The organism is Rhodoferax sp. P1_F3 (assembly GCF_056405715.1).
On record NZ_JBFUBO010000006.1, the window covers coordinates 54,917 to 110,709 of the forward strand.

General features: G+C 62.0%; 49 protein-coding genes, 2 tRNA genes, 2 pseudogenes and 3 riboswitches (2 of these 56 running past the window's edge). Of the genes and pseudogenes, 28 read left to right on the forward strand and 25 right to left on the reverse strand.

Annotated elements, in window-relative coordinates:
* The 6 genes in view from AC1DZ5_RS11085 to AC1DZ5_RS11110 are tightly spaced (at most 26 nt apart) and all read right to left on the reverse strand, a layout consistent with a single transcriptional unit that may run on beyond the window.
* A protein-coding gene (locus AC1DZ5_RS11085) for a DUF4337 domain-containing protein (RefSeq protein WP_477888964.1) crosses the window boundary here: on the reverse strand, positions 1 to 252 show its 5' end (the start). 354 nt of this gene lie to the left of the window's left edge; 252 of the gene's 606 nt are visible here — the first part of the coding sequence; its start codon is at positions 250 to 252; the stop codon falls past the left edge of the window.
* Between the two features lie 11 nt (positions 253 to 263).
* The gene (locus AC1DZ5_RS11090; protein ID WP_477888966.1) at positions 264 to 773 is read right to left on the reverse strand and encodes a dihydrofolate reductase; all 510 of its coding nucleotides are present in this window, start codon (positions 771 to 773) and stop codon (positions 264 to 266) included.
* Between the two features lie 3 nt (positions 774 to 776).
* Complete coding sequence (locus AC1DZ5_RS11095; protein WP_477888968.1) at positions 777 to 1,622, reverse strand: thymidylate synthase; 846 nt, start codon at positions 1,620 to 1,622, stop codon at positions 777 to 779.
* A gap of 26 nt (positions 1,623 to 1,648) precedes the next feature.
* Positions 1,649 to 2,809, reverse strand: a complete 1,161-nt coding sequence (locus AC1DZ5_RS11100; protein ID WP_477888970.1) for an MFS transporter — start codon at positions 2,807 to 2,809, stop codon at positions 1,649 to 1,651.
* Positions 2,810 to 2,830: 21 nt separating this feature from the next.
* On the reverse strand, positions 2,831 to 4,261 hold the full coding sequence (locus tag AC1DZ5_RS11105; protein ID WP_477888972.1) for an FAD-binding oxidoreductase: 1,431 nt from the start codon (positions 4,259 to 4,261) through the stop codon (positions 2,831 to 2,833).
* Positions 4,258 to 4,662, reverse strand: a complete 405-nt coding sequence (locus tag AC1DZ5_RS11110) for a DUF2069 domain-containing protein (RefSeq protein WP_477888974.1) — start codon at positions 4,660 to 4,662, stop codon at positions 4,258 to 4,260. Before AC1DZ5_RS11110 ends, AC1DZ5_RS11105 begins: the two co-directional genes overlap by 4 nt.
* 105 nt (positions 4,663 to 4,767) lie before the next feature.
* On the opposite strand from AC1DZ5_RS11110, the gene AC1DZ5_RS11115 reads away from it, so the two are divergent.
* From AC1DZ5_RS11115 to AC1DZ5_RS11135, 5 genes are all read left to right on the forward strand, one after another.
* Entirely contained in the window at positions 4,768 to 5,562 is a 795-nt protein-coding gene (locus tag AC1DZ5_RS11115) for a substrate-binding periplasmic protein (RefSeq protein ID WP_477888976.1), read from the forward strand.
* 16 nt (positions 5,563 to 5,578) lie between these two features.
* Positions 5,579 to 6,802 carry a YhjD/YihY/BrkB family envelope integrity protein gene (locus AC1DZ5_RS11120; protein ID WP_310341797.1) on the forward strand — a complete coding sequence of 408 codons (1,224 nt, stop codon included), beginning with the start codon at positions 5,579 to 5,581 and terminating at the stop codon, positions 6,800 to 6,802.
* Positions 6,803 to 6,900: 98 nt separating this feature from the next.
* On the forward strand, positions 6,901 to 7,314 hold the full coding sequence (locus tag AC1DZ5_RS11125; protein ID WP_477888978.1) for a hypothetical protein: 414 nt from the start codon (positions 6,901 to 6,903) through the stop codon (positions 7,312 to 7,314).
* A gap of 407 nt (positions 7,315 to 7,721) precedes the next feature.
* Positions 7,722 to 8,252 (forward strand): hypothetical protein, encoded by a 531-nt coding sequence (locus tag AC1DZ5_RS11130; protein WP_477888980.1) that lies wholly within the window; start codon positions 7,722 to 7,724, stop codon positions 8,250 to 8,252.
* 89 nt (positions 8,253 to 8,341) lie between these two features.
* Positions 8,342 to 9,142, forward strand: coding sequence for a serine protease family protein (locus tag AC1DZ5_RS11135; RefSeq protein ID WP_477888982.1), 801 nt, complete (start codon positions 8,342 to 8,344; stop codon positions 9,140 to 9,142).
* An 834-nt stretch (positions 9,143 to 9,976) separates the two neighbouring features.
* Here AC1DZ5_RS11135 and AC1DZ5_RS11140 read toward each other — a convergent pair.
* From AC1DZ5_RS11140 to AC1DZ5_RS11150, 3 genes and pseudogenes are all read right to left on the reverse strand, one after another.
* Positions 9,977 to 10,222, reverse strand: a pseudogene (locus tag AC1DZ5_RS11140) (Mpo1-like protein); the annotation flags it as partial.
* Positions 10,223 to 10,225: 3 nt separating this feature from the next.
* A complete protein-coding gene (locus AC1DZ5_RS11145; RefSeq protein ID WP_477888984.1) occupies positions 10,226 to 11,047 on the reverse strand; it encodes an alpha/beta fold hydrolase in 822 nt (273 codons plus the stop codon).
* Between the two features lie 2 nt (positions 11,048 to 11,049).
* The gene (locus AC1DZ5_RS11150) at positions 11,050 to 12,363 is read right to left on the reverse strand and encodes an O-acetylhomoserine aminocarboxypropyltransferase (RefSeq protein ID WP_477888986.1); all 1,314 of its coding nucleotides are present in this window, start codon (positions 12,361 to 12,363) and stop codon (positions 11,050 to 11,052) included.
* Between the two features lie 90 nt (positions 12,364 to 12,453).
* Between AC1DZ5_RS11150 and AC1DZ5_RS11155 the strand changes: the two genes are divergently transcribed.
* Positions 12,454 to 12,918 (forward strand): CBS domain-containing protein, encoded by a 465-nt coding sequence (locus AC1DZ5_RS11155; RefSeq protein WP_477888988.1) that lies wholly within the window; start codon positions 12,454 to 12,456, stop codon positions 12,916 to 12,918.
* A gap of 22 nt (positions 12,919 to 12,940) precedes the next feature.
* Here the strand turns inward: AC1DZ5_RS11155 and AC1DZ5_RS11160 are convergent, their stop codons facing one another.
* Entirely contained in the window at positions 12,941 to 14,158 is a 1,218-nt protein-coding gene (locus AC1DZ5_RS11160) for a polyhydroxyalkanoate depolymerase (protein WP_477888990.1), read from the reverse strand.
* Between the two features lie 146 nt (positions 14,159 to 14,304).
* On the opposite strand from AC1DZ5_RS11160, the gene AC1DZ5_RS11165 reads away from it, so the two are divergent.
* Positions 14,305 to 14,961, forward strand: coding sequence for a glutathione S-transferase (locus AC1DZ5_RS11165; RefSeq protein WP_477888992.1), 657 nt, complete (start codon positions 14,305 to 14,307; stop codon positions 14,959 to 14,961).
* A 6-nt stretch (positions 14,962 to 14,967) separates the two neighbouring features.
* On the opposite strand, the gene AC1DZ5_RS11170 is transcribed toward AC1DZ5_RS11165, so the two are convergent.
* Positions 14,968 to 15,390: a cupin domain-containing protein gene (locus AC1DZ5_RS11170; RefSeq protein ID WP_477888994.1), complete on the reverse strand. Its 423-nt coding sequence runs from the start codon at positions 15,388 to 15,390 to the stop codon at positions 14,968 to 14,970.
* 125 nt (positions 15,391 to 15,515) lie between these two features.
* Here AC1DZ5_RS11170 and aroC point away from each other — a divergent pair, with 125 nt between their 5' ends.
* Genes aroC through aroQ form a run of 3 tightly spaced genes read left to right on the forward strand, consistent with a single transcriptional unit; the run spans position 15,516 to position 18,314 of the window.
* Entirely contained in the window at positions 15,516 to 16,610 is a 1,095-nt protein-coding gene (aroC, locus tag AC1DZ5_RS11175; RefSeq protein ID WP_477888996.1) for a chorismate synthase, read from the forward strand.
* Between the two features lie 5 nt (positions 16,611 to 16,615).
* A complete protein-coding gene (locus tag AC1DZ5_RS11180) occupies positions 16,616 to 17,833 on the forward strand; it encodes an MFS transporter (RefSeq protein WP_477888998.1) in 1,218 nt (405 codons plus the stop codon).
* Between the two features lie 28 nt (positions 17,834 to 17,861).
* A complete protein-coding gene (gene aroQ / locus AC1DZ5_RS11185; protein ID WP_477889000.1) occupies positions 17,862 to 18,314 on the forward strand; it encodes a type II 3-dehydroquinate dehydratase in 453 nt (150 codons plus the stop codon).
* Between the two features lie 11 nt (positions 18,315 to 18,325).
* On the opposite strand, the gene AC1DZ5_RS11190 is transcribed toward aroQ, so the two are convergent.
* A complete protein-coding gene (locus AC1DZ5_RS11190) occupies positions 18,326 to 19,084 on the reverse strand; it encodes a DeoR/GlpR family DNA-binding transcription regulator (RefSeq protein ID WP_477889002.1) in 759 nt (252 codons plus the stop codon).
* 63 nt (positions 19,085 to 19,147) lie between these two features.
* On the opposite strand from AC1DZ5_RS11190, the gene nudK reads away from it, so the two are divergent.
* Entirely contained in the window at positions 19,148 to 19,771 is a 624-nt protein-coding gene (nudK, locus tag AC1DZ5_RS11195) for a GDP-mannose pyrophosphatase NudK (RefSeq protein WP_477889004.1), read from the forward strand.
* A 1-nt stretch (position 19,772) separates the two neighbouring features.
* Here the strand turns inward: nudK and AC1DZ5_RS11200 are convergent, their stop codons facing one another.
* Both AC1DZ5_RS11200 and AC1DZ5_RS11205 read right to left on the reverse strand, forming a co-directional pair.
* Positions 19,773 to 20,672: a LysR family transcriptional regulator gene (locus tag AC1DZ5_RS11200; RefSeq protein ID WP_477889006.1), complete on the reverse strand. Its 900-nt coding sequence runs from the start codon at positions 20,670 to 20,672 to the stop codon at positions 19,773 to 19,775.
* A 13-nt stretch (positions 20,673 to 20,685) separates the two neighbouring features.
* On the reverse strand, positions 20,686 to 21,771 hold the full coding sequence (locus AC1DZ5_RS11205) for a calcium:cation antiporter (RefSeq protein ID WP_477889008.1): 1,086 nt from the start codon (positions 21,769 to 21,771) through the stop codon (positions 20,686 to 20,688).
* 141 nt (positions 21,772 to 21,912) lie between these two features.
* Here AC1DZ5_RS11205 and AC1DZ5_RS11210 point away from each other — a divergent pair, with 141 nt between their 5' ends.
* Positions 21,913 to 22,692 carry a DODA-type extradiol aromatic ring-opening family dioxygenase gene (locus AC1DZ5_RS11210; protein WP_477889010.1) on the forward strand — a complete coding sequence of 260 codons (780 nt, stop codon included), beginning with the start codon at positions 21,913 to 21,915 and terminating at the stop codon, positions 22,690 to 22,692.
* 203 nt (positions 22,693 to 22,895) lie between these two features.
* The gene (locus AC1DZ5_RS11215; protein WP_477889012.1) at positions 22,896 to 24,029 is read left to right on the forward strand and encodes a methyl-accepting chemotaxis protein; all 1,134 of its coding nucleotides are present in this window, start codon (positions 22,896 to 22,898) and stop codon (positions 24,027 to 24,029) included.
* A gap of 108 nt (positions 24,030 to 24,137) precedes the next feature.
* On the opposite strand, the gene AC1DZ5_RS11220 is transcribed toward AC1DZ5_RS11215, so the two are convergent.
* The 3 genes and pseudogenes from AC1DZ5_RS11220 to AC1DZ5_RS11230 form a co-directional block, all read right to left on the reverse strand.
* The gene (locus AC1DZ5_RS11220) at positions 24,138 to 25,754 is read right to left on the reverse strand and encodes a cache domain-containing protein (protein ID WP_477889014.1); all 1,617 of its coding nucleotides are present in this window, start codon (positions 25,752 to 25,754) and stop codon (positions 24,138 to 24,140) included.
* Between the two features lie 18 nt (positions 25,755 to 25,772).
* Positions 25,773 to 26,030: pseudogene (locus AC1DZ5_RS11225) on the reverse strand (L-serine ammonia-lyase, iron-sulfur-dependent, subunit alpha); the annotation flags it as partial.
* A 49-nt stretch (positions 26,031 to 26,079) separates the two neighbouring features.
* Positions 26,080 to 26,730 carry a TetR/AcrR family transcriptional regulator gene (locus AC1DZ5_RS11230; RefSeq protein WP_477889016.1) on the reverse strand — a complete coding sequence of 217 codons (651 nt, stop codon included), beginning with the start codon at positions 26,728 to 26,730 and terminating at the stop codon, positions 26,080 to 26,082.
* A gap of 121 nt (positions 26,731 to 26,851) precedes the next feature.
* Between AC1DZ5_RS11230 and AC1DZ5_RS11235 the strand changes: the two genes are divergently transcribed.
* Genes AC1DZ5_RS11235 through AC1DZ5_RS11250 form a run of 4 tightly spaced genes read left to right on the forward strand, consistent with a single transcriptional unit; the run spans position 26,852 to position 33,380 of the window.
* Complete coding sequence (locus AC1DZ5_RS11235) at positions 26,852 to 28,294, forward strand: efflux transporter outer membrane subunit (RefSeq protein ID WP_477889018.1); 1,443 nt, start codon at positions 26,852 to 26,854, stop codon at positions 28,292 to 28,294.
* A complete protein-coding gene (locus tag AC1DZ5_RS11240; protein WP_477889020.1) occupies positions 28,291 to 29,424 on the forward strand; it encodes an efflux RND transporter periplasmic adaptor subunit in 1,134 nt (377 codons plus the stop codon). The genes AC1DZ5_RS11235 and AC1DZ5_RS11240 overlap by 4 nt, the downstream gene beginning before the upstream one ends.
* Positions 29,421 to 32,516, forward strand: coding sequence for an efflux RND transporter permease subunit (locus AC1DZ5_RS11245; RefSeq protein ID WP_477889022.1), 3,096 nt, complete (start codon positions 29,421 to 29,423; stop codon positions 32,514 to 32,516). Before AC1DZ5_RS11240 ends, AC1DZ5_RS11245 begins: the two co-directional genes overlap by 4 nt.
* A gap of 39 nt (positions 32,517 to 32,555) precedes the next feature.
* On the forward strand, positions 32,556 to 33,380 hold the full coding sequence (locus tag AC1DZ5_RS11250) for an oxidoreductase (protein ID WP_477889024.1): 825 nt from the start codon (positions 32,556 to 32,558) through the stop codon (positions 33,378 to 33,380).
* A gap of 201 nt (positions 33,381 to 33,581) precedes the next feature.
* On the opposite strand, the gene AC1DZ5_RS11255 is transcribed toward AC1DZ5_RS11250, so the two are convergent.
* The 5 genes from AC1DZ5_RS11255 to gcvT all read right to left on the reverse strand — a co-directional run bounded on the left by AC1DZ5_RS11255 (position 33,582) and on the right by gcvT (position 41,192).
* Complete coding sequence (locus tag AC1DZ5_RS11255) at positions 33,582 to 34,970, reverse strand: L-serine ammonia-lyase (RefSeq protein WP_477889026.1); 1,389 nt, start codon at positions 34,968 to 34,970, stop codon at positions 33,582 to 33,584.
* Positions 34,951 to 36,231, reverse strand: coding sequence for a D-amino acid dehydrogenase (locus tag AC1DZ5_RS11260; RefSeq protein ID WP_477889028.1), 1,281 nt, complete (start codon positions 36,229 to 36,231; stop codon positions 34,951 to 34,953). Before AC1DZ5_RS11260 ends, AC1DZ5_RS11255 begins: the two co-directional genes overlap by 20 nt.
* A 174-nt stretch (positions 36,232 to 36,405) precedes the next feature.
* Positions 36,406 to 36,499: riboswitch (glycine riboswitch) on the reverse strand.
* Between the two features lie 58 nt (positions 36,500 to 36,557).
* Positions 36,558 to 39,452, reverse strand: coding sequence for an aminomethyl-transferring glycine dehydrogenase (gene gcvP, locus AC1DZ5_RS11265; RefSeq protein ID WP_477889030.1), 2,895 nt, complete (start codon positions 39,450 to 39,452; stop codon positions 36,558 to 36,560).
* Positions 39,453 to 39,570: 118 nt separating this feature from the next.
* Complete coding sequence (gcvH, locus tag AC1DZ5_RS11270) at positions 39,571 to 39,939, reverse strand: glycine cleavage system protein GcvH (protein ID WP_477889032.1); 369 nt, start codon at positions 39,937 to 39,939, stop codon at positions 39,571 to 39,573.
* Positions 39,940 to 40,031: 92 nt separating this feature from the next.
* Positions 40,032 to 41,192: a glycine cleavage system aminomethyltransferase GcvT gene (gene gcvT, locus AC1DZ5_RS11275; RefSeq protein WP_477889034.1), complete on the reverse strand. Its 1,161-nt coding sequence runs from the start codon at positions 41,190 to 41,192 to the stop codon at positions 40,032 to 40,034.
* Between the two features lie 63 nt (positions 41,193 to 41,255).
* Positions 41,256 to 41,380: riboswitch (glycine riboswitch) on the reverse strand.
* Between the two features lie 16 nt (positions 41,381 to 41,396).
* Positions 41,397 to 41,499: riboswitch (glycine riboswitch) on the reverse strand.
* A gap of 122 nt (positions 41,500 to 41,621) precedes the next feature.
* Here gcvT and AC1DZ5_RS11280 point away from each other — a divergent pair.
* The 4 genes from AC1DZ5_RS11280 to AC1DZ5_RS11295 all read left to right on the forward strand — a co-directional run bounded on the left by AC1DZ5_RS11280 (position 41,622) and on the right by AC1DZ5_RS11295 (position 47,353).
* The gene (locus tag AC1DZ5_RS11280; RefSeq protein WP_477889036.1) at positions 41,622 to 42,338 is read left to right on the forward strand and encodes a lysophospholipid acyltransferase family protein; all 717 of its coding nucleotides are present in this window, start codon (positions 41,622 to 41,624) and stop codon (positions 42,336 to 42,338) included.
* Positions 42,339 to 42,506: 168 nt separating this feature from the next.
* Entirely contained in the window at positions 42,507 to 44,429 is a 1,923-nt protein-coding gene (locus AC1DZ5_RS11285) for a PrkA family serine protein kinase (protein WP_477889038.1), read from the forward strand.
* Between the two features lie 24 nt (positions 44,430 to 44,453).
* On the forward strand, positions 44,454 to 45,722 hold the full coding sequence (locus AC1DZ5_RS11290) for a YeaH/YhbH family protein (protein ID WP_477889040.1): 1,269 nt from the start codon (positions 44,454 to 44,456) through the stop codon (positions 45,720 to 45,722).
* A 113-nt stretch (positions 45,723 to 45,835) separates the two neighbouring features.
* The gene (locus tag AC1DZ5_RS11295) at positions 45,836 to 47,353 is read left to right on the forward strand and encodes a SpoVR family protein (RefSeq protein WP_477889507.1); all 1,518 of its coding nucleotides are present in this window, start codon (positions 45,836 to 45,838) and stop codon (positions 47,351 to 47,353) included.
* Positions 47,354 to 47,393: 40 nt separating this feature from the next.
* Here the strand turns inward: AC1DZ5_RS11295 and AC1DZ5_RS11300 are convergent, their stop codons facing one another.
* The gene (locus AC1DZ5_RS11300) at positions 47,394 to 49,094 is read right to left on the reverse strand and encodes an electron transfer flavoprotein-ubiquinone oxidoreductase (protein ID WP_477889042.1); all 1,701 of its coding nucleotides are present in this window, start codon (positions 49,092 to 49,094) and stop codon (positions 47,394 to 47,396) included.
* A 136-nt stretch (positions 49,095 to 49,230) separates the two neighbouring features.
* On the opposite strand from AC1DZ5_RS11300, the gene AC1DZ5_RS11305 reads away from it, so the two are divergent.
* Together AC1DZ5_RS11305 and AC1DZ5_RS11310 are read left to right on the forward strand one after the other, a co-directional pair.
* Entirely contained in the window at positions 49,231 to 50,013 is a 783-nt protein-coding gene (locus AC1DZ5_RS11305) for an SDR family oxidoreductase (protein ID WP_310341875.1), read from the forward strand.
* A 30-nt stretch (positions 50,014 to 50,043) separates the two neighbouring features.
* On the forward strand, positions 50,044 to 50,976 hold the full coding sequence (locus tag AC1DZ5_RS11310) for a DMT family transporter (RefSeq protein ID WP_477889044.1): 933 nt from the start codon (positions 50,044 to 50,046) through the stop codon (positions 50,974 to 50,976).
* 1 nt (position 50,977) lies between these two features.
* Here the strand turns inward: AC1DZ5_RS11310 and AC1DZ5_RS11315 are convergent, their stop codons facing one another.
* Positions 50,978 to 51,736: a 3-hydroxyacyl-CoA dehydrogenase gene (locus AC1DZ5_RS11315; RefSeq protein WP_477889046.1), complete on the reverse strand. Its 759-nt coding sequence runs from the start codon at positions 51,734 to 51,736 to the stop codon at positions 50,978 to 50,980.
* A 134-nt stretch (positions 51,737 to 51,870) separates the two neighbouring features.
* On the opposite strand from AC1DZ5_RS11315, the gene AC1DZ5_RS11320 reads away from it, so the two are divergent.
* The 4 genes from AC1DZ5_RS11320 (at position 51,871) to rimO (ending at position 55,326) form a co-directional block, all read left to right on the forward strand.
* A tRNA-Val gene (locus tag AC1DZ5_RS11320) sits at positions 51,871 to 51,947 on the forward strand.
* A gap of 92 nt (positions 51,948 to 52,039) precedes the next feature.
* Positions 52,040 to 53,305 (forward strand): hypothetical protein, encoded by a 1,266-nt coding sequence (locus tag AC1DZ5_RS11325; RefSeq protein WP_477889048.1) that lies wholly within the window; start codon positions 52,040 to 52,042, stop codon positions 53,303 to 53,305.
* A 107-nt stretch (positions 53,306 to 53,412) separates the two neighbouring features.
* Positions 53,413 to 53,862 carry a polyhydroxyalkanoate synthesis repressor PhaR gene (gene phaR / locus AC1DZ5_RS11330; RefSeq protein ID WP_477889050.1) on the forward strand — a complete coding sequence of 150 codons (450 nt, stop codon included), beginning with the start codon at positions 53,413 to 53,415 and terminating at the stop codon, positions 53,860 to 53,862.
* 63 nt (positions 53,863 to 53,925) lie between these two features.
* Positions 53,926 to 55,326, forward strand: coding sequence for a 30S ribosomal protein S12 methylthiotransferase RimO (gene rimO / locus AC1DZ5_RS11335; protein WP_477889053.1), 1,401 nt, complete (start codon positions 53,926 to 53,928; stop codon positions 55,324 to 55,326).
* Positions 55,327 to 55,432: 106 nt separating this feature from the next.
* Here rimO and AC1DZ5_RS11340 read toward each other — a convergent pair.
* A tRNA-Leu gene (locus AC1DZ5_RS11340) sits at positions 55,433 to 55,517 on the reverse strand.
* Positions 55,518 to 55,566: 49 nt separating this feature from the next.
* On the opposite strand from AC1DZ5_RS11340, the gene rnr reads away from it, so the two are divergent.
* On the forward strand, positions 55,567 to 55,793 hold the start of the coding sequence (gene rnr / locus AC1DZ5_RS11345; protein WP_477889055.1) for a ribonuclease R. The gene runs 2,035 nt beyond the window's last position; only the first 227 of its 2,262 coding nucleotides appear in the window; it begins with the start codon at positions 55,567 to 55,569; its stop codon lies off the right edge, out of view.

The window sequence follows — 55,793 nt, forward strand, 5'->3', positions numbered from 1 at the left end:
CCATTGGTTCGAGGCCTCGGTTTTCTTGAGCGCGGCGTTGTTCTTGTACAAGCCCGCGTTGGCCTGCGTCGCACCCCCCATGTAGGAAAAGATGGCGCCCACGGTGGCGATGATGGCCGTGAACATGGCGATTTGGTTGATCATGCCGCCCGCTTTACCGTGCGCGTCTCCATGGTTGGCGTGGCCGCCCTGGGTGGCGTGCTCCAGCTCGTGGTCGTGGGGGCCGTGGACGTGAAAACCATCACCTGACATCGATCTACCTCCTAAACGCGTGCGTAAGTTACAAAGCTGAACGGCAGCCCGCTGGCCGCCACATGGTGTTCGCGTGTGGTTTCCCGCCACGCGGCACCCAGCGTGGGGGCGAAGGCGTCGCCTTCAAAATCTTTTTCAATCTCGGTGACCACCGCCGTCGTGGCCAGCGGCTCCGCCAGCGCATAGAGCTGGGCGCCACCGATCACCCAGACATCGGGTGATTGCTCACAAAGTTGTAGCGCCTCGCGCAGGTTCTGTACGGGCTGGGCACCTGTTTCATTCCAATTCTGCTGGCGCGACACCACAATGTTGGTGCGGCCTGGCAGCGGGCGAAACCTGGGGGGCAGCGAGTCCCAGGTCTTGCGCCCCATGATGACAGGGCAGCCCAGCGTGGTGCGCTTGAAGTGCGCCAGGTCCTCGGGCAAATGCCAGGGCAGGGTGCCGTTGACGCCAATGACGCCATTGGCCGCACGGGCGTAGATCAGGTGCAGACGCGGGCCTGCGGGGCTGGTGGTCGTCATGGCTCAGACCGCGACCGGCGCCTTGATGGCGGGGTGGCTCTCGTAGCCCAGCACCTCGAAGTCCTCGTACTCGTAATCGAAGATGCTGTCCGGCTTGCGCTTGATGTTCAGGGTGGGATAGGTCATGGGTGCGCGGCTCAGTTGCAGCTCCACTTGTTCGTGGTGGTTGCTGTAGATGTGGCAGTCGCCGCCCGTCCAGATGAAGTCGCCCACGTCCAGATCACACTGCTGCGCCACCATGTGCGTCAGCAGCGCGTAGCTGGCGATGTTGAAGGGCACGCCCAGGAAGATGTCGGCGCTGCGCTGGTACAGCTGGCAGCTGAGCTTGCCCTTGCCGCCTTCGGTCTCGGCGGGTGCCACATAGAACTGGAAGAAGGCATGGCAGGGCATGAGGGCCATCTTGTTGAGCTCGGCCACGTTCCACGCGCTCACGATGATGCGGCGGCTGTCGGGGTTGGTCTTCAGAGTCTTGATGACATCGGCAATCTGGTCGATATGGCCGCCGTCGGGCGTGGGCCAGCTGCGCCATTGCACGCCGTACACCGGGCCCAGGTCGCCGTCCGGGCGCGCCCACTCGTCCCAGATGCTCACATTGCGTTCTTTGAGCCAGTTGTTGTTGCTGGACCCGGTCAGAAACCACAGCAGCTCCTGGATGATGCTGCGCAGGTGCACCTTCTTGGTGGTCACCAGCGGAAAGCCTTCGTTCAGGTCAAAACGCATCTGATAACCAAACACGCTCTTCGTGCCGGTACCGGTGCGGTCGGCCTTGTGCACGCCTGTGGTGTACACATGGCGCATGAAATCTTCGTACTGGCTGCGCACAGGGCGCTGGGGCGTGGTGCTGGTCATGGTGCGGATTTTAAAGGTCGAGGGACTCAGGTGAGGCGGTCTAGGGTAGCCGTCAGGGTCAGCATGGCGATTAGCAGCAGCACGACCACGGGCATCACGGCACCCAGGCCAGCCCAGGTCGCCAGCAGGCCAAAGGCGGCCGGTACTACGGAGCCGCCGATGTAGGAAAACGTCATCTGGCGGCCGATCACTGTGCGGGCGATGTCGTCGGGGAAGCGGCGCGCGGTCTCGTGCATCATGGACGGGAACACGGGCGCACAGCCCAGGCCCATGAGCACCAGGCCGGCCAGCGATGCAGCACCCAGCAGACTGTGCGACGCAAACACAAGCGCCCCCAACGCGGCCACGCAGAGACCCAGGCGGATCAGCCGGCGGTTGCCTAGGCGGTTGGCCACCAGGCCTACGCCAAATCGGCCCGCCGTGATGGAACCAAAGTACACCGACACCCACAGCCCCGCATTCACGGGGGACATGCCGCGGCTGCCCACCAGAATACTGGCTGCCCACAGGCCGGTGCCCATTTCGGCGGCCACATACAACAGAAAGCACAGCGGGGCCAGCCACAGCGCGCGGGTACGCAGTGGCTTGAACGTGGTGGGCTTGCCGTGTTCGCCTTCTTCCGCCGGTGGCTTGGAGTGCTCTTTGGACCACAGCGACAGCGTGAGCCACAGCACCGCAGCGAGTGTGAGCTGGACAAAACCAATGGCCCGGGCGCCGCTTTCCCAGCCCCCACGGCTGGCCAGCGCCAGGCCCATGATCAGCGGCCCGGTAGTGGCTCCCACGCCCCAAAAGCCATGCAGCCAGTTCATGTGGCGCGAAGAATAGTGCGCTGCCACAAAGTGGTTCAGGCTGGCGTCCACCGCGCCGGCGCCCAGGCCCAAGGGCACACCCAGTGCCACCAGCCACAGGAATGAGGGGGCATACGAAAACCCCACCAGCGCCAGTGCCGTCATCAGGCAACTAGTGGCCACCACAGCACCCGTGCCTATGCGTTTGACAATGGCCCCGGCGAAAAAGCTGGAGGTGGCTGAACACACCGTCATGGTGATGGTGATCATGCCCACCGCCGCCAGCGGCTGGCCCATGTCGGCCCGGATCGCGGGCCAGGCCACACCCAAAATGCCGTCGGGCAGGCCCAGGCTGATGAAGGAGACGTAGACGATGCCGAGCAGTACGAGATGGGCCAACGCAGGTCCTCAGCAAAAAAATCAGAGCTTCAACACCCGGCCGGGGTTGAGCAGGTTGTGAGGGTCCAGCGCCAGTTTGATGGCGCGCATGGCGTTCAGGGCCACGGGGGATTTGTGGTGCTCCAGCTTGTCGCGCTTCAAGCTGCCAATGCCGTGCTCGGCCGATATGGAGCCGTTGTAGCGGTCCACCACGTCGTACACCAGGGTGTTGATCGGGCCTTCCTGGCCGCGCAAAAAGGCCTCGGCATCGGTGCCCGCTGGGGCCTGCACGTTGTAGTGCAGGTTGCCATCGCCCAGATGGCCGTAGTTGACCAGGCGCGCGCCGGGAAAGTGCTGTTCCAGCAGCGCATCGGTTTCTTGCACAAAGGCCGGAATGCGCGACACCGCGATCGATATGTCGTGCTTGATGTTCAGCCCCTCTTGCGCCTGTGCCAGCGGAATGCTCTCGCGGATGTGCCAAAGCGCCCGGGCCTGGGCCAGGTTCTCGGCCACTACGGCGTCCAGCACACAGCCTTGCTCCAGCGCGGCCTCCAGCAGGCGCTCAAACTGGCCCCGTGCATGGCTCTCCGATTCATGGTCTGAGTTCTCGAGCACCACGCAGTAGGGTGGTACGTCAGGCCCCGTCTGAAACGGCACGTTTTGCTGGTGGAAATGTTTGCGCACTAGGCCCAGCGCAAATGCGCCCATGACCTCGAAGCCGGTGAGGCCCGCGTTCAGGTGCTTGTGGGCCAAGCCCAGCAGCGCCACTGCGGCTTCCAGCGACGGCACGGCGGCAAATGCCGTGAGCTGGGTGGCGGGCAGCGGGTAGATGCGCAGGGTGGCCGCGGTGATGATGCCCAGCGTGCCCTCGGCACCGATGAACAGGTGGCGCAGGTCGTAGCCGGTGTTGTCTTTGCGCAGACCGGTTAGGCCGTTCCACACTTCGCCCTGCGCAGTGACCACTTCCAGGCCCAGACAGAGTTCGCGCGTGTTGCCGTAGCGCACCACCTGGGTGCCGCCCGCGTTGGTGGACAGGTTGCCGCCTATGGTGCAGCTGCCTTCGGCCGCCAGGCTCAGCGGGAACAAAAAGCCATCTTTCTCGCAGGCCTCTTGCAGGGTTTGCAGGATGCAGCCGGACTCCACCGTGACCGTCAGATTGGCCGCATCCAGCACGCGGATTTGTGCCATGCGCTGCAGGCTTAGCACCACCTGTTGGCCCGATGCATCGGGGATGGAGCCCACCACCATGCCCGTGTTGCCGCCCTGGGGCACGATGCTCACGCCCGCAGCGGCGCAGGCTTTCACCACGGCGGCCACTTCGGCGGTGGTGCTGGGGCGCACCACGGCCAGGGCTTTGCCGCGCTCGCGTTTGCGCCAATCTTGCTCGTACGCGGTGAGATCGCCCTCGGTCAACACATGGGCGTCACCCACGATGCTGCGCAGGGTGACCAAAAGCGTGGTGTGGGTATTCATGGGGTGGTGGCCTCCGCTGCCAAAGCCTTGCCCGCTTTAAGGCGCAGGCGAATGTAGACGGTGCAGGCCACAAACAGCACCAGGCACAGCAGCACCTCCAGGCCCGCCAGCCAGTTGCCGGGGGCGCGGTCGCCCCAGGCGCGCACCACGCCTTCGGTGAAGTACAGCCACACCACCAGGCTGACCCAGCGGTAGGTGTACATGCGGTTTTTGAGCATGCCAGCCAGCGGGATGCACAGGGGCAACACCTTGAGTGCCAGCCAGGAGCCTCCCGGGCGCACCGGGGATAGCCAGAGCTCCCAGGCCAGGCCCAGGACTACAAGGCCGAGCGTGCTGGCCACCGCCAGGTAGCGGCTCAGGGAAACGGGAGAGGAGGGAGAAAGGGAGGGTGATGCAGGCATGGTCAGCTGTGTAGCTTAAAACAAAAGGCGATCATGCCCGGTGTTAGTCCTCTTGCGGTGTCGCGACCATGGGGATAGATTGGCTCCATATATACGGGACTTGCGATGGCATGGAACCTGTCTAGTCGTTGGATGGTGATGGGCGCGTGCATGGCGCTGCTGCTTTCGGGCGCACGTGCGGAATGTTCGCGGTTGATCGTGTCAGCCGATCCGGCCTACCCGCCCATGCACTGGTACGACGGCGAAACCCTGCAAGGCGCCAGCATTGAAATTGCCAAGCGGGTGCTGACCGAGCTGAAGATCCCCTACGAGGTACGTTACCTGGGGCCGTTTCCGCGGATCATGTCGTTGGCCGAGCGTGGCGAGGTGGACATGGTTGCCACTCTGAAGAAAACGCCAGAGCGAGAAGCCTTTTTGTTGTACCCCAAGACGCCAGCCCTTTCCAACCCCGTGGCGGTGTTTGGGGCGCGTGAGCGTCCGTTTGAATTCAAGGACCGGGCCGATCTGGTGGGGTTGCGCGGCGGCATCACCCGTGGCAATGTGTTTGGCGGCGGGGTGGACGAATATCTCAAGGACAAGCTCAACATCCAGGAGTCCAACAGCCCCGAGAGCAATTTCGAGAAGCTGGCATTGGGCCGTATCGACTACTTCATCACCGGCTATTACACCGGCATGGCGCTGCTGCTCAAGCGCGGGGACGAAGAGCGCTTCGTGGTCAAGGAGCCGTTTCTGGTGGATACCCCCAACTTCATGGTGCTCACGCGCTATGGCAAGTGTGCGGACAAGCTGGAGCTGATCGACGCGCGCCTTGCCCTGCTGAAGAAAAGCGGCGCGCTGGACGAGCTGATTCGCAAGAGTTTTCAGAAGTGGAAATCCCAGCCCCAGATGGTCGAGAAGTAGGTGGCATGATGGCGGGATGCAACTGATAGAACGCCTCAAACCCTGGCTGCACGACGTGGCCAGCATCCCCTGGCGCGACGCCGCCATCACGCTGCGCGAGCGCTTTCGCGAAGATCGCCTGGGCCTGACCGCCAGCAGCCTGACCTTCACCACCACCATTGCGCTGGTGCCGTTCATCACCGTGGCGTTGGCCATCTTCACGGCCTTTCCCATGTTCGCCAAGTTCCAGGACGTGCTGCAGAAGTGGCTGATCGAAAGCCTGGTGCCCGACAGCATTGCCCGCCAGGTGCTGGGCTACCTGAACCAGTTTGCCGGCAAGGCCAGCCGCTTGGGTGTGGCGGGCCTGGCGGTGCTGCTGGGCACGGCGCTGGCGCTGATCTTCACGATTGACCGCACGCTCAACAGCATCTGGCGTGTGCGCAAGCCACGCCCGTTTGCGCAGCGGGTGCTCATCTACTGGGCCGCCATCACGCTGGGGCCGCTGCTGCTGGGCGCTAGCCTGACCATGACGTCCTATGCCGTATCGGCCTCCAAGGGCGTGGTGGGCGGGCTGCCCGGTGGTGTGAGCGTGCTGTTTGACAGCCTGCAGTTTGTGCTGGTGGCGGCGGGCACGGCGGCCATGTTCCATTACGTGCCCAACACCCAGGTGCGCTGGGGCCATGCCTGGATGGGTGGGCTGTTTGTGGCCGCAGGCATTGAGCTGGCGCGCAAGGGCCTGGCCTTGTACCTGAGCAAGGTGCCCACCTACTCGGTGGTGTACGGTGCGTTTGCCACGGTGCCGATTCTGCTGGTCTGGATCTATGTGGCCTGGGTCATTGTGCTGCTGGGCGCGGCGCTGACGGCCTATGTGCCCAGCCTGCTGGCCGGTGTGCCGCGCCGCAAACTGGCCCATGGCTGGCAGTTTCAGCTGGCACTGGAAACCCTGCAACAGCTAGAACTGGCGCGCCAGGCTGGCGACAAGGGCCTGACCGTGACCCAGCTGCGTACGGCACTGCAGGTGGACCCGCTGCGGCTGGAACCTGTACTGCGCCAGCTGGTGGAGCTGGATTGGGTGGGCCAGCTCAACGAGGCGGCAGGCCCCGATGCCTTGTCGCGTTATGTGCTGCTGGCCGACCCGGACACGGCGGTGCTGGAGCCGGTGATGCGGGCATTGCTGCTGTCGCCCGACGCCGTGACCGAGAATTTATGGAAAATAGGCCGCTGGCCCTCGACAACACTGCGCGAGGCGCTACAAAAATAGTAGCGATTGATTTGCGTTGGTCTCTTGCGTCTTCGGGGTGTGATGGAGTCCGATGTGGTTGGACCAGCTGTGGCGTATTGAATCACAAGGAAAACAACATGCTGTTAACTGATATCGCCGTCGAGCACACGCTGACGCCGCCAAATGGAGGGCTTCGTGTGGCGTTATTGCTGCATCCCTTTACGAATACCCAACGAGACTCACTTGGCAAATTCGAGATCGTTCGTGGCATCCGCGAGCCAGGGGGTAAAGAAGTGAAACGCTCAACATTCGTGTCGTTTCCACAATTGGCAGAGCTGTACGCGAAAGGTGTACTTGACGAATTCGGATTTTCCGTTCGCATGTGTCCCGCTGATAGCAAGTACCCCACTGCGAATCCTGTTAAAAAAATACTCCCAACCAGCATCAAGCCAGGCTCACCGTTCGACCTTGCGGTTCAGGGCGTGGATGTTTCAAAACCAGCTAGCCGCGAATTGAGAACAGCGTTGCTTCGCACTAACGTCAAGCTTTAAGGGTAGCGGACATTCTGGACTGGCACACCAGGCAAGTAGGATGGACAGCCGATATGCGGCGGAAGCAGTCATACCGTTCAGCTTGTCAACGCATCCCCTAGCGAAGGAATTTGCGTGGTTTGCAAGATTGTTATTTGTGATCCATCCACCCAAAGCGGAAAAATACCCATACAGATCAATCGTTTAGCAGACTGATGTAATGACGAACCCACTGCGGCCTGCCATGTTATTACGCGGTTCTGCGGGGTTTCACGGTTTGTTTATAGATGGCGCAGTAGGCAATATACTGATCAAAAATCAAGTGAAAACAATCACTTAGCTACTGCAAGGGAGGCGCGCACCATGACACATGAGCCATGTTATTCCGCACTTTTGCGGTCTATATCAAGTTGAACTAAACCGCTCCCATGATCTTTGGCAATCCTTCAGATTTCGCAGTTGAGGCGGTGGTCGAACCAGGGCCTGAATACCCACCTTCATTTGGCAGTAACGTTGGTGGCCGTATGCGGCTGATTGTCGGTGGCATCAGCGTGGGCGATATCAGCGAGCCAAGCTGCATTCCGCGACATTTGAGCGAACACCTGACCGAAGTGTGTTCGAGCTCACGCAAGCTGTGGCATTCGTCGCTTTCGGGCGCTACGCCAGAGAAGCAATTCCAAATGCTGGATGAAGCGCTGTTCCTTGGCGAAGGCAAACCTGAGTTGGAGGAATGCCACGAGACAGTCTTCCTAACCAATGTGTCTGAGGCGTTTGATCCAATTAAGGGCTTTGTGCTTTCTCCATCGCCGGACGAAATCGTTCTTTTGCTCAGGCTCGAAGAGGGAGGCCCCCTTATTCACCGCAAGATCACTTTTGCTGAGTTCAGCGGTGTCACCGTAGCATTTGCGCAATGGGTAGCCGAGCAGGAGCGCACGCCGCTAAATGCAGCCTCGGTTTAACATGTCGGCCCACACGGACAAACAACAACTTCAAGTTGCCGCTTCGCGGCGCATGTTGTCTGCCGGTAGCCTCAAGCGTTCGGCATCTTATGGCTAACGGTATCCAGGATCGCCTTTCACTTGCAGCCGTTTACATTCGGCTGTTATTCGGGGATACGCTTCTTGCAAACGGCTCCGCATTCTTATGGCGTCATGAGGGACAGGTGTATTTGGTGTCAAATTGGCACAACCTCACGGGTCGTGACCCTCGCGATAAGACGCCAATGTCCGATACAGCGGGAATTCCTGATCGAGTCGAATGCTATTTGTACAAAGATCGAGTTTCGAATGGAGCAAAGATCGAAGGGGTGATTTCGGATGCATTCACTTTCCCACTCTTTGACGCGGACGGCAATACGAGAGTAATCGAGCACCCGTTAGGTAGCTTCGTCGATATAGCCGCGTTACCAGTATCACTCCACGAACACGTTATCCCGTTCTGCTTAAACGAGCAGGAATTTGATGACCGTATATCCATTCATCCTGGCCAAGATGTTTTCATCATTGGATATCCGCTGGGGGTAATTACCGGTAAGCCACTACCAATCTGGAAACGAGGAACCATCGCGTCGGAACCGTACATTCCCATAGACGGTCTTCAGAAAATGCTTATTGACACAGCAAGCAGAAAAGGAATGTCTGGGTCATTCGTCATTGCGGAGCACACAGGTATCTTCTCACCCGGTGGCGCAGAACTGTCTGATGACTCATGGATTGGGACTGGAAGAAAAATTCTAGGTATCTACTCTGGACGTTTAGGCGCAAGCGACATCGAGGCACAGTTGGGCATTGTTTGGTGGCGGCATCTGATCGACGAAGTCATCCAGAAGGGAAAGCTAGTCGAATTATGAACAGGCCCCAGCTTTCGCAAAGATGCCGAACCCATCATTCGTGCGGGCCTGCGCGAAATCCGCGCTGGCTCTTCAATTCAAACGCAACGACTGCTTTGGAGCGCAGTGAAAGACTGCAGTCAGTCTGTTGGCGTCCCCACTAGGCAGCGAAAGCAGGCTTTCAAAACACCGACTTTTTAACTTCGCAGCGTGGATAAAAATAATCACCAAGTGCTCTTCACTTAAAGTATTCGCCAAATATGGGTTCCCACATGCTTGAGAAATTGAGAAAAGCGAATATTGGGACTGTTCTAGGTCTTGCTGGCTTTGGCTTGGTGGTCGTAGTTGGTTTGACTATTCCCTTGTGGCTTCTCTCCATTACCTCAGCCCCACAAAGCAATCCAAGCATTCAATGCCAGAGCCAACAGGCTGTCACCAAAACACTTGTGGGCACACTTCGACGCGCCGGGTCATCGTTCTATATTCAAGAACAATCTTGGCACTTTATTGCTCCGGCTTGCAGCGGAAAGCCTAGCAGCAATTGCGTCATGACTGAACACGCCCAAATGTTGGATCGAACTGTCGGGCAAACAATCAGTGCAGGGTATTGTGCGAACGAAGTGGTTTTTTATAAGGTGCATGGAGTTACCTACTTTAGGTAGCCTCTGGTGTGCCCCTAGAGCGGCCGCCGCCTGGAACAGACAGATGGCTCGCCAGCAATGAGCGTTACAAGCTGGCAGCAGAGCCCACTGCCTCTAATTCATAGAAAATTGGCCGCTAGCCCTCATCCAATATGTGCGAGGTGCTACAAAATATGTAGTGCCTGGCGGACTCAGGCCAGCTCGAGTGTCCGGCTCAAAACCTGATTTTCCCGGTCCAAATATCCCGGTACATGCACCAGTCGCCCATCAAGCTGTAGAGCGGGCGCTTGAAGCTGGCGGGCTTGTTCTTCTCAAAACCAAAGTGGCCGACCCAGGCAAAGCCGTAGCCGCACAGCAGGCCGTACAGCAAGTACTGTGGCTTTCCGGTGGCCAGCAGCATGGCCAGGCACACCAGCGTGAGCGTGGAGCCCACAAAGTGCAGGCGGCGGCAAGTGCGGTTGCCCTAGGTACTGGCCAAAAACTGTCGCATGGCGGACAGGGTTTGCTCCGGCGCCTCGGTCATCTGGTGGTGGCCCACGGGCAGGGTGGCCAGCTCGGTGCGGGCAGCGCGCTGGCGTGCAGCGGCCAGCAGGGGCTGCGCGGCTTTGGGCGTGGTCATCTGGTCCTGTGCGCCCAGAACAAACAGCACGGGGCACTGCACCTGTGCCATGGCCTCTTCACCATGTGCGTAGTTGTTGCAGGCGGAGAAGCCGCGGTGGAACACATTCACCGCCGTATTGCTGGCCAGCACACGGCGGCCCAGCGCCATGCTGCTGCCATAGACCCAGGTGCCCGGCCCCAGCGCCGAGGGCGGGGCGGCCAGTGTACTGCGTGAGAACACATTGACCATGGTCAGTGCCTTCATGGGGTCGTTCAGCGAGGTCTCCAACAGCGCGGGCGATACCTTCATGGGGTAGGCCGTGCCCACCAGCACCAAGTGGGTGGCGCGGGTGCCCAGCCGGCTCGCGGCTTCCAGGGCAATCAGCGAGCCCCAGCTGTGGCCCACGAGCGCGGTTTTCTCAATGCCGGCCGCGTCCAGCAGCGCGACGATGAAATCTGCGGCTTCTTCCACGGACGAGGGCGCCTCGCCGCCACTGCGGCAGTGGCCCGGCAGGTCCACGGCCAGCACGTTGTAGCCATGGTGGGCCAGGTAGCGGCTTTGCAAAATCCAGACGCTGTGGTCGTTGAGCACGCCGTGGATGAAGACCACGGTGGGCTTGGCGGCATCGAAGGGCTTGCCGCCCGTGTAGCAGTAGGCCGTGGCGCCGTTGACAAGCAGTTCCATGGTCAGGCTCCCGCTTTCTCGGCGGCCTTGAGCGCACGCTTGAGGTCGTCAATCAAGTCATCTGGGTCTTCTAGCCCGATCGACAGGCGAATGGTGCCCTGCGTGATGCCGGCTCCGGCCAGCGCCTCATCGCTCATGCGGAAATGGGTGGTGCTGGCAGGGTGAATGACGAGGCTGCGGCAGTCGCCCACATTGGCCAGGTGGCTGAAGACCTTGAGTGCTTCGATGAACTTCTTGCCCTGCTCGCGGTTGCCCTTCAGGTCAAAACTGAACACCGAGCCGGCGCCTTTGGGTAGCAGCTTTTTCGCCAACGCGTGGCTGGGGTGGCTCTCCAGCAGCGGGTGGCCCACACGGCCCACAAAAGGCTGGCTGGCCAGGAACTGCACCACCTTTTCGGTGTTGCTGATGTGGCGCGCCATGCGCAGGCTCAGGGTTTCGATGCCCTGCAGGATCAGCCATGCGGTATGCGGGCTCATGCAGGCGCCAAAGTCGCGCAGGCCTTCGCGGCGCGCGCGCAGCAGGAAAGCGCCCACGGTGCTTTCCTCGCTGAAGTTCATGTTGTGAAAGCCCTCGTAGGGCGCGGCCAGTTCAGAGAATTTTCCGCTGGCAGCATGGGCGCGGGCCCAGTCAAAGCTGCCCCCGTCCACCACCACGCCGCCAATCACCGTGCCGTGGCCGCTTAGGAACTTGGTGGCCGAGTGGTAGACCAGATCGGCGCCCTGCGTGAACGGCTGCACCAGCCAGGGCGAGGTGAGGGTGGAGTCCACTAGCAGTGGCACACCGGCCTCATGGGCTATCTGCCCAATGGTGGGCGTGTCCAGCACGTCCAGCCCGGGGTTGCCTACAGTTTCGCCAAAAAACAGCCGGGTGTTGGGCCGCACGGCGGCGCGCCAGCCGTCCACATCGCCGGGCTTCACAAAGGTGGTGTCGATGCCAAAGCGGCGCATCGTGTAGTGCAGCAGGTTTTGTGAGCCACCATAGAGCGCGGTGCTGGCCACAATGTGCCCACCTGCGCCCATGAGCGTGGCTACCGCCAAGTGCAGCGCGGCCTGGCCGCTGGATGTGGCAATGGCGCCAATGCCGCCTTCGAGCGCGGCCATGCGCTGCTCAAACACCGCATTGGTGGGGTTGCTGATGCGGCTGTAGACATGGCCCGCGCGCTCCAGGTTGAACAGCGACTGGGCGTGCTCGCTGGACTCGAACACAAACGAGGTGGTCAGGTGGATGGGCACGGCGCGCGCGCCGGTGGTGGGGTCGGGCGATGCACCTGCGTGCAGGGCCAGAGTGTCAAAGCCAGGGTCGGCGTAGCCAGCCATAGGTTTCTCCGTGACAAGAAGGGGATGAATCGCCGAGATTGTGGGCTATATTTGGGCATAGTCCCAATCGAAGTGTCACGAGGAAGCACCATGAAAGTCAGCGATATTCTGCGCGTCAAAGGCGGTACGCTTTTTGTCACCAAACCGGAAGACACTCTGGCAGACGCTGCCCAGCTCATGGCCGAAAAAGACATTGGCTCGCTGGTGGTAATTTCGCATGGCCTGGTGGTGGGCATGCTGACCTTCCGCGAAGTGATCCAGGCCGTGGTGAAAAACGGTGGCAGCTTCGGCACCACCACCGTCTACCGCGCCATGGACCCCGGCCCGCTGACCTGCACCATGGAAACCGAGATGGACGAGGTGCGCCGCATGATGCTGGACCGCCACGCGCGCTACATGCCCGTGATCGAGAACCGCATGTTGATGGGTGTGGTCAGCTTCTACGACGTGGCCAAGGCCGTGGTGGACAGCCAGAACTTCGAGAACAAGATGCTCAAAGCCTACATCCGCGATTGGCCCGAGGGTGACGAAAAACCCGAGCAGGAAAACACCTGAACCCGGACTGCGTTGGCGGGGGTCAGCCCTCGCTGGCGTGGATCATGTCCCGCACCCGCGGGTAAATCTGCTGGTTCCATTTGCGACCGCTGAACACACCATAGTGCCCCACACCGGTTTGCACATAGTGTGTTTTCTTATGGGGGCGAAGGCTGGTGCACAGGTCTTGCGCGGCCACCGTTTGGCCCACCGCGCAGATGTCATCGCGTTCTCCTTCCACCGTCATTAACGCCGTACGGCGGATGGCCGCCGGGTTGACGATGCGGTCCTTGTAGGTGAGTTTGCCCAGTGGCAGGTCGTAGGTCTGGAAGACCTTCTCCACGGTCTCCAGGTAGAACTCCGCCGGCAGGTCGTTCACCGCCAGGTATTCGTCGTAGAACACGCGAATGATGTTGGCCTTCTCCACATCCCCATTCACGAGGTGCTGGTACAGGTCTTTGAAGGACTGTTTGTGGCGGTCCAGGTTCATGCTCAAAAACGCGCTGAGCTGCACAAAACCCGGGTAAACGCGGCGCATGTAGCCCTTGTGCGGCAGCGGCACATGGCTGATCAGGTTTTTCTCGAACCAGTCGATCGGTTTGCTGACCGCCAGCTTGTTGACTTCGGTGGGGTTCACGCGGCAGTCCACGGGGCCTGCCATTAGCGTCAGGCTGCGTGGTTGGGCTGGGTCATCGTCCTCGGCCATAAGGGCCGTGGCCGCCAGCGCTGCCACGCAGGGCTGGCACACCGCAATCACATGGGTGCCCGGCCCGATAGTCTGGGTAAAGCGGATCACGTGGTCGATGTAGTCGTCCAACCCGAAGGTCCCATGGAGCAACGCCACGTCACGTGCGTTGTGCCAGTCTGTGATGTAAACGTCGTGGTCTTGCAGCAGGGTGCGTGCGGTCTCGCGCAGCAGCGTGGCGAAGTGGCCGGACATGGGCGCCACCAGCAGCACCTTGGGCTGGGGTTCGGCCATAGCCTCCTGCTTTTGAAAGTGCAGCAGCGTGCCAAAGGGCATGGTCAGCACCGCCACTTCGGCCACGGGGATGTCACGTTCGGCCACTTTCACGCTGTCAATGCCATACGCAGGACGAGAGTGTGTCAATCGCAGGCGGGAAAGCACTTCCATTCCAGCCGCCATCTTGCGCAGCGCGCTGCCTTCAGTCTGGTTCATCCAGAGGGACGCGCCCAGGCCTTGGGCCAGCAGGCGCAGTGGTGAGGTGAAATCAGACTGGGTTTGGTAGGCTTGGTAAAGCATGGTGGTCCTGTCCGTGTGAGGGCATAGCCCATATGGACCCATTGCAGGCAATTTGCGCGCCAACCCGCGCTGGGCGTGCCATGATGGCCCTGTATTGGCATAACCCTTGCACGTGCCTACCCACTGACTCCGTTGAAAGATTTCCCATGGCCAAAGCGGTTCTCACGATCAGCAGCAAAAACTATGGTGCCTGGGCGCTGCGTGGCTGGCTCATGGTCAAGCTGTCGGGGTTGGAGTTCACAGAGAAGGTTATCTCCCCGGACGACCCGGCCATGAAGGCCGAAATGCTGTTGCTCTCCAGCAGCATGCTGGTGCCGTTTCTCCAGCACGACGGCGTGACCGTGTGGGACACCATGGCCATCGGCGAATACCTGCATGAGATCAAACCCAAGGCCCACCTGCTGCCCGGCGACGTGCGCGCCCGTGCGCATTGCCGCGCAGTGTGTGGGGAAATGCACTCGGGCTTTGCCTCCATGCGCGGTTCGCTGCCCATGAACCTCAAGGCACATTTTCCCAAGTTCAAGATATGGTCCCGCGCGCAGGCCGATATCGACCGCGTGCTGGCCATCTGGAAGGACTGCCTGCAAAATTACGGCGGCCCGTATTTGTTTGGCAAGCAGCCTTGCCTGGCCGATGCCATGTACGCCCCGGTGGTCACGCGTTTCCTGACCTATGACGTAACCATCAGCAAAGAGGCCGCCGCCTATTGCAAACGCATCATGGCCCTGCCCGCGATGCAAGAGTGGGTGCAGGCCGCCAAAGCCGAGCCCGAAGAAATCGACGAGCTGGACGCCGAGTTCTAGGCCTTTTCAGACCCAAGGCGTGGGCGCGGGCACCGCGCACACCGGGTCCACGTCAATCGACTTGAAATCTGCGGGTGACACGATCTCCAGGTACTCCATATCAGGCGAGTAGTCGAACAGGAAATGGCGAATACCCGGGCGCTGGTGCACCACGTCGCCCGCCTGCACCAGGGTTTCCTTGTCTTCGTACATGAACTTGGCCCAGCCCTTGGTCATGATGACGATCTGAAAGTCTGCCTCATGTCGGTGCCATCCCGTGCCTATTTCTGGTGCCATATTGGCCTTCACCAAGTGCGCGATCACCTTGCCCTGCGTCGCCTCGGCAATGCCCAGGTCGCGGTACAAGAAGAAATCGCGCAAACCGCCCGATACAAATTGCGTGTCTTCGGGTTTGACGTGAGAAAACTGCGTGGTGGTGCGGTCTAGCATGGCTCACTCCTGATTCAGACGGCAGAAAACACTGGAATGGTGCGCTGCGGCATCATGCATAAAGTGTTCCAGCCCATGCCCGTGTGAGCGGCCGGGGTGGCGGTGTCTGGGATAATCCCATCACTATGAGCGGCAACACCTTCGGACACCTCTTCACCGTCACCAACTTTGGTGAATCCCACGGCCCAGCCATTGGCTGCGTGATTGACGGCTGCCCACCCGGCATGGAACTCAGTGAGGCTGACATCCAGGGGGACCTGGACCGCCGCCGCCCCGGCACCAGCCGCCACGTGACGCAGCGCAACGAACCCGATGCGGTGCAGATTCTCAGCGGCGTCTACCAGGGCAAGACCACGGGCACGCCGATCGCGCTGTTGATCCAGAACACCGACCAGCGCAGCAAGGACTACGGCAACATCCTGGAGACCTTCCGACCCGGCCACGCCGACTACACCTATTTTCAGAAATACGGCATCCGCGACCCGCGCGGCGGTGGCCGCTCGAGTGCGCGCCTGACGGCGCCCATGGTGGCCGCCGGCGCGGTGGCCAAAAAATGGCTGAAGGAAAAATTCGGCACCGAGTTTCGCGGCTGCATGACGCAGATTGGCGAGCTGCCCATTGCGTTCGAGAGCTGGGACCACGTGCCCCACAACCCATTCTTCGCCCCCGTAGCCGATGTGCAGGCGCTGGAGGACTACATGGACGCGCTGCGCAAGGCCGGCGATTCGTGCGGTGCGCGCATCCGCATTAGCGCGTCCAACGTGCCGGTGGGCCTGGGGGAGCCTCTGTTCGACAAGATGGACTCTGACATTGCCTACGCCATGATGGGCATCAACGCCGTTAAGGGCGTGGAAATTGGTGCCGGCTTTGGCAGTGTGATCCAGCGTGGCACCACACATGGCGACAGCCTGACGCCGAACGGCTTTGCCAGCAACAACGCAGGCGGTGTGCTGGGTGGCATCACCACCGGGCAAGACCTGGAGGTGAGCATCGCCATCAAACCCACCAGCTCCATCGTCACGCCGCGTGACTCGATCGATGTGCAGGGCAACCCGACTGAGGTCATCACCAAAGGCCGGCACGACCCCTGCGTGGGCATACGTGCCACGCCGATTGCCGAGGCCATGTTGGCCCTGGTGGTGATGGACCACGTGTTGCGCCACCGTGCGCAGTGCGGCGACGTGGTGCCTGCGCTCACACCGATCGCGGCAAGCATCTGAGCGCCGTGGCTGAGGCACCTGCGGCGTCGCGTCAGCAAATTCTTCCGTTTGCGGCGCTTACGGCCAGCTACTGCACCCACGCAGGTTTTTTCAATCCCTTCTTGCCGTTGTGGCTCAAAAGCCTGGGCCTGAGCCTCGTGGTTATCAGTGTGCTGACCTCCGTTCAGGCGGCAACCCGCATGTTCGCCCCTTACGCTTGGGGAGCATTGAGCGACCGCACCGGTGAGCGCGCGAAGCTGCTGCGCTATGGGGCTCTGATTGCGCTTCTGGCGTCTGCGGGCCTGTGGTTACCCGGCGGCAATACATGGTGGCTGGGCGCAGTGCTGCTGGTGATGTTTGCCCAGACCAGCGGCATGATGCCCATGACCGAGGCAGCCGTGGCCCATGTGGTGAGCCAGGGCGGCGCGTTTGATACCAAGCTCTATGGGCGCGTGCGGCTGTGGGGGTCGCTGGGCTTCATGCTGGCGGTGCTGGGTGCCGGGGCCTGGTTTGAGCATGTGGGTATGCGCAGCTTTCCACTCATCGTGAGCCTTAGCCTGGTGGCGCTGCTGGTGTTTGCCTACCGCATGCCTGATGTGAAAGAAGAGCACCACGCGAGTGCCGACGCGGTGTCGCAACCGATTGGTCCCGTGCTGGCGCAGCCTGCGGTGCGCTGGCTGTTTGCCTCGGTGTTTTTTCATGTGCTGTCACACATGGGGATCTACAGCTTCTTCTCGCTCTACATCGATTCGCTGGGCTACAGCAAGACCATGATTGGGCTGCTGTGGGCGGTGTCGGTTACGGTGGAAATTGGGTGGTTCTTCACCCAAAGCCGTTGGATGCCACGCGTGAGCCTGACCGGCTGGTTGGTGCTCTGTGCGGCGGTCATGGTGTTTCGCATGGCGGCGACGGCGTCGATGGCCTCGGTGCTGTGGGTGCTGGTGATTGCCCAGGCGCTGCACGCGCTGACGTTTGCAGCCCACCACAGTGCTTGCATTGCGCTGATGTCGCACCACTTTCCGGGCAAACTGCGCGGGCGTGGCCAAGCCTTGTACATTGTGATTGGCTACGGCATTCCCGGCGTCATCGGCGGCTTGGTGGGTGGTCAACTCAGCCAGCATTTTGGTTTGGCCAGCGTGTTCTGGGGTACCACGGCCATGGCGATGGTCGCCTGTGCCTGTGCCTATAAGGTCTGGCGCATGCGCCACCCGGCAGGCGGTGCGGCGCCCGCTGCCGCGGCCTGATTGGTTTGAATTTTTCTAGGACGTTTTTATGAAAACAGCACTCATCCTCAACGGTCCCAACCTCAACCTGCTGGGTACGCGCGAACCCCAGGTCTATGGCTCGCAAACGCTGGCCGATGTGGAGGCATTGTGCGAACGCGCCTGCCTGGCCAATGGCTTTACGCTGGACTTCCGCCAGAGCAACCACGAAGGCACGCTGGTGGACTGGCTGCATGAGGCTGGCCAGCTGCACGCCAAGGGCCAACTGGCCGGTGTGATCCTGAACGCCGGGGCCTACACCCACACCAGCGTGGCACTGCACGACGCCATCAAGGGCACGGGCATCACGCTGATCGAGCTGCACATCAGCAATGTGCATGCGCGCGAGGCGTTTCGCCATCATTCCTACATCTCGCCCGCGGCCAAGGCCGTGATGGCGGGCTTTGGGGTGAATGGCTATGCGCTGGCGGTGGCCGGCCTGGCCGGCATGCAGGCCGCTTAGGCCTTTAACGCTCAGGGCGTTGCCACCACGGTGACGCCCGTCTTGCGCAAACTGCGCACCGTCGCCGCCGGCGTGCCCGCCGGCACCACCAGGGTCGCCAAAGCGCTCACGGGTGCAATCACAAAGGCCGAGGCGGCCATGAGCTTCTCGCTGGAGGCCAACACCACGGTTTCGGCGGCGCGCGCGCTCAGGGCGCGTTTCACATCTGCTTCTTCACTGTCCCCCGTGCTCAGGCCCGCCTCGGGGTGCACACCGGTCACGCCCATGAAGAACAGGTCGGCGCGGTAGCGCGCTGCGGCCTCGATGACGGCCGTGCCCACATGCACCATGGAGTGGCGGTACAGCCGCCCGCCCAGCACGATGATTTCCAGGTGCGGGTGCTGCGCCAGCGCCACGGCCACGGTGGGGCTGTGGGTGACGATGGTGGCGCGCAGGTCGGGCGCCAGGTGGCGCGCCACCTGCAGCGCGGTGGTGCCACCGTCCAACAGCACCAACTGCCCGGGCTGCACCATGGCGGCACCGGCGCGGCCCAGTGCCACCTTGTCTTCGGTGGACACCTCGGCGCGTACCGCCAGGGTGGCTACCGCGGCGGAGGCGGGCAGGGCGCCGCCGTGCACACGCTGCAGCTTGCCCTCTTGCGCGAGTTCGCGCAGGTCACGCCGTATGGTGTCTTCTGACGTGCCCAGTTCTGCCGCCAGGGCCTTAGCCAGGATTTGCCCGTCGGCCGCCAGGCGGGCCAGGATCAGGTGTTTGCGTTGGGTGGTCAGCATGGCGTGATTGTAATTGCACGAAATTGCGTAATAATGCATGAAATTACATATTTAGGAATCAGCATGACCCACACTCTTTCCGCCGCCCCTGCTGTGGCCACCGCGCCCGCCGTGCGCATCCTTCAGAGCGAGGTGCTGTCTGACGACTGGTACACACTGAAGAAAACCACCTTTGAGTACCAGCGCCGCGACGGCAGCTGGCAGCGCCTGAGCCGCGAGACCTACGACCGAGGCAATGGCGCGGTACTGCTGCTGTTCAATGCCGAGCGCGGCACGGTGATCCTGACGCGGCAGTTCCGTTTTCCGGCGTTTGTGAATGGCAGCGCCGATGGCATGCTGATTGAGGCCTGCGCGGGATTGCTCGATGGCGACGACCCCGAGGCCTGCATACGCCGCGAAGTGCAGGAGGAAACCGGCTTCCAGATCCAGTCGCCGCGCAAGCTGTTTGAGGCCTATATGAGCCCGGGCTCGGTGACCGAGAAGCTGCACTTCTTTGTGGCCGAGTACCAGGCCCACCAGCAGACCGGCGAGGGCGGTGGCATGGCCCATGAGGGCGAAGACATCGAGGTGTTGGAGCTGCCACTGGCAGAAGCATTGGCCATGGTGCACAGCGGTGCCATCCAAGATGGCAAGACCATCATGCTGCTGCAGCACGCCGCCCTGACCGGGCTGGCCCAACTGCGCTAATTTAGGCCCAGGCGGGTGTCTGGAAGGCGTGGGCCAAAAAGTCCACCATCGCGCGCACCTTGCCCGGCAAATGCTTGCGTGTGGGGTACATGGCGTGGATGCCCAGCGTGGGGCCGTTCAATGTGGGCAGCACGCGTACCAGCCGGCCCGCGCGCACATCCTCACCCACCAGAAAACCGGGCTGGTAAATCAGGCCCTGGTCGGCCAGCGCGGCGGCGCGGCAGGTGTCGCCGCTATTGGCACGCAAGCGGGGGTGGGTGGTCACGCTGTGGGCCTTGCCCTGGGCATCGGTCAGCGTCCACACATCGCCGCCAGACCACCACGAATACGCCATCACGCTGTGCCGGGCAATGTCGTCCAGCATGGTGATGGGCGGTGCGGAGCGCAGGTAGGCGGGGGAGGCGCACAGCAGCACCTGGTCATGCGCGAGCGTGCGCGACACCAGCGTGGAGCTGGCTAGCAGCGCAATGCGCACCGCCATGTCAAAGCCTTCGTCCACCAGGTCCACCACGCGGTCGGTTAGCACAATGTCCAACTCCACGCGCGGGTGTAGCTTCAGAAACTCGCCCCACAGCGGCGCCAGGTGCAGGTTGCCAAAGGTTAGCGGCGCGTTGATTTTCAGGCGGCCGGTGACTGCGCTCGCGCCTTCGCTGACGGCGGCGTTCGCGTCGTCAACATCTTCCAGAATCTGGCGGCAGCGCTCCACATAGTCGCTGCCCGCATCGGTGAGCGAGAGGCGGCGCGTGGTGCGGTTCAGCAGGCGTGTGTTGAGCGCAGCTTCCAGCTCCAGCACCAGGCGCGAGACCACGGCTTTCGAGGTGTCCAGACGCTGCGCCGCCTGCACAAAGCTGCCGGCCTGCACCACGGCCACAAAGGCCTGCATCTGGCGAAACTGGTCCATAGCGGCGTGCGCCCTAGGGCACGATGGTGGTGAACAGGTAGGTGGCCAGCAGCACCAAGTGCACCACGCCTTGCAGCACTGTGGTGCGCCCGGTGCTGAGCGACAGGCTGGAGACAAACAGCGAGAGCAGCAGCAACACGCTGGACTTGATGTCCAGACCCAGCGTCAGCGTCCAACCCGTAGCCAGCGACACGATGGCCACGGCGGGAATGGTGAGGCCAATGCTGGCCAGGGCCGAGCCCAGCGCCAGGTTCAGGCTGGTCTGCAGGCGGTTGGCACGGGCCGCGCGAAACGCGGCCAGGCTCTCGGGCAAGAGCACCACCATGGCAATGATGATGCCCACCACGGCCTTGGGCGCGCCCGCGCTAGCCACGGCGGCCTCGATCGTGGGGGCCAGCGCCTTGGCCAGCAAGACCACGGCGACCAAGCCCAGCAACAGCAGACTTGCACTGGTGGCGGCCAGTTTGCCGCTGGGCGGGTGGGCGTGGGCTTCTTCGTCAGCCTTGGCATCAGGGGGCAAGAAGTAATCGCGGTGGCGCACCGCCTGCACCAGCACAAAGGTGCCGTAGAGCACCAACGAGACGATGGCCACAAAGGCCAGCTGGCTGGGGCTGTACACGGGGCCGATGACGCTGGTGGTGTAGTTGGGCAGCACCAGCGTTAGCACTGCAATGGCGGCCAGTGTGGTCAGCGAAGCACTCACGCCCAGCTGGCCAAAGGTTTGTTCGCGGTAGCGGCTGCCACCCGCCAGCAGGCACAGACCCACAATGCCGTTCAGGATCAGCATCACCGCGGCAAACACGGTGTCACGCGCCAGTGCCGTGGTCTCGGGGCCACCGGCCAGCATCATCGAGACGATCAGCGCCACCTCGATCACGGTGATGGCTAGCGCCAGCACCAGCGTGCCATAGGGCTCGCCCACCTTGTGGGCCACCACTTCGGCATGGTGCACGGCCGAGAGCACGGTGCCCACCAGTCCAACGGCCAGTAGAGCCACCCACCAGCCACCGGCCAAACCCAACAGGCTGCCGCCCAACAGCACCCAGCCTGCAGCCGGCCAGGCGATGGACCAAAGAGGCAAAGGGGCGTGCTGTTGCATGGTGCGGGCTTTCTTGAAATCGATGTGGTGACTCATTGTCAACAAAACAAAGACATTGAATCAATGGTGCACTTATTTATCTTTGGTTTGTAGGCTTTTACAGTGCAGTTATCGCTTTTAACCCGCTGCAAGGACCTCGCCATGACCGCACTGCCCAGCCTGTTTGTTTCCCACGGTGCCCCGCTGTTTGCGGTGGACGCCGGCACCACCGGCCCCGCGCTCAAAGCCTGGGGCGCCACGTTGCCGACCGACCTGCGTGGCATCGTCATCATGTCGCCGCACTGGATGGCGCGCAGTCCCGCGGTGATGACCACGCCCCAGCCCAGCACCTGGCACGACTTTGGTGGCTTCCCGCCCGCGCTGTACGCGCTGAACTACCCCGCCCCCGGCAACCCTGCGCTGGGCCAAGAGGTCATCGCCGCCCTGAAGGCTGCGGGCATCACGGCTCAGGCCGATGCCACCCGCCCGCTGGACCATGGCACCTGGGTGCCGCTGATGCACATGCTGCCGCAGGCGAATGTGCCTGTGGTGCAGGTGGCGCTGCCCATTGGCTATGGCCCGCGCGAGGTGTATGCCATGGGTGCTGCCCTGGCTGGCCTGCGTGCGCAGGGCGTGCTGGTCATGGGCTCGGGGTCCATGACGCACAACCTGGGCGAATTCTTTGGTGGCGAGCGCGCGGTGGCGCCCTATGTGATGGAGTTCAGCCGCTGGATCGAAAAGCAGCTGGACGCGGGCAACCTGGACGCCTTGCTGGCGTACCGCGCCCTGGCACCGCACGCCAGCCGCGCCCACCCCAGCGAAGACCACTTCCTGCCGCTGTTTTTTGCGCTGGGTGCCGCAGGGCCGGACGCCCGGCCGGACTACCTGAGCCGCGAGGTGATGTACAGCATGCTGGCGATGGATGCGTTCACGCTGCAATAGGCGTTTGGGGCGGCATGTCGTCAAGAAATTGACAGAAAATGGCCTCTAGCCCTCGTAGCCATTGCGCAAGTGGCTATCAAATTAGTAGCATTTTTGAGGGACGAAGATGGCTTGAGCTAGGGTAATCGGCAGTCGGGTGCGCTGGGCGCTGGGCTACACTGCGCCGCTTTAGCGCCAAACTTTCACAACCGTATTGGAAGCGCATGCAGTTCCTCAAGTCCCTCTCGGTCGGCACCCGCCTGTCGCTGACCTCCACCGTCGTTCTCTCCCTGTTGCTTGCGGTGCTCTACACCGGCTATAGCACGTTGTCTTCGGTAGCGGCGCAGGCCGCACAGTTTCGCGCCGCGGTGGACAGTGCGCAAACCACCATGCTGGTGCTGGCTGGGCTGGCGTTATTGGTGGGCGTGGTCTCCACCTTCAACCAGGTGCGCAGCATCTCGCTGCCATTGGCGGATGCGATCCATATTGCCGAGACCGTGGCCTCGGGCGATTTGAGTCACGACTTTGAAAACACCCGCGGCGGCGAGTTCGGCCGCCTGCTGGACGCCATGGGTACCATGGAAGACACGCTGACCGACCTGGTCACCCAGATTAAGGAAAACACGGCGCCACTCACCGCGTCGTCCGAAGACATCGTGCAGTCCAGCACCGACCTGCTGCAACACACCCGTCTGCAGGCCGACGCGCTGAGTGCCACTGCATCGAGCATGTCCGAACTCACCTCCACCGTGCAGGAAAACGCGCAGCGCGCCCAGAGCGCCAACGCCCTGGCGGTGAACGCCTCCGGCATTGCCCAGCGCGGTGGTGAGGTGGTGGGCGAAGTGGTGCAGACCATGCACGCCATTGCTGATAGCTCGCGCAAGGTGGTGGACATCATTGCCGTCATCGAAGGTATTTCGTTCCAGACCAATATCCTGGCGCTGAACGCTGCGGTGGAGGCGGCCCGTGCCGGCGAGCAGGGTCGTGGCTTTGCCGTGGTGGCCAGTGAGGTGCGCAGCCTGGCCGGGCGCAGCGCCGAGGCCGCCAAGGAAATTCGCCAGCTCATCAGCCACTCGGCCCAGCAAGTGGAGAGCGGCTCGCAGTTGGTCGGCCGGGCGGGCCACACCATGCAGGACATCGTGGGCGCGGTGCGCCAGGTGACAGACATCCTGAGCGAGATTTCTGCTGCATCGATGCAGCAAAGCCAGAGCGTGCGCCAGGCCACCGAGTCGATGGTGCAGATGCAGGCCGAAACCAGCCACAACACCCAGCAGGTGGGCCACACCGCCACGGCCGCCACGGCCATGAGCGAGCGCGTGCGCAGCCTGCAAGCTGCGGTGGATCAGTTCAAGGTCTGAGACGGCGCTTGAGCCTTATTTAGGCCTCTAGCCCACGTGGAGTATGCGCGAGGTGCTCCTGAATTGTGAGCGCCTGCAGAGTCGAACGCGCGGGCACCCGAACCACAATCAGACCGAAGTCGCCACCAGATAACGCTGGCCACCGGCATTTTTGGCCCGGTACATGGCGCGGTCTGCGGCCAGCTGCAGGGGGTGCGGGCCTACCGTGCCGTCGCCCATGGCAATGCCAATCGAGGCGCCCAGAATGCGCGTCTGCGTCTCCAGGTCAATGGGTGGCGCGATGGCGGCCAGGCATTTGGCGGCCACGGCGGTGGCGGCTTGCTCCGCAGTGGCCGCGTCCGCATCCAGATCGGCCAGCAAGACGGCGAACTCGTCCCCACCGATGCGGGCCAGGGTGTCGGACTCTCGCACCACGGCGCTTAAGCGTCGGGCAACTTCCACCAGTGCCTGGTCGCCCGCTGCGTGGCCCAGTTGGTCGTTGATGGGCTTGAAGTGGTCCAGGTCAATGCACAAAAAGGCCACACGGCTGCCGCGCCGGTTGGCCCGGGCCAGCGCCTGGGCCAGGCGGTCGGCCAGCAGCGCGCGATTGGGCAGGCCGGTCAGCACATCGTGGTGGGCCATGTGCACCATTTCTGACTGGCTGGCTTGCAGCTTGACCAGCAGGCGGTTGAAGGCCTCGGTCAAATGCCCCACCTCGTCCTGACGCGCCACCACCAGGGGTTCCAAGGGCACTTCGCCGCGTGTCATGCGGTCAGCCTGTTGGGCCGCTTGCAGCAGCGGACGCAACACAAAATAAAGGATGACGGCGGCGACGGCCACAAAGGCAAATATCGCCCAGCTGCCGTGCAGCGTCATATAGCGCTTGGTGCGCGCTACCACCGACAGGGCTTCCGTGGTGGGCAGGCGGGCCACCACAAACCAGCCGGTGCTGGGCACCGATGCAATGGCCGAGATCTCTTCCACTCCAAAGGCGTTGACCGTGGTCCCCGTGCCTCGGTAGCCCTGCATGGCGCGGTCGTGCAAGGCGTTGACGCCCGGTGATGGTGTGGGCTTGAGCACCATGCTGGGCACGGTGGACGCGATGAACAGCTTGTCGCGCGGCGAGATCAGCAAAAAGCCCCCCTGTTTGCCAATGCGGTCCTGGTCGGTGAACGAGAGAAAACCCGGGGCCGCCAGCGCGGTGACGCCCATCAACACGGCTCGCACCTTGCCTGAGGCATCTTTCACCGGTATTGCCATGGGCAGCACGGCTTCTTGGGTGGTGGTGTTTCGTACGGGGCGCCCTACTGTCAATGCGCCGGATTGGGCGGCTTGGAACAGATCCGCATCTGCATAGGTTGGAAAGGGTTTATTGGTGGGGGCTGCCGACCCTGCCATGACCTTGCCGTTGGGTGTGTAGGCGATGAGGCCGTGCGAAAACAAGGGTTGGTATTGTTGCCGCACCTCAAGCCAGCTTTGCAGGGCCACGGGGCGTTCCAGCAAGTTCAGCGGCAAACTTGCTGCCACTTGGGTCAGCATCGCCTGGCGCTCCAGCATTTTTTGGTCGACCTCGCGGGCGACATAGTTAGCCAGGGTGAGCTGCTGTGCAGACATCACTGCGCTGATGTCCTCGCGCAGATAGTTGCTCAGCGCCAGATAACGCACGACATTGCCTACCAGCAACAGGCAGATGCCAAAAAAAATGATGCGGGTAGCGATGCTGCTGGCGAAGCGGTGAAACGTCATCCAGCCATGATAAATGCCTTAGCACTCCACAATATTCACCGCCAACCCACCGCGCGCCGTTTCCTTGTACTTGGTCTTCATGTCGGCGCCGGTTTCGCGCATGGTCTTGATGACCTTGTCCAGGCTCACGAAGTGCGAACCGTCGCCGCGCAGCGCCATGCGGGCGGCGTTGATGGCTTTCACTGAGGCACCGCTAATGCTGGCGTTCTCTTTGTAGAGGATGCCGACAGCGGCCGCGGTGAGCAGGAAGTCGATCACGCCAGCGTCCGTAGCCCCCTGCACGGTGTGTACCGCTATGAGTTCATCTCAGGTGGGGCTTCTCCCGTTACGATGCTTTCGCGTAGGCTGCCATGAACATCCGAACGGCCTCTCGCAGCAGCGCCTTGTTCTCGCGTGCATCGGGCATATCGAGGATCAGCAGTCCGCGGATGTGGCCATCGCCAAGGAACATCGACAGGAACAGGTCCGCCGCCTGACGTGGGTTCCGTATGTGCAGCGTGCCCTGCGCGTCAGCGCGGCGCAGATAGGCAGCCAAGTCGCCGATCAGCCTGTCGGCTCCCTGCCTGTAGAAGGCCAAGCACGCCTCGCGTTGCGTCCCGGCGGCGCCGTACAGCGAACGAAACTGGCCCAGGGTGTCCTCCTCGCGCGCCAGCGTGAGGAACTGCGCTCCTATTGCCAGCAGCGCTTTCTGAGGCTGCTTTGGGTCCAGCGCTTCGACACCGGCCAGCCCGCCCATCACGCTATCGGTGCGATCGCGAATCACCGCCTCGAACAGCTCTTCTTTTGAAGCGAAGTGGCTGTAGATAGTCATCTTCGAGACGCCGGCGTCGGTGGCGATGGCATCGACGCTGGCCCGCTCGAAACCGTGCGCGTCGAAGTGGCTCCGCGCTGCTTCCATGATGCGCCGCAAGCGCTCGGGGTCGCGCGGCCGGCCGCGACGCGGCGGGTGGACAACATCATCTTCGATCTTGGGCATTGGCAATTTCCTGTACTTGACAGTCCAGTATAGTTTAATATAATTAATGTACTTTAACGTACAGTATATGAAGCTACTCACAACACCTGCCACGCACTGTGGGCCCCACTCTGGCTTCGGATTGATCCGCCTGATGCCGACCGCCGCGGCACTGGCGATCCTGTCGGCCTGCTCGGTGGCGCCCGTGCAGCCCCCGGCGCCTTCAATACCGCTGCCCGCCGCATTCGCGCAGGCCGGGCCGACCGCCGCGTCCGCCCAAGCCTTCGACGGCGCCTGGTGGGGCGACTACGGCGATCCGACGCTGACGGCACTGGTCGAGGATGCCTTGACCGCCAACCAGGACGTGGCGATGGCCCTGCAACGCGTGGCTCAGGCCCGCGCGGGCCACGACGCCCAGGGTTCTCGTATTTGGCCAACGGTGGGCGTGCAAGCCTCCGTCTCGCGCAGCGACAGTGGGCTGCCCGAAGCCGTCAAGCAGGGCATGCCCGACACACGTGCGCTGCGCGCCGGTATCGACGTGGCTTGGGAGATTGACCTGGCCGGTGGCGTGCGTGCGGCGCGCAACGCGGCGCAGGCCGATGCTGACGCGGCGACGGCGGGTGTCCAAGGCGCACGGCTGCTGGTGGCCAGCGAGGTGGCGCGGCAGTACTTCGTGCTGCGCAGCGCCGAGGAACGTCTGCGCATCGTGCAAGGCCTGGCTGCGGCCCAGCGCGAAACGGCGACCCGCGTCGCCAGCCGCTTACGCGAGGGCGAGGCTAGCGCCTTCGACCTGGACCGCGCACGCGCCGAGGCCGATACGCTCGACGCGCAAGTGCCCCCGTTGCGAACGCTGGCTGGCATCTCGCAGACGCGGCTGGCCGTGCTGCTGGGCCGTAATCCATCGGTGCGCGTTGTCGACGAAAACGCAAGTTTTACCTGGCCTGCTGCGCGCGTGATCGGCACCGGCCAGCCCAGCGAATTGCTGCGGCGCCGTCCCGACCTGATCGCAGCCGAGTCGCGCGTCGCGGCCGAGACGCTGCGTGGTGCCGAGGCCCGCGCCCAGTGGTGGCCCAAGCTCTTCCTGAGCGCCCTGTTCGGCCGCGAGGAGCTGCGACTGAATGCACTGGATCTTGCACCGGTGCATTTCTCGAACGTCGCGCTGGCTTTTGCCATGCCGGTTTTCAACGCCGGCCGTATCGATGCGGGCATTCGCGCGCAGTCGGCGCGGGCCGAGGAGGCTCTGCTGGTTTGGCAGAAGGCGGTGCTGGTCGCCGTGCAGGAGGTTGAGGACAGCCTTCTTGTGCGCAGCGAAGAGGCCAAGCGCGGTGCCGCACTGGCCGCCGCCGTGGACCTCCGCCGCCGTACGCTGCAGCGCGCCCAGTCGCTGCAGCGTGAGGGACAGATTGATCTATTGGTGCTGCTCGACGTGCAGCGTTCCGTGCTGTCCAGCGAACTCACCCTGTCGGACAGCCGCCTTCAGCAGGTGCTGGCCGACGTGCAACTCTACAAGGCCCTTGGTGGCGGTCTCGCGCCGCCCCTCGCCGCCAGTGCCATGACTTCCTATACCGAGAGGACATCCCAGTGAACAGAACTTTCTTCGCCACATCCCTCATGGCCATGACCGCCACCTGCGCTCAGTTGGCCGCCTGCAGCGGCTCGCCTGCGCCGGTCGCCGCCGTCAAACCGGTCTTCGTGACCACCGTGACCCCCGCCGCGTCTGCGCAAACCCGCAGCTTTACTTCCGTGGTCCGTGCCCGTGTCGAGACGGACATGGGTTTCCGCACTGGCGGCAAGGTGGTGGATCGGCTGGTCGAGGTGGGCGACACCGTGAAGGCTGGCCAGGCGCTGGCGCGGCTGGATCCGGGTGACTATCAATTGGCCGTAGGCGCTGCAGCGGACCAGGTCCAGGCGGCGTCGGTGGATGCGCAGCAGGCCGCGTCTGACGAGGCACGCTTTCGCCGCCTGCTGACCGATGGTTCAGTGGGCGCAGCCGAGCATGAGCGCCAGAAAGCGCGCGCCGACGCGGCAACTGCCCGGCTCGATCTGGCGCGCCGCCAACTCGATCTGGCGCGCAATAGGGAGGGCTACACCACGCTGGTGGCGCCCTATGCTGGCGTGGTCACCGCGCTGCGCTTCGAGCGCGGTCAGGTGGTGGCCGAGGGCCAGCCGGTGCTGTCGCTGGCCCGCGACGGGGAGCGCGAGATCGTCGCCGAACTGCCCGAGGAGTGGGTTGGCAAAGTGCGCACGCTCACCGCCACAGCCATGTCCTGGCAGGACTCCAAGTCACCTCTGCGGCTGGTGCTGCGCGAACTCTCGCCACTGGCCAACGCACAGGGCAGGACCTTCCGCGTGCGCTATGCGGCGGCAGCGGACTCGCGCGCACAGGTGGCTGGCCTGCCCTTGGGCAGCACGATGCAGTTGACGTTAGCCGGGCAGCAGGCCGGACCGGCGACCGCCGTCCTGCCGGTTACCGCACTGGTGAAGGGCAGCGGCCCGGCAGGCGTCTGGACCCTGGACGCCAAGGGCTCGGGCCTGGTGTTCTCGCCGGTCAAGGTGGTCTCGATCGATGAGGCCTCGGTGCACGTCACCGGCCTGGCCTTCGGCAGCCGTGTTGTCAGCGTCGGTGCGCAGAAGCTCGATGCCGGCGTCGCCGTGCGTGCCATCGAGCGCGCACCCGAAGCCGCACCAGCCCCCATGACCAAGAGCAGCTCATGAAACGTTTCAATCTTTCGCAATGGGCCGTCACGCACCAGCCGATGGTGCTATTCCTGATCATCGCGACGCTCATCGTTGGCGTTATTTCCTTCAGCCGACTGGGCCGCCTGGAGGACCCCAACTTTGACGTGCCGCAAATGACGGCCATCGTCGTGTGGCCCGGTGCCAGCGCGCAGGACGTGCAAGACCAGGTGCTCAACCGCATCGAGCGCAAGCTGCAAGAGCTGGATCACTTCGAATCCGTGCGCAGCTTCTCGCGCCAGGGTTACGGTGGCGTCACGCTGTGGATGAAGGGTGGCTCCAGCAAGGCGGAACTGGAGAACGCCTGGTACCAGGTGCGCAAGAAGATTGGCGACGTGAGGATGGAGTTCCCCGACGGCGTGCGCGGGCCTTTCTTCAACGACGAGTACAACGACCGCTATAGCGTGCTCTACGCATTGAGCGCGCCCGAGCTGTCGATGGCCGAGCTGCTGACGGTCACCGAAGACGTGAAGCTGCGCATCCAGGGCGTGGAGGGTGTCGGCAAGGTCGATGTACTGGGCAAGCAGGCCGAACGCGTGTTCGTTGAAATCTCGACGCGGCGGCTGGCCGCGCTCGGCATCGCCCCGACCGCCGTGTTCGAAGCGCTGGCGCGCCAGAACCTGGTCGCCCCGGCCGGCTCGACGGATGCAACGCACGACCGAGTACAGGTGCGGGTGGACGGCGGGTTGCGCACCGCTGCGGACGTTGCCAATGTGACGCTGGAAGTGGGCGGTCAACTGCTGCGACTGGCGGACATTGCGACCGTGCGCGCCGGTTTTGAGGATCCGCCGAGCATGACCATCCGCCACAACGGCGTGCCGGTGCTGGTGATCGGCGTGACGATGCAGGCCAACGGCAACGTGCTGGACTTCGGGCACGCGCTGGAGCAGCGGCTGGCGCAGGTGCGCCAAGAACTGCCGTCGGGCGTGGAGATCCAGCAGTACGCGGATCAGCCGCGCGTGGTGGCGGAGTCGGTCTGGGAGTTCGAGCGCTCGTTCCTGGAGGCGCTGGCCATCGTGCTGGCTGTGTCCTTCCTGTTTCTGGGCTGGCGCACCGGCATCGTGGTGGCCGCTTCGGTGCCGCTGGTGCTTGGGCTGGTGGCGGCCGTCATGTACGCCGCCGGCTGGGCGCTGGACCGCATCTCGCTGGGCGCGCTGATCATTGCGCTCGGCCTGCTGGTCGACGACGCCATCATCGCCGTGGAGATGATGGTGGTGAAGCTGGAGGAAGGCTGGGACCGGATGCGCGCTGCCACCTACGCCTACACAACCACGGCGCTTCCGATGCTGACCGGTACGCTGGTCACGGCGGTCGGGTTCATGCCGGTCGGGTTCGCGAAGTCGATCGCCGGTCAGTACGCGGGCGGCATCTTCTGGGTTGTCGGGGTGGCGCTGATCCTGTCGTGGCTGGTGGCCGTGATCTTCACGCCGTACCTGGGCGTGCTGCTGTTGCCGAAGAACTTAGCCGCGGGCAAGCACCACGACCCGTACGACCGGCCCGTCTACCACCGGCTGCGCGCCGTTATCGATTGGGCGGTGCAGCACCGAGTCTGGGTGCTGGGCGGCACGGTGCTGGCTTTCGCCATCGCCGGTGCTGGCATGCTGATGGTGCAGCAGCAGTTCTTCCCCACGGCATCGCGGCCGGAACTGCTGGTGGACCTGCGGCTGCGCGAGGGGGCGTCTTTCGCCGCAACGGAGCGCCAGGTGAAGCTGTTGGAGGCGCAGCTGGCGAAGGACCCTGACGTCGAATTCTTCACCGCCTACACCGGTGCGGGCACGCCACGCTTCTATCTCTCGATCCAGCCGGAACTGCCCAATCCAGGCTTCGCACAGTTCGTCGTCAAGACGGCAGGCATTGAACAGCGCGAACGCGTCCGCACCCGGCTGATGGAGCTCTTCGCCAAGGATGAGGCATTGTCCGATGCCACGGCGCGCGTCACACGCCTGGAATTCGGCCCGCCTGTGGGCTTCCCGGTCCAGTTCCGCGTCATCGGGCCTGACAAGGCGCAGGTGCGCGAGATCGCTTACCGTGTGCGCGACACGGTACGCCAGAACCCGCTGGTACGTGACACACAGCTGGACTGGAACGAGCAGGTCCGATCGGTACAGGTCCACGTCGACCAAGACAAGGCACGGCTGCTGGGCCTGTCCAGCGCCGATATCCAGGGCCTGGTACAGACCACGCTGGACGGTGCGCCGGTCACGCAGATCCGCCGTGGCGAGGAACTCGTCGACGTGGTCGTGCGGGCGACGCCCGAGGAGCGCAAACGCATCGGGCAACTCGGCGACCTGCAACTGTTCACACGCAGCGGCGTCAACGTGCCGCTGTCCCAGGTGGCCCGCGTCGAGCCAGGTTTCGAGGAGCCGGTGCTGTGGCGGCGCAACCGCAACATGGCGCTGACCGTGCGCAGCGACGTTGTCGACGGCGTGCAAGGCCCCCACGCCACGGCGCAGATCCGACCGTCGCTGCAGCCCATCATCGACAGCCTGCCTGCGGGTTACCGCATCGAGGAAGGCGGCGCGATAGAGGAGAGCGACAAGGCCAACAAGGCGCTGTTCGCAGTGTTCCCGGCGATGTTCGCGGTAATGCTGACGCTACTGATGATCCAGTTGCAAAGCTTCTCACGGCTGTTCATGGTGTTCATGACGGCACCGCTGGCGTTGATCGGCGTGGTACCGGCTCTGTTGCTATTCCAAGCGCCGTTCGGCTTCGTCGCTCTGCTGGGTGTGATTGCGCTGGGCGGGATGATCATGCGCAACTCGATCATCCTCGTGGATCAGATCGATCAGGACATCGCGCGTGGCGTTGCGCCCTGGGCCGCGATCGTCGATGCCACAGTGCGGCGATCACGCCCGGTAGTGTTGACGGCCGCCGCTGCGGTGCTCGCGATGATCCCGCTCACCCACAGCGTGTTCTGGGGGCCGATGGCGATCTCGATCATGGGCGGCCTTGTCGTGGCCACCGCGCTGACCCTCGTTTTCGTGCCGGCGCTGTACGCCGCGTGGTTCCGCGTCCGGCGCGACAGCCCGGCGCAGGCGTCCGACCTAGTGCCTGTGACGGCCAGCGCGTGACACCTGAGTTTCTAAACACAAACAGAAAGTGAGATAGCAATGTCAACCCATCAGAAACAACAACAGCCCGTGGCCATCGTCACCGGCGCGACGGCAGGCATTGGTGCGGCGACCGCCCGCGCGCTGCAAGCCGCGGGGTACCGCGTCTTCGGCACCTACCGCAAGCCGCCGGCGACCAAGATACCCGGCATCGACTATGTGGCCTGCGACGTGACCGTCGACTTGGCGGTTGAAGCGGCTGTGCGCGAAGTGCTTGCCAAGGCTGGCCGCATCGATCTGCTGGTCAACAACGCGGGCGTTGGCTTGATCGGTGCCGCGGAGGAATCTTCGCTCGAACAGGCTCGGTCCGTCTTCGATGTCAACCTTTTCGGCGTGATTCGCATGACCAACGCCGTTCTGCCCGCGATGCGCCAGCAGCGGTCGGGGCGCATCGTCAATATCAGCTCGGTGATGGGCCTGATACCCTCGCCCTTCATGGCACTGTACTCGTCGAGCAAACACGCAGTGGAGGGCTACTCGCAGGCGCTAGACCACGAGGTCAGAGTCTGCGGGATCAGGGTCGTTCTCGTCGAACCGAGCTACACCCGCACCACGTTCGAGAACAACGCGCTGGTAGCCGACCAGCATATCGAACACTATGCGCTGGCGCGAGCGAACGCCGAAGCCGTGATGCACAAAGAAGCAGCGAAAGCCGACCCACCGGAAGTGGTGGCCGCAACGGTCGTCACCACCGCTACTGCCCCAAAGCCGCAGCTGCGATACACCGCTGGTCGTGACGCCACAACGGTCAGTCTGCTCAGGCGCTTCGTACCGACGTCGGCATTCGACAAGAGCTTGCGCAAGCGGATGCAAATGCCGGCATAGGCTTGCTAAATTGGGTTATCCAGGCGGCATCCAGAGTTCAGCGGTACATACGTGTGCCATTGCAGATGCGGCGGTTCAGATCAGCATGCAAATGGCAGTCAGTGACGGCTTCCGGTCACCTCGTCGAGTCGCCACTCCTGGCTCGGAGAAGTAGGCGCAACTTTTGTCCCGGACATGCTTACAGCACTATTTGATTCGGCCTCAGCACTCCACAATATTCACCGCTAGCCCACCGCGCGCCGTTTCCTTGTACTTGGTCTTCATGTCGGCGCCGGTTTCGCGCATGGTCTTGATGACCTTGTCCAGGCTCACGAAGTGCGAACCGTCGCCGCGCAGCGCCATGCGGGCGGCGTTGATGGCCTTGACCGACGCAATCGCGTTGCGTTCGATGCACGGAATCTGCACCAGCCCGCCCACCGGGTCACAGGTCAGGCCCAGGTGATGTTCCATGCCAATCTCGGCTGCGTTTTCGACTTGCTCAGGCGTGCCGCCCATCACGGCGCACAGGGCGGCTGCGGCCATGCTGCAGGCCACGCCTACCTCGCCCTGGCAGCCCACCTCGGCACCGCTGATAGATGCGTTCTCTTTGTAGAGAATGCCGACGGCCGCCGCGGTGAGCAGGAAGTCGATCACGCCAGCGTCCGTGGCCCCCTGCACAAAGCGCGTGTAGTAGTGCAGCACGGCGGGGATGATGCCGGCTGCGCCGTTGGTGGGTGCCGTGACCACGCGGCCACCGGCAGCGTTTTCCTCGTTCACGGCCAGCGCGTAGAGGTTGACCCAGTCCATCACCTGTAGCGGGTCGCGCAGCGCGTGTTCAGGGTTGGCAGTCAGTGCCTGCAGCAGGGCCTTGGCGCGGCGCTTGACCTTGAAGCCACCGGGCAGTACCCCATCGGCCGCGCAGCCGCGTTTCACGCAATCCTGCATGACCTGCCAGATGCGCAGCAGGCCCGCGTCAATCTCGGCATCGCTGCGCCAATGCTGCTCGTTGCGGCGCATGATTTGGGCAATGCTGAGCCCATGTTCTTGGGCCAGCACCAAGAGCGCATCGCCGCTGGTAAAGGGCAGGGGCAGTACCGTTGCATCCGGCGCAATCACCTTTTGGCGGCTGCCATCTGCAGCGACTTCATCGCTCACGATAAAGCCGCCACCCACCGAGTAATACACGCGGTTGGCCAGCTCGTTGCCTGCCGCGTCCAGCGCCACAAAGCGCATGCCGTTGGCGTGGAAGGGCAGGGGAGCGCGCATGAAGAGCAGGTCATCCTTCTCGCGAAAGGCAATGCGGTGCGTGCCCGCCAGCGTAAGCTGCTGGCTGCTGCGCACCTCGGCCAGTAGTGCGGGGATCAGGTCCACCTCCACTGTGTCGGGCTCATGGCCACACAGGCCCAGCAGCACGGCCACATCGCTGGCGTGGCCCTTGCCGGTGGCGCCCAGCGAGCCGTGCAGCCAGCAGCGCACGGTGGTGGTCTGCTCCAGCACGCCACTGTGCTGCAGCCGCGCCACAAACTGTCGCGCCGCGCGCATGGGGCCCACGGTGTGCGAGCTGCTGGGCCCCATGCCGATCTTGAAGAGATCAAATACGGATACTGCCATGTGGTGCTCCTAGTGGGTGAAGTGTGGATGAAGTCGCTTGTGTTGCAAAGTGCTGGTGCACATGCCCCACCAATTGGTGTGCGGTGATGGCCGACAGTGTCCAGCCCAGGTGGCCGTGGCCGGTGTTGTAGAACACGTTGGCGCGTTTGCCCCGGCCCACGCGTGGCAGCATGTTGGGCAGCATGGGCCGCAGGCCGGCCCAGGGCTCCGCACGGCGCGTGCTCACACCGGGGAAGCACTGGTTTACCCATTGGATGAGCGGGCGGATGCGGTCGGCGCGGATATCTTGGTTCATGCCATTGAACTCGGCCGTGCCCGCCACGCGGAAGCGGTCTTGGCCCAGGCGGCTGGTCACCAGCTTGGTTTCGTCGTCCAGCAGGCTCACCTGCGGTGCGGCCTGCTGGCTGGCTTCATCGTTCAGGTGCACGGTGATGGAGTAGCCCTTGACCGGGTAGATATTGAGCCGGTCACCCAGCTGCGCGGCAATGCCGCGGCCATGCACACCAGCACACACCACCACACCGTCAAACACCTGCGTCTCGGTGCGGCCCTCATGCTGCAGCGTGAGCTGGGCACTGCGGCCATCGGCAGAGGCGCTCTGCACCTGGTGGCCATACAGAAACTTCACGCCTAGCCGCGCGCAGGCCTGCGACAGGCCGTGGGTGTATTTGTGGATGTCGCCGGTCGAATCGCTCTCGGTGTAGTAACCGCCGTAATACTGGCCTTGCAGCGTGGGCTCAATCGCACGCATCTCGTCCGGCGTGACAGCCCGACGCGGCAGGCCGCCAGCGGCCAGCATGGTGGACACCGCGCCCGCGTGGTCAAAGCCCGCCTTGTTGCGGTAGATGTGCAGGATGCCTTTGCGCTTGTGGTCGAAGTCAATGCCTTCCTTCTCGGCCCAGCCAAACAGGTGTTCGCGCGCGGCAATGGCCAGCCGCGTGGTGGCCTCGGTGTTGTCGCGGTACTTGGGGATGGCAGCCACAAATTCGGCCATCCAGCTCAGCTTGTGCCAGGTGGGCGTGGGGTTCATCAAGAGCGGGGCGTCCTTGGTAAACATCCACTTCAGGCCTTTAATAATGGTGCTGGGGTGGGTCCAGACCTCGGCATTCGATGCCGACAGTTGCCCGCCATTGGCATAGGACGTTTCCATGCCCGCGTAGCGGTTTTTCTCAATCAGGGTGACCTGGTAACCCGCCTGGGCCAGGGTGTAGGCGCTGGTGATGCCGGTGATGCCGCCGCCAATGATGGCTATGTGTTTCATAAAGAGCTCTCGCAAAACAGTCGCAAACCAAGAAGTCGCCGACCCACACACCATGTGCAGGTGACGACCCCCTCTGTTTGATACCTGAGAGATTCACCGGCGGCCTTGTGGGCCAGCGGCTTGCTCCTGCGGTGTGCCGCGGGGACTAATCCGCAGCAGCTCTTCAGAGTGCTAATGATCGAAGCGGTCCTTTTGCCTGAGAGTTTCCGGGGTGGTTGCTCCTTCGGCGCTGGCGTTTTTAGGCACCAGACTCTCCCGCTGCGATGCCAGGTCTAGCCTGGCCTGGGCGGCTGCATGCAATGCAGTGCCGCCCAGAAACTTACAACTTAGCTTTCAGCGTATTCCGACAATGGCACGCAGCTGCAGAACAGGTTGCGGTCGCCATACACGTTGTCCACACGCCCCACAGAGGGCCAGTACTTCACCGCCTTCAGGTTGGCCACCGGGAAGGCGCCCACCTCGCGGCTATAAGGACGGTCCCATTCGGCGCCCAGCAAGCTGGCGGCGGTGTGAGGAGCATGCTTCAAAGGGTTGTTGTCTTGTGGCCAGCTTCCGGCCTCCACTTGTGCAATTTCGCCACGGATGGCGATCATCGCGCTGATGAAACGGTCCAGCTCGGCCAAGGTTTCGCTCTCGGTGGGCTCCACCATCAGCGTGTTGGGTACGGGGAAGCTCAGCGTAGGCGCGTGGAAACCATAGTCCATCAGGCGCTTGGCCACGTCTTCGGCCATCACGCCGCAGGTGTCCTTGAAGCCGCGCAGGTCCAGGATGCATTCGTGTGCCACATGGCCGTTGGCGCTGGCGTACAGCGTGGGGTAATGGTCCGCCAGGCGCGAGCTGATGTAGTTGGCCGCCAGGATGGCTGCTTCGGTTGCATGCTGCAGGCCGTCAGCGCCCATCATGCGGCAGTACATCCAGCTGATGGGTAGCACGGCGGCGTTGCCCAGGGGCGCGGCGCTGACCGCGCCGGTGCCAGGCACACCACCGGTGGCATGGCCGGGCAGAAAGGGCACGAGATCTTCAACCACGCAGACTGGGCCAACACCAGGGCCGCCACCGCCGTGGGGGATGCAGAAGGTCTTGTGCAGGTTCAGGTGGCTTACGTCGCCGCCAAACTCGCCGGGGGCTGCCGTGCCCACCAGTGCGTTCATGTTGGCGCCGTCCACGTAGACACGGCCGCCGTGCTGGTGCACCAGGGCGCACAGCTCTTTGACCGAGGTTTCAAACACGCCGTGCGTGCTGGGGTAGGTGATCATCACCGCGGCCAAGTTGGCGCTGTGTTGTTCGCACTTGGCTTGCAGGTCGACCATGTCCACGTTGCCGTTGTCGTCGCATTTGGTGACGACGACCTGCATGCCCACCATCTGCGCACTGGCCGGGTTGGTGCCGTGGGCGCTGCTGGGGATCAGGCAGATATTGCGGTGGCCCTGGCCCTTGCTGGCGTGGAAGGCCTGGATGGCCAACAGACCCGCGTACTCGCCCTGGCTGCCCGCGTTGGGCTGCAGGCTAATGCCGGCGTAGCCCGTGGCCGCGCAGAGCCAGGCACGCAGTTGCGTGTCCAGCTCGGCATAGCCCTGACGCTGGTCGGCGGGGCAGAAGGGGTGGATGTTGGCAAACTCGGGCCAGGTGATGGGGATCATCTCGCTGGTGGCGTTGAGCTTCATGGTGCAAGAGCCCAGCGGAATCATGCTGCGGTCCAGCGCCAGGTCCTTGTCGCTCAGCATGCGGATGTAGCGCAGCATGCCGGTCTCGGAGTGGTGGGTGTTGAACACCGGGTGCGTCATGAAAGGGGATGTGCGGCGCAGCTCGGCAGGGATCAGCGAGTCCAACGTGCTTTCCTCCAGCGCTTCCACGCTCGGCAGGGGCATCCCGGGTTGCGCAAACAGGCTCCAAAGCAGCGTAATGTCCTCGCGCGTGGTGGTTTCATCCAACGCGATGCACAGGTAGTTTTCGAAGTAAGTTCGCAGGTTGGCCCCCAGCGTCACTGCGCGAGCAGCTATCGAATTCGTAGCGCCATCGGTCTTCAGCGTGACCGTGTCAAAGGTGGCCTGGGCACGCACCGGGGCGCCCAGTTGCTCCAGACCCTTGGCCAGAATGGCGGTGAACTTGGTCACGCGTTGGGCGATACGCGTCAGCCCTTCGGGGCCGTGGTAGACGGCGTACATGCTGGCGATGACGGCCGGCAGCACCTGCGCGGTGCAGATGTTGGAGGTGGCTTTTTCGCGGCGGATGTGTTGCTCGCGCGTTTGCAGCGCCAGGCGGTAGGCCGGGTTTCCATGGGTGTCGATGCTTACGCCCACAATGCGGCCGGGCATGGAGCGCTTGTATTCGTCGCGGCAGGCCATATAAGCGGCGTGCGGGCCACCGTTGCACAGCGGCATGCCAAAGCGCTGGGTGGTGCCCACCACAATGTCCGCATCAAACTCGCCGGGCGGCGTCAGCAGCGTGAGCGCCAGCAGGTCGGCGGCCACGATGAAGGCGGCTTGTTTGCTGTGCACTGCGGCCACATCGGCGCGCAAGTCGTCAATGCGGCCACTTGTGGCGGGGTACTGGGCCAGCACGGCAAAGTAGTCACCTGCCAGCGCGGCTTCCCACTCAGGGGCGGAGTTGGCCAGCGTGACGGTGATGCCCAGCGGCGCAGCGCGCGTCTGGATCACTTCGATGGTCTGTGGGTGGCAGTCGCCCGCCACCACAAACACATGGCTCTTGCTCTTGACGCTGCGCTTGGCCAGCGTCATGGCTTCGGCTGCGGCGGTGGCTTCGTCCAGCATGGACGCGTTGGCCATGGGCATGCCGGTCAGGTCACACACCATGGTCTGAAAGTTCACAAGCGCTTCCATGCGGCCCTGGGAAATCTCGGCCTGGTAGGGCGTGTAGGCGGTGTACCAGGCGGGGTTTTCCAGAATGTTGCGCAGGATCACGCCGGGCGTGTGGGTGCCGTAATAGCCCTGGCCAATAAAGCTCTTGAGCACCTTGTTTTTGCCTGCCAGCACCTTGATCTCGGCCAGCGCTGCGGCTTCCGTGATCGCGGCGGGAATGTCCATCTTGCTGCTGCGCGCAATGCTGCGCGGCACGATGCTGTCGATCAGCGTACGGCGCGAGGTCTCGCCGATGGCCTTGAGCATCAACGCTTCGTCAGCGGCATCAATGCCGATGTGGCGTGCGTGGAATTCGCTGGCGTTTTCCAGCTGGGCGAGGGTGGGGGCAGAGGTCGTTGGCATGGACGTTCAGGCTTATTGTTGGTGGATGAGAAGGCAATTTTTCGACGGGCCGCCCCTAGAAAAATTAGCCCCCTCGGGGGGGCAGCGACCCGCGCAGCGGCGGAGCGTGGGGGCCAGATCAGCTGGCGGAGAAGGCGGTGTAGCTGGTTTCGTCCATCAGGCCTTCGAGCTCGGCGGGGTTGGACAGTTTGACCTTGAAGAACCAGCCGGCGCCCAACGGGTCGGTGTTGGCCAAGCTGGGGTCGGCGCGCAGAGCTTCGTTCACTTCGGTGATCTCGCCGGTCACGGGCATGTAAACGTCGGCCGCGGCCTTGACGGACTCCACCACGCCGGCCACGGCCTTGGCGTCAATGGAGGCACCCACTTCGGGCAGGTCCACAAACACCACGTCGCCCAGCGCGTCTTGCGCGTGGTGGGTGATGCCCACGGTGGCGATGCCGCCTTCAACGTTGAGCCATTCGTGGTCGGGGGTGTACTTGATGGACATGGAGAACTCCTGAAAAACGGGTAATAAGGAAAGGAATCAAACAATAAAAACGAACCTGCCAGGGCAGACTTTAGCCGCCCCCGGCTGGTGGTTTATCCGCGGTAGTAGCGTGTGGGCACAAAAGGCATGGCGCTCACCACCATGGGCACGGGCTTGCCGCGCACGATGGCCACTACTTTGCTGCCTAGAGCCGCCCAAGCCGCATCTACATAGCCCATGGCCACGGGCTTGTCGATGGTGGGGCCGAGCAGGCCGCTGGTGACTTCGCCAATCTTGTTGCCTGCACCGTCCTGCAGCTCGGTGTGGTCGCGCACGGGGATGCGTTCCAGCGCGATCAGTCCCACACGGTTTCGTGTACCTTTTGGTGCTGTAGCCCCCGTGGAATCTGCGAGAGCAGCTAGTATTTTTGTAGCGCCCGGGAATCCGCCTTCGCGTGCACCGCCGGCGCGGCGCACCTTTTGCATGGCCCACAGCAGGCTGGCTTCCACCGGGTTGGTGGTGGTGTCAATGTCGTTGCCATACAGGCACAGGCCGGCTTCCAGGCGCAGGGAATTGCGCGCGCCCAGGCCAATGGGCTTCACTTCGGGTTGGGCCAGCAGGGCGCGGGCCAAGGCATCCGCGTGGTCGTTGTGCACGGAAATTTCGAAACCGTCTTCGCCGGTGTAGCCGCTGCGCGTCAAAAACACGTCGATCTTTTGGGTGCCGGTGTCGACGGTGAAGTTACCGCCCGTCATGAACACTAGCTTTTCCACACCGGGTGCCAAGCGGGACAGGGCAGTGACGGCCTGCGGACCTTGCAGCGCCAGCAGCGCGTAGTCGGGCAGGGGGGCGACTTGGCAGCGGCCGCCGATCTTGGCCTGGATGTGGGCCATATCGCCCACCTTGCAGGCGCCGTTGACGATCACAAACAGCTCGTTGTTCCCCCTGTTGAAGAACATCAGGTCATCAATGATGGTGCCTTCGTCCGTCAGCAGCAGGCCGTAGCGCTGTTTGCCCACAGCCAGGTCGATCACGTCCACGGGCATCAGCGATTCAAACGCGGCGGCGGCATCGGGGCCGACCAAGCGCAGTTGGCCCATGTGGGACACATCAAACAGGCCGGCGGCATTGCGGGTGTGGTGGTGCTCGGCCATCAGGCCGGCGGGGTACTGCACAGGCATGGAGTAGCCGGCAAACGGCACCATGCGGGCGCCCAGCTCGATGTGCAGGGCATTGAGCGGTGTGGTCAACAAAGTGGTGTCGAAGGCGGACATGGCGGCAATCCAGGTAGGGGCAAGTCAAAAACCGGGGTGGGTGCATGGCTGCGCCCGCCCGGTGCTGCCCCCGCTGTCCGCTTTACCTGAGAGATTCGCCGGGTCTGCGTGCACAACGGGGTGCGCAGACTGCGGGTTGCTCCTTCGGTGGGCTGCAAGGTTTGCAACCTCTCTCCAGTGGGGTGTCGTTGGTAGCCAAGCCACCAACGGATGTCAGTCCTTTTGCCTGAGCGTTCAGACCGCTGCAATCAGCCGTCCTGCGCCTTCGGCGGCCTCCGCGTGGGAAGCTCTCTCCTGACTGGGCAGGATTCTAAACCAGCCGCCATCCGGTGGCCAGTGGAAAACGGGTTGATGCCAGTCTGATTTGCCGCAAGCTCGGTCTGCGTGGGCTGGCCTACACTCCCGCCTAGTTTTTACCGCCAATCTTGTATGCTTTACCTCCTTCGCCTCCTCACACTGGGCCTGTATTTCCTGGTGGCCTCGGCGATTAACTTCGTCATCTGCCTTGCCCGGCCATTCAACCCCGACAACTCGCGGCTCTGCGGCTGGGTGTATTCGGCGCCAGCACTGCGCATCCTGGGGCTCACGGTGCGGCTGGAGACGGCGGACATGCTGGCACAACCCAATCCCTTTGTCATCGTGTGCAACCACCAGTCCAACTGGGACTTGTTTGTACTGGGCTGCGCGGTGCCGCGGCGCACCGTGTCGCTGGGCAAAAAGAGCCTGAAGTGGATTCCTTTCTTTGGCCAGATTTACTGGTTGGCCGGCAACATCCTCATCGACCGGGGCAATGCCTTCAAGGCCAAGCAGGCCATGCTCAAAACCACCGACGTGATGCTGCACCAAGACACCTCAATCTGGGTGTTCCCCGAAGGCACACGCAACTTGGGGCAGGGTTTACTCCCTTTTAAAAAAGGGGCATTCCAGATGGCCATCAATGCGGGCGTGCCCATCATCACCCTGTGCTGCAGCAATTACAAAAGCAGCATGCAACTCAACCGCTGGCACAGCGGCACCATCGTCATCAAGACCCTGCTGCCTATCGCCACCACGGGCATGACGCTAGACGACATGCCCGCGCTGATGGCGCGTTGCCGCGTGCAGATGGAGGCGGGTTTGGCTGCGCAGGATGTGCAACTGAGCTAGCGCGCCGCATAGTCCTGCAATAAGCGGCGACATCACACCGCGTTTATTCGCTTTCCAAACAACATGGGTATGGGGAACCAACTGGACTCTATTGCAGTCCAAGGCATATACTGAAATCAAGAATCCGCCGCTAGGGATTCAGGTTTGTTGTTCCAGCCAGGAGGTCTTATGGACGCCATTGGTAACTACGTAGCCCGCCACGCACGCAGCCGTGAAGAAGAGATGTCTCTGGACGAGTATCTCGCTGAGTGCAAACGCAACCCGCTCACTTACGCCACAGCGGCTGAGCGCATGTTGGCCGCCATCGGTGAGCCGGTGGTGCTGGACACGCGCAACAACCCCCAGCTCTCGCGCATCTTTGCCAACAAGCTCATCAAGGTGTACCCCGCCTTCTCCGAGTTTTACGGCATGGAAGACGCCATCGAACAGGTGGTGAGCTACTTCCGCCACGCAGCGCAAGGGCTGGAAGAGCGCAAACAAATTCTCTATTTGCTGGGCCCGGTAGGTGGTGGCAAAAGCTCGTTGGCTGAACGGCTCAAACACCTGATGCAGCAGGTGCCTTTCTATGCCATCAAAGGCTCCCCCGTTAATGAAAGCCCGCTGGGCCTGTTTGACGCGGTGGAGGATGGCCCGGTGTTGCAAGACAACTACGGCATTCCGCCGCGCTACCTGCAGCGCATTCTGTCGCCATGGGCGGTGAAGCGACTGGACGAGTTTGGTGGGGATATTCGCCAGTTCAAGGTGGTTAAGCGCTTCCCCAACACGCTGCGGCAAATTGGTGTGGCCAAGACCGAGCCCGGTGACGAAAACAACCAGGACATTTCGTCCCTGGTTGGCAAGGTGGACATCCGCAAGCTGGAGAGCTTTTCGCAGGACGACCCCGATGCCTACAGTTTCTCGGGTGGCCTGTGCCTGGCGAACCAGGGGCTGCTGGAGTTTGTGGAAATGTTCAAGGCGCCCATCAAAGTGCTGCACCCGCTGCTGACGGCCACGCAGGAAGGCAACTTCAAGGGCACAGAAGGCTTTGGCGCGATTCCGTTTGACGGCATTGTGTTGGCCCACAGCAACGAGAGCGAGTGGAAGGCTTTTCGCAACAACAAGCACAACGAAGCGTTTCTGGACCGCATCTACATCGTCAAGGTGCCGTACTGCCTGCGCGTGAGTGAAGAGATCAAGATCTACGAAAAGCTGATCCGCGATTCGTCGCTGGGCCAGGCCAAGTGTGCCCCAGGCACACTGAAGATGATGAGCCAGTTTGCCATCCTCACGCGGCTGAAGGAGCCTGAAAATTCCAGCCTGTACAGCAAGATGGAGGTCTACGACGGCGAGAGCCTGAAGGACACCGACCCGCGCGCCAAGAGCTACCACGAGTACCGCGATTACGCGGGTATGGACGAGGGTATGAACGGGGTTTCCACACGCTTTGCGTTCAAGATTTTGTCCAAGGTGTTCAACTTTGACAGCGCCGAGGTGGCCGCCAACCCGGTGCACCTGATGTACGTGCTGGAGCAGCAGATCGAGCGCGAGCAGTTCCCTGCCGACCTGGAGCAGAAGTACACCGGCTTCATCAAGGAGCTGCTGGCCCCGCGCTATGCCGAGTTCATCGGCAAGGAAATCCAGAAGGCGTATTTAGAGAGCTACAGCGAATACGGACAAAACATTTTTGACCGATACGTTACCTACGCCGACTACTGGATTCAGGACAACGAGTACCGCGACACCGACACTGGCGAGGTGTTTGACCGCGTGGCCCTGAATGCCGAGTTGGAGAAGATCGAGAAGCCCGCGGGCATTGCGAATCCTAAGGACTTCCGCAACGAGATCGTCAACTTTGTACTGCGCGCGCGTGCCAACAACCAAGGCAAGAATCCGGCGTGGACCAGCTACGAAAAGCTGCGCCAGGTGATTGAGAAAAAGATGTTCTCCAACACCGAGGAGCTGCTGCCCGTCATTAGCTTCAATGCCAAAGCCAGTGCGGACGAGGCCAAGAAGCACGAAGACTTTGTGACGCGCATGGTGGAAAAAGGCTATACCGCCAAGCAGGTGCGCCTGCTGTGCGAGTGGTACCTGCGGGTGCGCAAGAGTTCGTAAGGAGTCTGCTACGAAAGGTTGAAAATGGCCCTGCAAATTGTTGACCGCCGGCTGGCGGGCAAGAACAAGTCCATTGGCAACCGGGAGCGGTTTTTGCGTCGCCACCAGGAGCAAATCCGCGAGGCCGTGCGCAAGGCCGTGACAGGCCGTGGCATCCGCGATATCGAGCAGGCCGAGAACATCACCATCCCCAAGAAAGACATCAGCGAGCCCGTGTTCCACCACGGCGAGGGCGGCGTGCGCGACACCGTGCACCCTGGCAACACCGACCACCTTCGCGGTGATCAGATCAAACGCCCGCAGGGCGGTGCGGGAGGCGGCAAGGGCCAGGCCAGCGATTCGGGCGAGGGTGAAGACGATTTTGTTTTTACGCTCAGCAAGGAAGAATTCATGCAGGTGTTTTTCGAAGGCTTGGCCTTGCCCCACCTGATGCGCACCCAGATTGGAGACACGCCCGAATGGAAAACCCACCGCGCGGGCTACACGCGCGACGGTACACCCAACAACCTGCATGTCCTGCGTTCCATGCGCGGCGCGCTGGGTCGCCGCTTGGCGCTGGGGACGGGAACGCGGCGTGAGCTGGCGCAGAAAAAGCTGTTGCTGGCGCAGTTGGAGCGGTCGCCCTTGGGCCACGAACGCGAAATACGCACGCTGCGCCAGGAGATCGAAGCGCTGGAGCTGCGCATCAAGAAGATTCCTTTTCTGGATCCCGTGGATTTGCGGTTCCGCGGCCGGGTCAAAACACCGGTGCCAACCTCCAAAGCCGTGATGTTTTGCCTGATGGATGTGTCTGGCTCCATGGACGAGGAGCGCAAGGGCCTGGCCAAGCAGTTTTTTATCCTGCTGTACCTGTTCCTGACCCGCCACTACGAGAAGATTGACATCGTCTTCATACGCCACCACACCCAGGCGCAAGAGGTGGACGAGGACACCTTCTTTCATGCCACCGAGAGCGGCGGTACCGTGGTGAGCAGCGCGCTAGAGCTCATGCAAAAAATCTTGGAGGAGCGCTACCCGGCAGCGGAGTGGAACATCTATGGCGCCCAGGCCAGTGATGGTGACAACTTCAGCAATGACAGCGGGCGTTGCCGCGATTTGCTCAACGACGCGCTGCTGCCGCTGTGCCGCTACTTTGCTTACGTGCAGGTGGCAGACACCGAGCAAGACCTGTGGGAGGAATACACCCAATTGGCAGAGGCGCACGCCAACTTCGCGATCCGCAAGGTCACCACGCCCGAGAACATTTATCCCGTGTTCCGGGACCTGTTCAAGAAGGAAGGAGAAACCGCATGAGCGACCTGCTTCCCATCCTCGCGCAGCGCCCGGTGGAGCACCGTCATCTGGACGACCCGGCCCGTATTCCGCCCAGCGGCGAGCGCCGCACGCGCATCGTCTTGCAAGAGCCCATGCCGGCCCCACCGCGCGCGCAAGAGCCACTGCCCGATAGCAGCGACTGGACCTTTGAACTGATCGAGCGTTACCACGACGTCATCCGCGAGACCGCGGCCCGCTTTGGCCTGGACACCTACGCCAACCAGCTGGAGATCATCACGGCCGAGCAGATGATGGACGCCTATGCCAGCGTGGGCATGCCCATCAATTACCGACACTGGAGTTACGGCAAGGAGTTCATCGCCACCGACAAACGCTACCGCCGCGGCCATATGGGCCTGGCCTACGAGATCGTCATCAACTCCGACCCCTGCATCAGTTATCTGATGGAAGAAAACACCACTGCCATGCAGGCGCTGGTGATTGCGCACGCGGCGTATGGACACAACAGCTTCTTCAAGGGCAACTACCTGTTCCGCATGTGGACGGACGCATCCAGCATCATCGACTACCTGGTGTTCGCGCGCCGCTACATCAGCGAGTGCGAGGAGCGCTATGGGCTGGAGACGGTGGAGCTGTTTCTGGATTCTTGCCACGCGCTGGCCAATTTTGGGGTGGACCGTTACCGCCGGCCTAGCAAGAAGAGCCTGGCACAAGAGTTGAGCGCGCGCCGAGCCCGCGAGGCCTATGCGCAGCAGCAGGTCAACGATCTGTGGCGCACCGTACCCAAAGGCGCAGACAAGCCGGATGACACGCCCGAGAGCCAGCGCTTTCCGGCCGAGCCGCAAGAAAACCTGCTGTACTTTATCGAGAAGAATGCACCGTTGCTGGAGCCCTGGCAGCGCGAGGTGGTGCGCTTGGTGCGCAAGATCGCGCAGTATTTTTACCCGCAACGCCAGACGCAGGTGATGAACGAAGGCTGGGCCACATTCTGGCACCACAAGCTGCTGAATACGCTGTACGACGATGGCCATTTGAGCAACGGCATGATGATGGAGTGGCTGAGCTCACACACCAATGTGATTTTTCAGCCCCCCGTGGGCCACCGGGGCTACAGCGGCATCAACCCCTATGCGCTGGGCTTTGCCATGTACACCGACATCAAGCGGATTTGCGATGCCCCTACCGATGAAGATCGCGCATGGTTTCCCGACATTGCCGGAAGTCCTTGGCTGCCCACCCTGGACCACGCCATGCGCAATTTCAAGGACGAGAGCTTCATCGGGCAGTTTTTAAGCCCCAAGCTGATGCGGGACATGCGGCTGTTTGCCGTTCACGACGACGAAAAAAAAGCGCAACTGGAAGTGGCCGCCATCCACGACGAGATTGGCTACCGTGAGTTGCGCCAATCGCTTTCACAGCAGTACGACTTGGGTACGCGAGAACCCAACATTCAGGTTTGGAATGTGAATCTGCGCGGCGACCGCACGCTGACGCTGCGGCACACCCAGTACCAAAACAGGCCGCTGGGCGACAGCACGCTGGAGGTGCTCAAGCACACGGCACGACTCTGGGGTTTTGGGGTGGCGCTGGAAAGCGTGAACGGCGCGGGCGAGGTGACTCGGCAATGGAGTGTGGCCGCGCCGGCCTAAAAAAGCAGCAATGAAAAACGGGGCGTGAGGCCCCGTTTTTTTACATCCCCGCGTAGTTCGGGCCGCCGCCGCCTTCTGGTGTGACCCAGACGATGTTTTGCGTCGGATCCTTGATGTCGCAGGTCTTGCAGTGCACGCAGTTTTGCGCGTTGATCTGCAAGCGCTGGGCATCACCGCCCTTGGCAGTGTCGGGCACAAACTCGTACACGCTGGCAGGGCAGTAGCGGGCTTCCGGGCCAGCGTACTTGGCCAGGTTGATGCTCACAGGCACCGACGCATCTTTGAGCGTCAAGTGCGCAGGCTGTTGCTCTTCGTGGTTGGTGTTGCTGATGAACACGCTGCTCAAGCGGTCAAACGTCAGCTTGCCATCGGGCTTGGGGTAGGCGATGGGCGTGCACTCGGCCGCAGGTTTCAAGTAGGCGTAGTCAGGCTTGGTGCGGCGCAGCGTCCAAGGAATGTGGCCGCGCAGTACGAATTGCTCAAAGCCGTTCATGAGCGTTGCCACGGTCAGGCCGTACTTGAACCAGTTCTTGAAGTTGCGGTCCTTATTCAGCTCAGTGTGCAGCCAGCTCTTCTCAAACGCCTCAGGGTAAGCGCTCAGCTCATCGTGCTGGCGGCCGACCACCACCGCGTCGTACGCGGCTTCGGCAGCCTGCATGCCGGTCTTGATGGCGGCGTGGCTGCCCTTGATGCGGCCCACGTTCAGGTAGCCGGCGTTGCAGCCAATCAGGCAGCCGCCCGGGAACACGGTCTTGGGCAATGCGTTGATGCCGCTGGCGTTGATCGCGCGGGCACCGTAGCCCAGGCGCTTGGCGTTGACTTCGCCCTTGTCGTTCTCAAAGTAGTAGCGCACGTTGGGGTGCGTCTTCCAGCGCTGGAATTCTTCAAACGGACTGAGGTACGGATTGGAATAGCCCAAGCCGGTGACAAAGCCCAGTGCAACCTTGTTGCCTTCCAGGTGGTACAAAAACGCGCCACCGTAGGTGTCGGATTCCATCGGCCAGCCTGCGGTGTGCATGACAAAACCGGGCTTGTGGCGTGATGGGTCAATCTCCCACAGTTCCTTGATGCCTATGCCCCAGCTTTGCGGGTCTTTGCCCTCATCCAGCTTGAACTTGGCGATCAGCTGTTTGCCCAAGTGGCCGCGTGCGCCTTCGGCGAACACGGTGTATTTGCCCAGCAGCTCCATGCCGAGCTGGAAGCTCTCCATGGGTTCGCCGTCTTTGCCCACGCCCAGGTTGCCGGTGGCTACGCCTTTAACGGAGCCATCATCGTTGTAGAGCACTTCGACCGCAGAGAAGCCTGGGAAAATTTCCACGCCCAGTGCCTCAGCCTGTTCGGCCATCCATTTGGTGACGGCACCCAGGCTGACGATGTAGTTGCCATCGTTGTGGGCGAAGGGTGGCAGGACCATGTTGGGCACGCGCACGCCGGTTTGTTCGCCGAGGAAGACGTAGGCGTCGTCGGTGACCGGCTGGTTCAGCGGAGCGCCCAGTTCTTTCCAATTCGGGATCAGTTCGGTCAGGGCCTTGGGATCCATGATGGCGCCCGAAAGAATGTGCGCGCCGGGCTCGGAACCCTTCTCCAGTACCACCACCGAAACATCGGTGCCTTTCTTGGCGGCCTGCTGTTTCAGGCGGATGGCGGTGGCCAAACCACCGGGGCCACCACCGACGACGACCACGTCGTATTCCATGGATTCACGGGGGCCGAACTGGGCCAGAATTTCCTGGTTTGTCATGGGGTGTCTCGCTTAATAATGGGTGGTCTTCTGATCGGTGGGCGCATGCAAAGGCGCATCGAACTGGAGTTGGATTTTATTCGCTGATTTCACAAAAAAGAACGGTCGTTCTTTTTATTTCGAGGAGGCACTCTAAATGGCTTACAGCATCGATCTCTCAGGCCGTGTCGCTTTCATCACGGGGGCCTCCGGTGGACTAGGCGCGCAGTTTGCCAAAACTTTGGCGGGCGCTGGTGCCGCTGTCGTGCTGGCCAGTCGCCGAGTGGACAAACTCAAAGACCTGCGCGCAGAAATCACGGGGCTGGGGGGCGATGCCCATGTGGTGGAACTGGATGTGACGGACCATGACTCCATCAAGTCGGCGGTGGCGCACGCGGAGACGGAAGTAGGCTCGATCGACATCCTGATCAACAACTCCGGAGTCAGCACCACGCAGCGCCTGCAGGACGTGACGCCAGATGACTACGACTTCATGTTCAACACCAATGTGAAGGGCGCTTTCTTTGTGGCTCAGGAGGTCGGTAAGCGCATGCTGGCACGCGCGAAGGGCTCGGCGCCGGGCAACTACACAGGCGGGCGCATTGTGAATGTGGCGTCCATGGCAGGGTTGCGGCCGCTGCCGCAAATCGGGGTCTACTGTGTGAGCAAAGCCGCAGTCATCCAAATGACCAAAGCCATGGCGCTGGAGTGGGGCAAGTTCGGTATCAATGTCAACGCGCTGTGCCCCGGCTACATCGATACCGAAATCAACCACCACCATTGGCAAACGGACGCCGGCCAGAAGCTGGTGCAGATGCTGCCGCGCAAGCGCATTGGTCACCCGCAAGACCTGGATGCGATTCTGGTGACGCTGTGTTCGGACCAAAGCCACTTTATCAACGGTGCCGTGATCGCTGCGGACGATGGTTTTGGTATTTGAGGGCCTGCGTTTGAACCGTTGGGTGCGCGGTTGCTAGTCGGCATCTTGGCCGGCCTGGCAGCAGGGGCGCTGTGGGGCTTGGTGTTTGTGGCTCCCGCGCTGGCACCAGGGCTGGCTGCGGTGGATCTGGCGGCAGGCCGCTTCGCCTGCTATGGGTTGACGGCCCTGCTGGTCATGCTGCTGACGCGGGGCAAGCGCCGTTGGCCCACCTGGCGGCAGCTGGGTGCTGCCTTGGGTTTGAGCGTTCTGGGCTTCTCGGGTTACTACTTGCTGCTGGTGCTTTCCATTCGTGATGCCGGGGTGGAAGTGCCCACGCTCATCATCGGCACCATTCCTATTTGGGTCATGCTGCTGGGCAAGCCGCAGGATCTGCTGTGGCGCAGCCTGTTGCCCGGGCTCCTGCTTACCATCACCGGCGTGCTATTGATGATGGGCACAGAGACAGCGGGTGCAGCGGAGCACGCGACTCAGGGCTGGGTGTACTGGCGCGGCATTGGCTTTGCACTCTTGTCCATGTTCTGCTGGACTGCGTTTGCCGTGCTGAACTCGGCTTGGCTCAAACACCATCACGAGGTGAACGTGACCGACTGGACCAATTGGCTGGGCGTAGCGTCCGGCCTGGGCGCCGTAGCTTTGTGGTTGATGCTTGGTTCAGAGTCAAAAGTGCTTCTAGCCCTCGCAGATATTGCGCAAGCAGCTATGGTTTGTATAGCAACCGGAGTGGGTTCGGCCTGGCTGGCCACCGTACTCTGGAATATTGCGAGCCGCCGTTTGAGTGCGAGCCTGTGCGGCCAGCTGATTGTGAGCGAAACCTTGTTTGCCTTGCTCTACGCGTTTGTGGGCTATGGCGTGTGGCCGTCATGGCTGCAGCTGCTGGCCAGTGCCGTGTTCGTCGTGGGCATCATTGCCTCCATCCGGGCGCATCGCAAAAAAAGAAGGGCGCGACCCGGAGGAGGCGGTTGACTTACTTCGGTGCCAGGCGAATGGCGCCGTCCAGGCGGATCACTTCTCCGTTGAGCATGTCGTTCTCAAAAATGTGCACGGCCAGCTTGGCGTAGTCCTGCGGGGTGCCCAGGCGTGAAGGGAAGGGCACACCGGCGGCCAGCGCATCCTGCACCTCTTGCGGCATGCTGAACAGCATGGGCGTGCCAAAAATGCCGGGTGCAATCGTCATGTTGCGGATGCCGTTGCGTGCCAGGTCGCGCGCAATCGGCAAGGTCATGCCGACCACGCCGCCTTTGGAGGCGCTGTAGGCGGCCTGGCCAATTTGTCCATCATAGGCAGCCACCGAAGCGGTGGAGATCATCGCGCCACGCTCACCGGTCGCTTCGGGTTCGTTCTTGCTCATGGCGTCGGCGGCCAGGCGAATCATGTTGAAGCTGCCAATCAGGTTCACGGTAATGGTTTTGCTGAAGGAGGCCAGCGCGTGTGCGCCGTTCTTGCCCACGGTCTTTTCTGCCGGGGCAATGCCTGCGCAGTTCACCAGGCCCATGAGCTTGCCCAAAGAGATTGCCTTGGCCACTACGGCTTGGCCATCGGCTTCGCTGCTGACGTCACATTTCACAAATGCGCCGCCAATGTCCTTGGCAATGGCCTCGCCTTTTTCGGCCTGCATGTCGGCAATCACCACCTTGCCACCTTTGGCCGCCAGCATGCGCGCCGTGCCTTCGCCCAAACCCGACGCTCCGCCGGTAACGATGAAGACCTTGCCTGCGATTTCCATAGAGAACTCCTTGTGAATGGATGGATTGACGTTTACGTTAACGTCAATTATGGCGCAGCCCACGGCGACTTTCGCCGGTGTGGGGCAGGGAGGGTGCATTTATGCTGCTATACTTCGGCCTCTCGGATATATGTAGGCGCATAGCTCAGCTGGTTAGAGCACCACCTTGACATGGTGGGGGTCGTTGGTTCGAGTCCAATTGCGCCTACCAAATTTCGAAAAGAATCCAAGCACTTTGCGGCAACGTTAAGTGCTTTTTTGTTGCCTGTCGCAGCCGTTTCCCTTAGCCCTAGAATGCGGCGAATGGCTGCATTCACCATCTTCTTCTGCGGGACGGGTTCGAATAGTTACGACTTTGCGAATACGAACTACCACCAGGGTGAATTGATTTCGACCTTGGCGAAGAACCACGCGGGGCATGAATTCGTTGACTGGATCATTGTCGATGGCCCCGGCAGCGGCAACATCCAGGAAGCAGAAAAGTGGGTGCCGGCAGGCAATTACTCGGGCATTCGTGGCACGCTGCAAGGCAAAGGTTGGGAAGAGAATGTCAAGCATGCAGTCGCCGTGCTGATAGGCACGAACTACGAAGAACGCAAAGCGCACACCCGCGCCGAGACAAAGATTTTGCGGGCGGCCGGGGTGGGGGTGGACACCGTGGAGCGTACAGGAAAGATCGAAAGGGCGTTGCTGGGGGCAACCAAGACGGTCAACTTCGATTTGCATGCCCGCATCTCACCGCAGGCGCTGCAGCAAAGAAAAGTCCAGATCATGCGCAAGAACAAGCCCATCGACTGCGTGAACGTCGTGGGCTGGAGTCGGGGCGGTGTGACCTGCCACATGTTTGCCAATGCCTTGGCTGAGGTGGAGGGGTGGTCCAACATGCCGGTCAATATCTTTGCCTGTGATCCTGTGCCGGGCTCAGGCAATTTTGATACCCGCAGGATTACTCTGGGCCGCAACGTCAAACGCTATGTTGCGATTTACGCCGCCGATGAACGCTCGCGCGGCTTCTCTCCGGTCTTGCCATCCCTCGCTTCGGATACCGAGTTTTTCATTACCACCATGCCCGGCCGGCACGCTACGCTGGTGGGCAATGCCAGCCAGGACGGAGGCAAGGGGGTGAATAGCCTCTTTGGGCCTGGCAAGGTGACGCGGGATCTGGCGGAAAGCTTTTTGCAGGTATGGGGTGCGAAGCTCAACAATACACTCAAGCTCGGCGAGTTTCAGATCCTTGCAAGCTACGAAGGCATGCTGGCTCAGTCCAAGGACTACCAAGCCATGCATGATGTGTCCTATACCGGGTTCACCCAGTCGGATCGGGCCGTTGGCGTAGGCGATGGCACCTGGCGGACCTTTGGTACCTCGGCAACTCTTTCGCGGGAAGCGGTCTTCGTTAATCTCCACCATCGCTGGGTGTTTGAGAAAAGGTTTACCGTGCTGTATGGGGCGTTGTTCCGCAATCAGAAGCTGACAGCCAAACAGGTGGAGCTGGAATTCAAGCGCATTGCCTTTCAGTACCCCAATCTGCACAGGCGGCTCAAGAAGATCCCGATCCAGTTGCAGTGACGTCTTTCGCGCTAGGGTTATCCTAGGTCGCAGCGGGGCTGCCCACCTCTAGAATGTGCTGCAGCGCAACACTTTTTTGACTTTCACTTTCAGTGGCGGCGATCGCAATGCAAAAACCTAGCTCCAAAGATTCCAAAACGTCGCAACGGATCATCAAAAAATACCCGAATCGCCGTCTCTACGATACCGACACGTCGACCTACATCACGCTTGCAGAGATTCGGCGCCTGGTGATGGACAACGAGGCCTTTGCGGTGGTCGACGCCAAATCTGGCGAAGACATTACGCGCAGCATTCTTCTCCAAATCATTCTGGAAGAAGAAGCCAACGGCTCTCCCATGTTTACTACGCCGGTGTTGGCCAACATCATCCGGTTTTATGGGCACACCATGCAGGGCATGATGGGTGGCTACCTTGAGAAGAACATGCAGGCGTTGATGGACATGCAAGTCCCTATCGTGCCGGGCGTGGCGGGCAGCAATATGTTTCAGCAAATGCAGGAGCAAATGCAAAAGCAGACGGAGCAATTCCTGGGTACCTTCGGCCTCAAACGCTGAACTGGCAGGCGCGCGATATCCAGTCGGCTGGGCGCGGAGGCTGAATACTGGGACAATAGGGGAATGAGCGAAGTTTTATCCCCTGTCAGTCCCCCCCAAGTTCCCAAAGTCGGTTTTGTCAGCTTGGGTTGCCCCAAAGCCTTGACCGATTCCGAGCTGATCCTCACGCAACTGAGCGCAGAGGGTTACCAAACCTCCAAGACCTTCCAGGGCGCGGACTTGGTCATCGTTAATACCTGTGGCTTCATTGACGATGCGGTCAAGGAAAGTCTGGACACCATTGGCGAAGCGCTGGCCGAAAACGGCCGCGTGATCGTGACGGGTTGCCTGGGCGCCAAGACCACAGACGGTGGTGAAAACATGGTTCGCCAGATGCACCCCAAGGTGTTGGCTGTCACAGGCCCGCACGCCACGCAAGAGGTGATGGATGCCGTGCACTTGAACCTGCCCAAACCCCACGATCCGTTTCTGGATCTGGTGCCCCAGTCGTTTGGAGTGGCCGGCATCAAACTCACGCCACGCCACTACGCGTACCTGAAGATCAGCGAAGGTTGCAACCACCGCTGCACGTTCTGCATCATCCCCAGCATGCGTGGGGACTTGGTGTCTCGCCCGATTGGTGATGTGCTGACCGAAGCGAAAGCGCTGTTCGAAGGTGGTGTGAAAGAATTGCTGGTGATCAGTCAAGATACGTCTGCCTACGGTGTCGATGTGAAGTACCGCACCGGTTTCTGGGACGGCAAGCCTGTGAAGACGCGCATGCTGGAGCTGGTGCAGGCGCTGGGCGACATCGCCGAACCGTATGGCGCCTGGGTACGTTTGCACTATGTGTACCCGTATCCCAGTGTGGACGACATCATTCCCTTGATGGCCACCGGACGTGTGCTGCCGTACCTGGATGTGCCGCTGCAACACAGCCACCCCGACGTGCTGCGCCGCATGAAGCGCCCCGCCAGTGGCGAGAAGAATCTGGACCGATTACAGCAATGGCGTGCCGCCTGCCCTGAACTCGTGGTGCGCAGCACCTTCATCGCTGGTTTCCCCGGTGAAACCGAAGCCGAGTTTGAGCATTTGCTGGACTTCATCCGCGAAGCCCAGATCGACCGTGCGGGCTGCTTTGCCTACAGCGCGGTGAATGGGGCCATTGCCAATGACCTGCCAGGCATGTTGCCCATCGAGTTGCGCGAAGAGCGCCGTGCACGCTTTATGGCAGTGGCGGAAGAAGTGTCCGCTGCGCGCCTGCAGCGCCGTGTGGGCTCAGTCATGCAGGTGTTGGTGGATTCTGCGCCAGCCATGGGCCGCAAGGGTGGGGTGGGGCGCAGTTATGCTGATGCACCCGAAATTGATGGTGTCGTGCGTTTGCTACCACCTGAGAAGATTAGCAAGACCCTCAAAGTCGGTGAATTCACCAAGGCGCGCATTGTGAGTGCACAAGGACACGACCTCGTGGCCTTGCCCATCTAAATTCATGCCGCTGACCCATGCAACAACAGGTCAGTGGCATGAATCAAACAGGCAAAAAAAAGCCGCTGTTTTCACAGCGGCTTTTCTATATCTACATTACCATTGTTGGTGCCCAGAAGAGGACTCGAACCTCCACGATGTTACTCGCTAGTACCTGAAACTAGTGCGTCTACCAATTCCGCCATCTGGGCATCTCAGGAAAGAGAGAAGTATATCAAAAATTTAAGCCCCAACAGCGCATTGCTGGAAGAAGTTGAAGGAATTGTGCAAGGTCATCGCGACGGGCACGGTTTTGTGTCCCGCGACGACGGTGCCCCTGACATTTATTTACCCCCGAACGAGATGCGTGCGGTGTTGCACAAAGACCGTGTGAAGGTGCGCATTGTTCGCAGCGACCGCAAGGGACGGCCCGAAGGCCGCGTGGCCGAAATCATGGAGCGCTCCACGCAGCCCATCATTGGCCGTTT

Excerpts from the sequence above, each read along its gene's own strand:
- gcvH (WP_477889032.1), bottom strand. The coding sequence starts at position 39,939 with ATGTCCATCAAGTACACCCCCGACCACGAATGGCTCAACGTTGAAGGC.
- gcvP (WP_477889030.1), bottom strand. The coding sequence starts at position 39,452 with ATGCCAACGACCTCTGCCCCCACCCTCGCCCAGCTGGAAAACGCCAGC.
- AC1DZ5_RS11090 (WP_477888966.1), bottom strand. The coding sequence starts at position 773 with ATGACGACCACCAGCCCCGCAGGCCCGCGTCTGCACCTGATCTACGCC.
- AC1DZ5_RS11190 (WP_477889002.1), bottom strand. The coding sequence starts at position 19,084 with ATGCTGACCACCCAACGCAAACACCTGATCCTGGCCCGCCTGGCGGCC.
- AC1DZ5_RS11305 (WP_310341875.1), top strand. The coding sequence starts at position 49,231 with ATGGCTTACAGCATCGATCTCTCAGGCCGTGTCGCTTTCATCACGGGG.
- AC1DZ5_RS11290 (WP_477889040.1), top strand. The coding sequence starts at position 44,454 with ATGGCCCTGCAAATTGTTGACCGCCGGCTGGCGGGCAAGAACAAGTCC.
- aroQ (WP_477889000.1), top strand. The coding sequence starts at position 17,862 with ATGAAAACAGCACTCATCCTCAACGGTCCCAACCTCAACCTGCTGGGT.
- AC1DZ5_RS11110 (WP_477888974.1), bottom strand. The coding sequence starts at position 4,662 with ATGCCTGCATCACCCTCCCTTTCTCCCTCCTCTCCCGTTTCCCTGAGC.
- aroC (WP_477888996.1), top strand. The coding sequence starts at position 15,516 with ATGAGCGGCAACACCTTCGGACACCTCTTCACCGTCACCAACTTTGGT.
- AC1DZ5_RS11145 (WP_477888984.1), bottom strand. The coding sequence starts at position 11,047 with ATGGAACTGCTTGTCAACGGCGCCACGGCCTACTGCTACACGGGCGGC.
- AC1DZ5_RS11300 (WP_477889042.1), bottom strand. The coding sequence starts at position 49,094 with ATGACAAACCAGGAAATTCTGGCCCAGTTCGGCCCCCGTGAATCCATG.
- AC1DZ5_RS11170 (WP_477888994.1), bottom strand. The coding sequence starts at position 15,390 with ATGCTAGACCGCACCACCACGCAGTTTTCTCACGTCAAACCCGAAGAC.
- AC1DZ5_RS11260 (WP_477889028.1), bottom strand. The coding sequence starts at position 36,231 with ATGAAACACATAGCCATCATTGGCGGCGGCATCACCGGCATCACCAGC.
- AC1DZ5_RS11200 (WP_477889006.1), bottom strand. The coding sequence starts at position 20,672 with ATGGACCAGTTTCGCCAGATGCAGGCCTTTGTGGCCGTGGTGCAGGCC.
- AC1DZ5_RS11245 (WP_477889022.1), top strand. The coding sequence starts at position 29,421 with ATGAAACGTTTCAATCTTTCGCAATGGGCCGTCACGCACCAGCCGATG.
- AC1DZ5_RS11130 (WP_477888980.1), top strand. The coding sequence starts at position 7,722 with ATGATCTTTGGCAATCCTTCAGATTTCGCAGTTGAGGCGGTGGTCGAA.
- phaR (WP_477889050.1), top strand. The coding sequence starts at position 53,413 with ATGCAAAAACCTAGCTCCAAAGATTCCAAAACGTCGCAACGGATCATC.
- AC1DZ5_RS11230 (WP_477889016.1), bottom strand. The coding sequence starts at position 26,730 with ATGCCCAAGATCGAAGATGATGTTGTCCACCCGCCGCGTCGCGGCCGG.
- AC1DZ5_RS11210 (WP_477889010.1), top strand. The coding sequence starts at position 21,913 with ATGACCGCACTGCCCAGCCTGTTTGTTTCCCACGGTGCCCCGCTGTTT.
- AC1DZ5_RS11315 (WP_477889046.1), bottom strand. The coding sequence starts at position 51,736 with ATGGAAATCGCAGGCAAGGTCTTCATCGTTACCGGCGGAGCGTCGGGT.
- AC1DZ5_RS11295 (WP_477889507.1), top strand. The coding sequence starts at position 45,836 with ATGCCGGCCCCACCGCGCGCGCAAGAGCCACTGCCCGATAGCAGCGAC.
- AC1DZ5_RS11285 (WP_477889038.1), top strand. The coding sequence starts at position 42,507 with ATGGACGCCATTGGTAACTACGTAGCCCGCCACGCACGCAGCCGTGAA.
- AC1DZ5_RS11165 (WP_477888992.1), top strand. The coding sequence starts at position 14,305 with ATGGCCAAAGCGGTTCTCACGATCAGCAGCAAAAACTATGGTGCCTGG.
- AC1DZ5_RS11220 (WP_477889014.1), bottom strand. The coding sequence starts at position 25,754 with ATGACGTTTCACCGCTTCGCCAGCAGCATCGCTACCCGCATCATTTTT.
- AC1DZ5_RS11150 (WP_477888986.1), bottom strand. The coding sequence starts at position 12,363 with ATGGCTGGCTACGCCGACCCTGGCTTTGACACTCTGGCCCTGCACGCA.
- AC1DZ5_RS11155 (WP_477888988.1), top strand. The coding sequence starts at position 12,454 with ATGAAAGTCAGCGATATTCTGCGCGTCAAAGGCGGTACGCTTTTTGTC.
- AC1DZ5_RS11115 (WP_477888976.1), top strand. The coding sequence starts at position 4,768 with ATGGCATGGAACCTGTCTAGTCGTTGGATGGTGATGGGCGCGTGCATG.
- gcvT (WP_477889034.1), bottom strand. The coding sequence starts at position 41,192 with ATGTCCGCCTTCGACACCACTTTGTTGACCACACCGCTCAATGCCCTG.
- AC1DZ5_RS11135 (WP_477888982.1), top strand. The coding sequence starts at position 8,342 with ATGGCTAACGGTATCCAGGATCGCCTTTCACTTGCAGCCGTTTACATT.
- AC1DZ5_RS11325 (WP_477889048.1), top strand. The coding sequence starts at position 52,040 with ATGGCTGCATTCACCATCTTCTTCTGCGGGACGGGTTCGAATAGTTAC.
- AC1DZ5_RS11215 (WP_477889012.1), top strand. The coding sequence starts at position 22,896 with ATGCAGTTCCTCAAGTCCCTCTCGGTCGGCACCCGCCTGTCGCTGACC.
- AC1DZ5_RS11105 (WP_477888972.1), bottom strand. The coding sequence starts at position 4,261 with ATGAATACCCACACCACGCTTTTGGTCACCCTGCGCAGCATCGTGGGT.
- AC1DZ5_RS11160 (WP_477888990.1), bottom strand. The coding sequence starts at position 14,158 with ATGCTTTACCAAGCCTACCAAACCCAGTCTGATTTCACCTCACCACTG.
- AC1DZ5_RS11205 (WP_477889008.1), bottom strand. The coding sequence starts at position 21,771 with ATGCAACAGCACGCCCCTTTGCCTCTTTGGTCCATCGCCTGGCCGGCT.
- nudK (WP_477889004.1), top strand. The coding sequence starts at position 19,148 with ATGACCCACACTCTTTCCGCCGCCCCTGCTGTGGCCACCGCGCCCGCC.
- AC1DZ5_RS11255 (WP_477889026.1), bottom strand. The coding sequence starts at position 34,970 with ATGGCAGTATCCGTATTTGATCTCTTCAAGATCGGCATGGGGCCCAGC.
- AC1DZ5_RS11280 (WP_477889036.1), top strand. The coding sequence starts at position 41,622 with ATGCTTTACCTCCTTCGCCTCCTCACACTGGGCCTGTATTTCCTGGTG.
- AC1DZ5_RS11095 (WP_477888968.1), bottom strand. The coding sequence starts at position 1,622 with ATGACCAGCACCACGCCCCAGCGCCCTGTGCGCAGCCAGTACGAAGAT.
- AC1DZ5_RS11120 (WP_310341797.1), top strand. The coding sequence starts at position 5,579 with ATGCAACTGATAGAACGCCTCAAACCCTGGCTGCACGACGTGGCCAGC.
- AC1DZ5_RS11125 (WP_477888978.1), top strand. The coding sequence starts at position 6,901 with ATGCTGTTAACTGATATCGCCGTCGAGCACACGCTGACGCCGCCAAAT.
- rimO (WP_477889053.1), top strand. The coding sequence starts at position 53,926 with ATGAGCGAAGTTTTATCCCCTGTCAGTCCCCCCCAAGTTCCCAAAGTC.
- AC1DZ5_RS11250 (WP_477889024.1), top strand. The coding sequence starts at position 32,556 with ATGTCAACCCATCAGAAACAACAACAGCCCGTGGCCATCGTCACCGGC.